The sequence below is a fragment of the Paucibacter sp. B51 genome (assembly GCF_027863535.1).
Lineage (GTDB): Bacteria > Pseudomonadota > Gammaproteobacteria > Burkholderiales > Burkholderiaceae_C > Paucibacter_A > Paucibacter_A aquatilis.
The window spans coordinates 2,778,970-2,836,104 of record NZ_JAPIVN010000001.1; the positions used below are offsets into that span (position 1 = coordinate 2,778,970).

The 57,135-nt window shown below is 67.2% G+C and carries 46 protein-coding genes (2 of these 46 cut by a window edge); 30 read left to right on the forward strand and 16 right to left on the reverse strand.

Features of this window, described 5'->3' with window-relative positions; all coding sequences use genetic code 11:
* Positions 1–710, forward strand: partial view of a GIN domain-containing protein gene (locus tag OOB33_RS11915; protein WP_271008824.1) — the 3' portion only. 145 nt of this gene lie to the left of the window's left edge; 710 of the gene's 855 nt are visible here — the last part of the coding sequence; its start codon lies off the left edge, out of view; its stop codon occupies positions 708–710.
* Between the two features lie 151 nt (positions 711–861).
* Entirely contained in the window at positions 862–1,704 is an 843-nt protein-coding gene (locus OOB33_RS11920; RefSeq protein ID WP_271008825.1) for a MipA/OmpV family protein, read from the forward strand.
* Between the two features lie 9 nt (positions 1,705–1,713).
* Here the strand turns inward: OOB33_RS11920 and OOB33_RS11925 are convergent, their stop codons facing one another.
* Together OOB33_RS11925 and OOB33_RS11930 are read right to left on the reverse strand one after the other, a co-directional pair.
* Positions 1,714–2,688, reverse strand: coding sequence for an aldo/keto reductase (locus OOB33_RS11925; RefSeq protein ID WP_271008826.1), 975 nt, complete (start codon positions 2,686–2,688; stop codon positions 1,714–1,716).
* Between the two features lie 122 nt (positions 2,689–2,810).
* Complete coding sequence (locus OOB33_RS11930; RefSeq protein ID WP_271008827.1) at positions 2,811–4,037, reverse strand: 6-phosphofructokinase; 1,227 nt, start codon at positions 4,035–4,037, stop codon at positions 2,811–2,813.
* 169 nt (positions 4,038–4,206) lie between these two features.
* On the opposite strand from OOB33_RS11930, the gene ald reads away from it, so the two are divergent.
* Positions 4,207–5,322: an alanine dehydrogenase gene (ald, locus tag OOB33_RS11935; RefSeq protein ID WP_271008828.1), complete on the forward strand. Its 1,116-nt coding sequence runs from the start codon at positions 4,207–4,209 to the stop codon at positions 5,320–5,322.
* A 108-nt stretch (positions 5,323–5,430) separates the two neighbouring features.
* Positions 5,431–5,733 (forward strand): DUF883 family protein, encoded by a 303-nt coding sequence (locus tag OOB33_RS11940; RefSeq protein WP_394341050.1) that lies wholly within the window; start codon positions 5,431–5,433, stop codon positions 5,731–5,733.
* 86 nt (positions 5,734–5,819) lie between these two features.
* Here OOB33_RS11940 and OOB33_RS11945 read toward each other — a convergent pair whose 3' ends face one another.
* On the reverse strand, positions 5,820–8,069 hold the full coding sequence (locus tag OOB33_RS11945; protein WP_271008829.1) for a putative bifunctional diguanylate cyclase/phosphodiesterase: 2,250 nt from the start codon (positions 8,067–8,069) through the stop codon (positions 5,820–5,822).
* A 186-nt stretch (positions 8,070–8,255) separates the two neighbouring features.
* Here OOB33_RS11945 and OOB33_RS11950 point away from each other — a divergent pair, with 186 nt between their 5' ends.
* The gene (locus OOB33_RS11950) at positions 8,256–8,681 is read left to right on the forward strand and encodes a phage holin family protein (protein ID WP_102769885.1); all 426 of its coding nucleotides are present in this window, start codon (positions 8,256–8,258) and stop codon (positions 8,679–8,681) included.
* A gap of 5 nt (positions 8,682–8,686) precedes the next feature.
* Complete coding sequence (locus tag OOB33_RS11955; RefSeq protein WP_102769886.1) at positions 8,687–9,100, forward strand: hypothetical protein; 414 nt, start codon at positions 8,687–8,689, stop codon at positions 9,098–9,100.
* Positions 9,101–9,118: 18 nt separating this feature from the next.
* Here the strand turns inward: OOB33_RS11955 and OOB33_RS11960 are convergent, their stop codons facing one another.
* On the reverse strand, positions 9,119–11,497 hold the full coding sequence (locus OOB33_RS11960) for a YgiQ family radical SAM protein (protein ID WP_271010042.1): 2,379 nt from the start codon (positions 11,495–11,497) through the stop codon (positions 9,119–9,121).
* Positions 11,498–11,749: 252 nt separating this feature from the next.
* On the reverse strand, positions 11,750–12,427 hold the full coding sequence (locus OOB33_RS11965) for a TetR family transcriptional regulator (RefSeq protein WP_271008830.1): 678 nt from the start codon (positions 12,425–12,427) through the stop codon (positions 11,750–11,752).
* A 246-nt stretch (positions 12,428–12,673) separates the two neighbouring features.
* Here OOB33_RS11965 and OOB33_RS11970 point away from each other — a divergent pair, with 246 nt between their 5' ends.
* The 3 genes from OOB33_RS11970 to OOB33_RS11980 are packed head-to-tail and all read left to right on the forward strand — an operon-like array spanning position 12,674 to position 18,538.
* On the forward strand, positions 12,674–13,945 hold the full coding sequence (locus tag OOB33_RS11970; protein ID WP_394341052.1) for an efflux RND transporter periplasmic adaptor subunit: 1,272 nt from the start codon (positions 12,674–12,676) through the stop codon (positions 13,943–13,945).
* A gap of 15 nt (positions 13,946–13,960) precedes the next feature.
* Positions 13,961–17,131 (forward strand): efflux RND transporter permease subunit, encoded by a 3,171-nt coding sequence (locus tag OOB33_RS11975; RefSeq protein WP_271008831.1) that lies wholly within the window; start codon positions 13,961–13,963, stop codon positions 17,129–17,131.
* Positions 17,132–18,538 carry an efflux transporter outer membrane subunit gene (locus OOB33_RS11980; RefSeq protein ID WP_102769891.1) on the forward strand — a complete coding sequence of 469 codons (1,407 nt, stop codon included), beginning with the start codon at positions 17,132–17,134 and terminating at the stop codon, positions 18,536–18,538.
* A gap of 106 nt (positions 18,539–18,644) precedes the next feature.
* Here the strand turns inward: OOB33_RS11980 and OOB33_RS11985 are convergent, their stop codons facing one another.
* Positions 18,645–18,920 carry a VF530 family protein gene (locus OOB33_RS11985; RefSeq protein WP_271008832.1) on the reverse strand — a complete coding sequence of 92 codons (276 nt, stop codon included), beginning with the start codon at positions 18,918–18,920 and terminating at the stop codon, positions 18,645–18,647.
* The gene (locus OOB33_RS11990; RefSeq protein ID WP_102769893.1) at positions 18,917–19,507 is read right to left on the reverse strand and encodes a 1-acyl-sn-glycerol-3-phosphate acyltransferase; all 591 of its coding nucleotides are present in this window, start codon (positions 19,505–19,507) and stop codon (positions 18,917–18,919) included. The genes OOB33_RS11985 and OOB33_RS11990 overlap by 4 nt, the downstream gene beginning before the upstream one ends.
* A 284-nt stretch (positions 19,508–19,791) precedes the next feature.
* Between OOB33_RS11990 and OOB33_RS11995 the strand changes: the two genes are divergently transcribed.
* The 3 genes from OOB33_RS11995 to OOB33_RS12005 are packed head-to-tail and all read left to right on the forward strand — an operon-like array spanning position 19,792 to position 22,418.
* A complete protein-coding gene (locus OOB33_RS11995; protein ID WP_133155313.1) occupies positions 19,792–20,289 on the forward strand; it encodes a hypothetical protein in 498 nt (165 codons plus the stop codon).
* 7 nt (positions 20,290–20,296) lie between these two features.
* Complete coding sequence (locus OOB33_RS12000; protein ID WP_165794715.1) at positions 20,297–21,196, forward strand: response regulator; 900 nt, start codon at positions 20,297–20,299, stop codon at positions 21,194–21,196.
* Between the two features lie 34 nt (positions 21,197–21,230).
* Complete coding sequence (locus OOB33_RS12005; RefSeq protein WP_102769896.1) at positions 21,231–22,418, forward strand: hypothetical protein; 1,188 nt, start codon at positions 21,231–21,233, stop codon at positions 22,416–22,418.
* Between the two features lie 10 nt (positions 22,419–22,428).
* On the opposite strand, the gene OOB33_RS12010 is transcribed toward OOB33_RS12005, so the two are convergent.
* Positions 22,429–22,728, reverse strand: a complete 300-nt coding sequence (locus OOB33_RS12010) for a 2Fe-2S iron-sulfur cluster-binding protein (protein WP_102769897.1) — start codon at positions 22,726–22,728, stop codon at positions 22,429–22,431.
* 94 nt (positions 22,729–22,822) lie between these two features.
* Here OOB33_RS12010 and OOB33_RS12015 point away from each other — a divergent pair, with 94 nt between their 5' ends.
* The 10 genes from OOB33_RS12015 to OOB33_RS12060 all read left to right on the forward strand — a co-directional run bounded on the left by OOB33_RS12015 (position 22,823) and on the right by OOB33_RS12060 (position 36,654).
* Positions 22,823–24,706 carry a M3 family metallopeptidase gene (locus OOB33_RS12015; RefSeq protein WP_271008833.1) on the forward strand — a complete coding sequence of 628 codons (1,884 nt, stop codon included), beginning with the start codon at positions 22,823–22,825 and terminating at the stop codon, positions 24,704–24,706.
* Between the two features lie 8 nt (positions 24,707–24,714).
* Positions 24,715–25,227, forward strand: coding sequence for a M48 family metallopeptidase (locus tag OOB33_RS12020; RefSeq protein ID WP_271008834.1), 513 nt, complete (start codon positions 24,715–24,717; stop codon positions 25,225–25,227).
* A 123-nt stretch (positions 25,228–25,350) separates the two neighbouring features.
* Entirely contained in the window at positions 25,351–26,346 is a 996-nt protein-coding gene (locus tag OOB33_RS12025; protein ID WP_271008835.1) for a tRNA dihydrouridine synthase, read from the forward strand.
* On the forward strand, positions 26,343–26,723 hold the full coding sequence (locus OOB33_RS12030) for a translation initiation factor Sui1 (RefSeq protein ID WP_102769900.1): 381 nt from the start codon (positions 26,343–26,345) through the stop codon (positions 26,721–26,723). The genes OOB33_RS12025 and OOB33_RS12030 overlap by 4 nt, the downstream gene beginning before the upstream one ends.
* Before the next feature lie 235 nt (positions 26,724–26,958).
* On the forward strand, positions 26,959–29,049 hold the full coding sequence (locus tag OOB33_RS12035; protein WP_271008836.1) for a TonB-dependent receptor plug domain-containing protein: 2,091 nt from the start codon (positions 26,959–26,961) through the stop codon (positions 29,047–29,049).
* Between the two features lie 110 nt (positions 29,050–29,159).
* A complete protein-coding gene (locus OOB33_RS12040) occupies positions 29,160–29,675 on the forward strand; it encodes a YfiR family protein (protein WP_271008837.1) in 516 nt (171 codons plus the stop codon).
* A gap of 5 nt (positions 29,676–29,680) precedes the next feature.
* Positions 29,681–32,245 carry an ATP-binding protein gene (locus OOB33_RS12045; protein WP_271008838.1) on the forward strand — a complete coding sequence of 855 codons (2,565 nt, stop codon included), beginning with the start codon at positions 29,681–29,683 and terminating at the stop codon, positions 32,243–32,245.
* Positions 32,246–32,323: 78 nt separating this feature from the next.
* Positions 32,324–33,754 (forward strand): ATP-dependent RNA helicase DbpA, encoded by a 1,431-nt coding sequence (gene dbpA, locus OOB33_RS12050; RefSeq protein ID WP_271008839.1) that lies wholly within the window; start codon positions 32,324–32,326, stop codon positions 33,752–33,754.
* 268 nt (positions 33,755–34,022) lie between these two features.
* The gene (locus tag OOB33_RS12055; protein WP_271008840.1) at positions 34,023–36,176 is read left to right on the forward strand and encodes a S9 family peptidase; all 2,154 of its coding nucleotides are present in this window, start codon (positions 34,023–34,025) and stop codon (positions 36,174–36,176) included.
* A 205-nt stretch (positions 36,177–36,381) separates the two neighbouring features.
* Positions 36,382–36,654, forward strand: coding sequence for a hypothetical protein (locus OOB33_RS12060; RefSeq protein ID WP_333780327.1), 273 nt, complete (start codon positions 36,382–36,384; stop codon positions 36,652–36,654).
* Positions 36,655–37,489: 835 nt separating this feature from the next.
* Here OOB33_RS12060 and OOB33_RS12065 read toward each other — a convergent pair.
* Complete coding sequence (locus OOB33_RS12065; protein WP_271008841.1) at positions 37,490–38,521, reverse strand: S41 family peptidase; 1,032 nt, start codon at positions 38,519–38,521, stop codon at positions 37,490–37,492.
* A gap of 174 nt (positions 38,522–38,695) precedes the next feature.
* Positions 38,696–39,601 (reverse strand): LytTR family transcriptional regulator DNA-binding domain-containing protein, encoded by a 906-nt coding sequence (locus OOB33_RS12070; protein WP_271008842.1) that lies wholly within the window; start codon positions 39,599–39,601, stop codon positions 38,696–38,698.
* A 197-nt stretch (positions 39,602–39,798) separates the two neighbouring features.
* Between OOB33_RS12070 and OOB33_RS12075 the strand changes: the two genes are divergently transcribed.
* The 3 genes from OOB33_RS12075 (at position 39,799) to OOB33_RS12085 (ending at position 42,527) form a co-directional block, all read left to right on the forward strand.
* Positions 39,799–41,403: an ABC transporter substrate-binding protein gene (locus OOB33_RS12075; protein ID WP_271008843.1), complete on the forward strand. Its 1,605-nt coding sequence runs from the start codon at positions 39,799–39,801 to the stop codon at positions 41,401–41,403.
* Between the two features lie 59 nt (positions 41,404–41,462).
* Positions 41,463–42,032, forward strand: a complete 570-nt coding sequence (gene dcd / locus OOB33_RS12080; RefSeq protein ID WP_102769841.1) for a dCTP deaminase — start codon at positions 41,463–41,465, stop codon at positions 42,030–42,032.
* A 141-nt stretch (positions 42,033–42,173) separates the two neighbouring features.
* On the forward strand, positions 42,174–42,527 hold the full coding sequence (locus OOB33_RS12085) for a hypothetical protein (protein ID WP_271008844.1): 354 nt from the start codon (positions 42,174–42,176) through the stop codon (positions 42,525–42,527).
* A gap of 106 nt (positions 42,528–42,633) precedes the next feature.
* Here the strand turns inward: OOB33_RS12085 and OOB33_RS12090 are convergent, their stop codons facing one another.
* Together OOB33_RS12090 and OOB33_RS12095 are read right to left on the reverse strand one after the other, a co-directional pair.
* Positions 42,634–42,897 (reverse strand): hypothetical protein, encoded by a 264-nt coding sequence (locus tag OOB33_RS12090; protein WP_171827824.1) that lies wholly within the window; start codon positions 42,895–42,897, stop codon positions 42,634–42,636.
* A gap of 118 nt (positions 42,898–43,015) precedes the next feature.
* Positions 43,016–43,477: a Fur family transcriptional regulator gene (locus OOB33_RS12095; protein WP_102769844.1), complete on the reverse strand. Its 462-nt coding sequence runs from the start codon at positions 43,475–43,477 to the stop codon at positions 43,016–43,018.
* Positions 43,478–43,640: 163 nt separating this feature from the next.
* Between OOB33_RS12095 and OOB33_RS12100 the strand changes: the two genes are divergently transcribed.
* From OOB33_RS12100 to OOB33_RS12110, 3 genes are all read left to right on the forward strand, one after another.
* The gene (locus tag OOB33_RS12100) at positions 43,641–44,318 is read left to right on the forward strand and encodes a DUF1826 domain-containing protein (RefSeq protein WP_223696790.1); all 678 of its coding nucleotides are present in this window, start codon (positions 43,641–43,643) and stop codon (positions 44,316–44,318) included.
* 130 nt (positions 44,319–44,448) lie between these two features.
* Entirely contained in the window at positions 44,449–46,605 is a 2,157-nt protein-coding gene (locus tag OOB33_RS12105; protein WP_271008845.1) for a S46 family peptidase, read from the forward strand.
* Positions 46,606–46,857: 252 nt separating this feature from the next.
* Positions 46,858–48,951 carry a S46 family peptidase gene (locus tag OOB33_RS12110; RefSeq protein ID WP_442953043.1) on the forward strand — a complete coding sequence of 698 codons (2,094 nt, stop codon included), beginning with the start codon at positions 46,858–46,860 and terminating at the stop codon, positions 48,949–48,951.
* Positions 48,952–48,985: 34 nt separating this feature from the next.
* Here OOB33_RS12110 and OOB33_RS12115 read toward each other — a convergent pair whose 3' ends face one another.
* The gene (locus OOB33_RS12115; protein WP_271008847.1) at positions 48,986–50,158 is read right to left on the reverse strand and encodes an alpha-hydroxy acid oxidase; all 1,173 of its coding nucleotides are present in this window, start codon (positions 50,156–50,158) and stop codon (positions 48,986–48,988) included.
* Positions 50,159–50,258: 100 nt separating this feature from the next.
* Between OOB33_RS12115 and OOB33_RS12120 the strand changes: the two genes are divergently transcribed.
* The gene (locus tag OOB33_RS12120) at positions 50,259–50,681 is read left to right on the forward strand and encodes a YbaN family protein (protein ID WP_271008848.1); all 423 of its coding nucleotides are present in this window, start codon (positions 50,259–50,261) and stop codon (positions 50,679–50,681) included.
* Between the two features lie 18 nt (positions 50,682–50,699).
* Here the strand turns inward: OOB33_RS12120 and OOB33_RS12125 are convergent, their stop codons facing one another.
* The 3 genes from OOB33_RS12125 to OOB33_RS12135 form a co-directional block, all read right to left on the reverse strand.
* Complete coding sequence (locus OOB33_RS12125) at positions 50,700–53,093, reverse strand: sensor histidine kinase (protein ID WP_271008849.1); 2,394 nt, start codon at positions 53,091–53,093, stop codon at positions 50,700–50,702.
* 136 nt (positions 53,094–53,229) lie between these two features.
* Positions 53,230–54,513, reverse strand: coding sequence for a DNA polymerase IV (gene dinB, locus OOB33_RS12130; RefSeq protein WP_271008850.1), 1,284 nt, complete (start codon positions 54,511–54,513; stop codon positions 53,230–53,232).
* An 80-nt stretch (positions 54,514–54,593) separates the two neighbouring features.
* The gene (locus tag OOB33_RS12135; protein ID WP_102769848.1) at positions 54,594–55,079 is read right to left on the reverse strand and encodes a hemerythrin domain-containing protein; all 486 of its coding nucleotides are present in this window, start codon (positions 55,077–55,079) and stop codon (positions 54,594–54,596) included.
* A 363-nt stretch (positions 55,080–55,442) separates the two neighbouring features.
* On the opposite strand from OOB33_RS12135, the gene OOB33_RS12140 reads away from it, so the two are divergent.
* Positions 55,443–57,135 carry the 5' portion of a methyl-accepting chemotaxis protein gene (locus tag OOB33_RS12140; protein ID WP_271008851.1) on the forward strand. 314 nt of this gene lie beyond the right edge of the window, so the window shows 1,693 of its 2,007 coding nt (coding positions 1–1,693); its start codon is at positions 55,443–55,445; the stop codon falls past the right edge of the window.

Below are 57,135 nucleotides of genomic sequence, written 5' to 3' on the forward strand. Positions count from 1 at the left end.
TGCTGGCCGCGGCGGACGCGGCCAGTCTGGAACTGCCGGCCGGCCGCGTGCGGGCCTGGGTGGACGGCGAGACGCTGCACCTGATGGCGCCGACCCTGGGCGCGGTGGCCAGCGATCTGGGATTGCAGGCGCGGCCGCAGCTGCGTTTGCAGCTGACGAGCGAATCGCTGCAGTCCATTGAGTTGCGCGGCTCCAGCCAGGTGCAGATCGGCCGACTGCAGGCTGGGCGACTCAAGCTCGTGCTGAGCGGCTCGGGCAGCCTGCGGGTCGAGCAGCTGGAGGCCGGTCAGCTGGACCTGAATGTGCATGGCTCGGGCCATCTGAACCTGGGTCAGGTGCATGCACAGCGCCTGGGCCTGCATCTGAGTGCTTCGGGCCAGGTGCAGATGGCCAGCTTGCGTGCCGAACAGCTGGAGGCTCGCCTGCGCGCCTCGGGCGGGGTGAGCGTGGGCACAGGGCGCGCCGTGCAGCAGGAATGGGTGATGTCGGGCAGCGGTGATGTGCGTGCGGCCGGGCTGCAGGGGCAGCGTGCCACCTTGCGCGCCTACGGCAGTGGCGATGCAGATCTGGGCCGGCTGGAGCAGTTGCAGATCAGCCTCTATGGCTCGGGCGATGTCAGCTATGCCGGCCAGCCGATGCTGCAGCTGTGGATGCCGGGTTCGGGCTCGCTGCGGCCGCGCTCCGAAGAGGCTCTGGCCGGCATGCCTTGAGGGCCCTGGCGTGCGATGCGCGCCCCGGGCCACCTGGCGCTTCATGTCGCCTTCATGCGCAGCGCCAGACACTGAATTGCCCTTGACGAACTGCCTGCCCCGCGGGGCGACGCAGCCTTCTTGACCTTGATGTAGAGCGAACGACACGACGATGAAACCGATGCAATCTCTGGCCTTGACGGCCCTCTTCACGGCGGCCCTGGCCGCCAGCTCCGCCGCTTCGGCCCAGGCGCCCCAGGCCGGTGCTGCCCCCAGCCAGGCCTCCGGTGGCCCCGCCCATGGTCCCCGCTGGGGTGTGGCAGCCATCAGCCTGCCGCGCTATCCGGGCGCCGATCGCCAGCAACTGCTGGCCGCGCCCTTGATCGAGGCGCGCTTCGGTGAGCATTTCTTTGCCAGCACCTTGCAAGGTGTGGGCGCCGACTGGCGCCCGGCCGAGGGCCTGAACCTCAGCGCCGCGCTGGTGCTGGATCCGCACTGGCGCCGCCGCAAGGACATGCCCGCAAGCTGGGCCGCGCTCGACGAAGTCAAGTTCGCCGCCGCCCTGCGCCTGGCGGCCGAATGGCAGCTGGAGCGCTTCACTGTGCAGATCAGCAGCAACTCGCGCCTGGGGACCTTGGTGCAGGGCCGCCAAGGCGCCAAGGACCTCAAAGGTGGCCACAGCCTGCAGTTCGATGCCAGCTATGGTCTGCTGGCCACGCGCAGCCTGTCCCTGGCCGTGGGTGTCAGTGCCGAGGCCATGGACAAGCGCCTGGCTCAGGCCTTGTTCGGTGTCAACGCGGTGCAGGCCGCCGCGGCCCAGCTGCGCCAGCACCAGGTCAAGGCCGGTCTGAGCAGCCTGGGCGTGTTCGCCCAAGCCATGGTGCCGGTGGACAGCGACTGGACCTTCAGCGCCCGCCTGGGCCTGAACAGCCTGCGCGGCGACGCCGGGAATAGCCCCCTGGTGCAGAAGAAACGCCAGCCGGTGGTGGCGCTGAGCATCAGCCGGGCGTTCTGAAGCCCCGCCTCAAGGCAAGGCCTGACCCCGCGCGCTGACGTAGAGGCGGTACCAGTCTTCGCGGCTCAGCTGCAACTGAGTCGCGGCGCCGCAGGCCAGAATGCGCTCGGGCTGGCTGCTGCCGATCACCGGCTGGATGCCGGCCGGGTGGCGCAGGAGCCAGGCCAGGACGATGCTCTCGGCCGGCGCCTGGTAGCGCGCCGCCAACTCGCGCACCAGGGCAGAGGTGGCCTGACCACGGGCATCGTCCGGCGCTGCCGCACCGCTGAAACGGCCCTGGGCCAGGGGGCTCCAGGCCTGCAGCTGCACCCCCTCGGCCTGACAGTGCTGCAAGGTGCCAGCCCAGGGCAGGGCGCTGGCGCTCTGGCCATCGTTGAAGCTGCTGTCCTGGGCCAGCCAGTCGAGCTTGCCCAGGCTCATCTCCAGCTGGTTGGCCACCAGGGCTTGGTCCAGGGCCTGCTGCAGCCAGCGCATCTGGCTGGCCTGCATGTTCGAGACCCCGAAACACCGCACCTGGCCGCGCTCCTGGAGATGGCGGAAGGCCTGGGCGATTTCCTCCGGCTCCATCAAGGGGTCGGGCCGGTGCAGCAGCAGCAGGTCCAGATGGTCCGTGCCCAGGCGTTCAAGGCTGCCCTGCACCGAGGCGATGATGTACTCGGCCGAGAGGTCATAACGCCCCGGGCCCGCGTCATCGGCAAAACGGATGCCGCACTTGCTCTGCAGGATGAGCCCATCACGCAGCGAGGGCTGGCGGCGCAGCAGGGCGCCAAAACAGCGCTCGGCCCGGCCGCGCTTGTAGATGTCGGCATGATCGAAGACGGTGATGCCGATCGAGCGGGCCGCTTCCAGCGCCGCGTGGGCCTGGGCGATGTCGGCCTCGCCGATGTCCTGGGCATCCCAGGGCCCGCCCAGGCTCATGCAGCCCAGGACCAGGCGGCTGCTGCCGGGCAAGACTTTGTTCAGCGGGAGAGGTGTGGGCTTCATGGGTCAGCGGCGCAATGCGTTCCAGGCGGGAGTGGGAGGCTGACTGTAACGAAGCCGGGCCGCTTCGGTGCGAGCCAGGGCTCGCCGCGGCTGGCCCTGGCATTGTTTGAAACCGGACGGGCTCAGCCGCGATTCAGGATCTTGGGCACGGCGTTGGGCCGCAGGCGGAAAGCGTCCGGCATGCCCGAGCCCAGAAGCGGGCGCAGGTAGAGGCGGAAGGCATCGGTGACGTTGGTGCCGCAGGGGCTGATGAACTCGTCTTCCATCACCCGGGTCTTGCCGGCCACATCCGCCAGGGGCAGCAGCTCGTAGTCCACCGAGTAGGTGCCGGTGCGCTTGATCGCCACCGAGCCGGAGCTGCGGCCACCCGCACCGTGGAAGGCGAACTGCACGGCTTTTTCGCCCACCTCACGCGCCTCGCGCTGGTCCACATCGGAGACGCAGCCGATGAAGCTGCGCTGCAGATAGCCGAAGGTGTCACCGCGCACGCGCTTGATGCCCAGGCGGCTCTTGATCTCCTCGCACAGCAGATCGGCCAGGGCGCCGTTGCCGGAGAGCTGCACATTGCCATGGGCATCGCGCTCCAAGTCCTTGGCCAGTTGCGCAGCAATCGGCTGGCCGCTGGCGTCGTGGATGCCCTCGGACACGGCGATCACGCAGCGGCCATGGCGGTCGAACATGGCCTTCACATCGGCCAGAAAACGCTCCAGCTCGAACACCCGCTCGGGCAGGTAGATCAGGTGCGGGCCGTCGTCGGGGAACTTTTTGCCCAGGGCCGAGGCCGCGGTCAGAAAGCCGGCATGGCGGCCCATGACCACGCCGACGTAGACGCCGGGCAGGGCCGCGTTGTCGAGGTTGGCGCCGGCAAAGGCCTGTGCGACAAAGCGCGCGGCCGAGGCAAAGCCGGGCGTGTGGTCGTTCAGCACCAGATCGTTGTCGATGGTCTTGGGGATGTGGATGCAGCGCAGCGGGTAGTTCGCGGCCGCGGCTTCCTCGCTGATGATGCGGGTGCTGTCGGAGGAATCGTTGCCGCCGATATTGAAGAAATGGGTGATGCCGTGGGCCTGCAGCACCTGGAAAATCTTGTGGCAGTAGGCCGCATCGGGCTTGTCGCGGGTGGAGCCCAGGGCCGAGGAAGGGGTTTGTGCGACCAGCTCGAGGTTGTGACTGGTCTCCTGGGCCAGGTCCACAAAGTCCTCGTTCAAGATGCCGCGCACGCCGTGGCGAGCGCCGTAGACGGCGCTGACCCCGGCCTGCCGGCGCGCCTCCAGCACCACGCCGACCATGGATTGATTGATGACCGCGGTGGGGCCGCCGCCCTGGGTGACGAGGATCTTGCTGGGGGGCATGGAGGTTTCCTGGCTGGAGGGGGTGAATGGGCGACGAAGGGCTCCGTCGGCTTTCCGCATTAGCGGGGCTTATCGATCTGAAGTGTCATGAATTTCACTTCACTTCGCAAGGCAGGCGGCGTACAAAGAGGCACCCCAACTCGGCCACAGAGCCACGGAGACAAAAACCATGCTGATCGGCTGCCCCAAGGAAATCAAGAACCATGAGTACCGCGTTGGCCTGACCCCGGCCAGCGTGCGCGAGTTGACCAGCCGCGGCCACCAGGTGCTGGTGCAGACCCAGGCCGGTGCCGCCATCGGCCTGAGCGACGAGCAATATGTGGCTGCAGGCGCCCAGATCGCGCCCGATGCCGCCAGCATCTTCGCCAAGGCCGAGATGATTGTGAAGGTCAAGGAGCCTCAGCCGCAGGAATGCGCCATGCTGCGCGAGGGGCAGATCCTCTACACCTATCTGCACCTGGCCCCAGATCCAGAGCAGACCGCAGCCCTGGTCAAGAGCGGCGCCATCTGCATCGCCTACGAGACCGTGACGGGCCCGGGCGGCGGCCTGCCCCTGCTGGCGCCCATGAGCGAGGTGGCCGGGCGCATGTCCATCCAGGCCGGTGCGGCGCATCTGGAGAAGAGCAAGGGTGGCATGGGCGTGCTGCTGGGCGGCGTGCCCGGCGTGGCGCCGGCCCATGTGGTGGTGATCGGTGCCGGCGTGGTGGGCAGCCATGCACTGCAGATGGCCGTCGGCCTGGGCGCCCGGGTGACGGTGCTGGACAAGAACGTCGATCGCCTGCGCCAGCTCGACCTGGTCTTCGGCAACCGCATCTGCACCCAGTATTCCAATGTACAAAGCGTGGAGGAGGCGGTGCTGGCGGCGGACCTGGTGATCGGCGGTGTGCTGATCCCGGGCGCCGCCGCACCGAAACTGGTGACGCGCAGTATGGTCTCGCGCATGAAGACGGGCGCCGTGGTGGTGGATGTGGCGATCGACCAGGGCGGCTGCTTCGAGACCTCGCATGCCACCACCCACGCCGATCCGACCTTTGTGGTGGACGGCGTGGTGCACTACTGTGTGGCCAATATGCCCGGTGCAGTGGCCCGCACCTCGACCTTTGCCCTCAACAATGCCACCATCGGTCATGCGGTGGCACTGGCCGACAAGGGCTGGAAACAGGCCTTGATCGACAACCCGCATCTCTGCGCCGGTTTGAATGTGGCCCAGGGGCACTTGACTTATGAGGCAGTGGCCCGAGATTTGGGTTACGAGTACGTGCCGGCCGAAGCCTTGTTCAACTGAAGACGCGCAGCCCTGGCCTGGGCTGCGCAGAGAGCCGGGCGTGCTTGTGAGCCCGTGTACGCGTATGTTGAGCATCAATCCCAACCAGGAGGTACAACCATGTCCAGCTTGAACCAGTCCCAGAAAGACCGTTTGATGAGCGATCTGCATGCGGTGGTCGCCGAAGCCGAGAGCTTGCTGCGAGCCACCGCCGGTTCGGCCGGTGAGGGCGCGAGCGAGTTGCGCGCCAAGGTGCAGGACAGCCTGGACCGGGCCAAACGCAATCTGCATGACCTGCAGGACGCTGCGGTGGAGAAGGCCAAGGCCGCCGGCCGCGCCACCGACCATTACGTGCACGAAAACCCCTGGCAGTCCATTGGCGTGGCCGCCGGTGTCGGCCTTTTGCTGGGCATGTTGATCGCCCGCCGCTGAACTTTCAGCGCCAAGAAAAAGCCCCGCAGCGTTGGTGCTGCGGGGCTTTTTTCTTGTTGAGGCCGTGCCGGCGACCGCTGCAGGCCTCAGCCCAGGGCGGCGGGCTGCTCCATCCAGCGCTCCAGCTGATCGGCCTGCATGGGCCGGGCAAACAGATAACCCTGGCCTTCGTGGCAGCCGAGCTCCAGCAGTTGCTGGCGCTGCTCTTCGGTTTCGATGCCCTCGGCGATCACGGTCAGATTGAGGCCGCGGCCGAGGTTGATGACCATTTGCGCGATGGTCGAACCGGCGCTGGAGGTCTGGGCTTCGCGCACAAAGGCGCGGTCGATCTTGAGCCGGTCCACATCGAGCTGGCGCAGATGGCTGAGCGAGGAGAAGCCGGTGCCGAAGTCATCGATGGCCACGCTGACGCCGCAGTGCTTGATGTCAGCCAGGATGTGCATCACCAGCTCCGTGTCCTCCATGGCCATGGATTCGGTGATCTCCAGCTCCAGATTGCGCCCGTTCACACCGGTGTCGCGCAGTGCGCTGGTCAGCACCTCCATGAAACCGGGGTGGCGGAACTGCGCCAGTGAGACGTTGACGCACATGCGGAAGTCCTCATGTCCCAGATCCAGCATGCGCTTAAGCTGGTGGCAGGAGGTGCGCAGCACGAACTCACCGATGCTGATGATCAGCCCTGATTTTTCGGCCAGCGGGATGAACTGGTCCGGCGGCACGAAATTGCCTTCCTCGGTGCGCCAGCGCAGCAGCGCTTCGGCGCCGATGGCTTTGGCGTCGGACAGGCGCACCTGGGGTTGGTAGACCACGAACAGGCGGTTTTCCTCGAAGCCGGCGCGCAGGCCTTTGAGCAGCTTGAAGCGCTCGCGCGCATCGGTGCCCATGGCCGAGGAGAAATACTGGGACGAGCCTCGGTGCTGGGACTTGGCCTGCTTGAGCGCGATCTGCGCGTCGAGCAGCAACTCCGAGCCCACCGCGGCGGACTCGGTCAGGCGCACCAGGCCGGTGGTGGCCGAGAGCTGGAGGCGTTCGCCCGAGACGGAAAATGGCTCCAGGAAGACGCGCTGGATGTTGTCGGCGCTGACATGCTCGCTCGGGCCCAGCAGGCCAAAGGTGTCGGCGCCGACCCGGGCCATGGCCGTGTTCAGGCCCAGGGCTTCGCCCAGGCGCAGCACCACGGCACGCAGCACCTGGTCGCCAAAGTGGTGGCCGAAGGCGTCGTTGATGTCGGAGAAGTCGTCGATGTCGATCAAGGCCAGGGTGACATCGGCCGGGTCTTTGAGGTTCTTGTCCAGCAGCTCGACAAAGCGGTTGCGGTTGGGCAAGTGCAGCAGCTGGTCGTTGTAGGCCTGGTCCAGCAGTTGGCCATAGAGCACCACATTCTCGAAACCGACCGAGATGTTGGAGCAGAAGGCACGTAGGAGCTGCTGGTCGGTCTCGCTGAGGTCGCGGCCCACATCGACCCAGGCCGCCATGGGCCGGCCGTTGCTCATGCCGAAATACAGGCAGGTGCCTTCGTCGTAGATGTTCTGGCGCTGCTCCAGGCATTGCTGCAGACGCTCGCGTACGGTCTTGATCTGCACGGCCGAGAGCGGTGAATTGATCATGCCGCTGTACTGGCCCGCCGCGGCAATCACGCGGACTTCGGCGTCGTTGTCCACGCCGACCTGGGCGCAGACCAGCCCCTCGGGCAGGATGCCCAGCATGGCGCAGAGCTGGGTGACCACGCCTTCGGCAAAGCGGTGCAGGCCGCGCAGGCGGCTCAGCTCGGTGCTGGCATCGACGATCAACTCCAGGCCGCGGCGGTTGGCTTCCAGCGCGCAGATCTGGCGGTAGGAACGGATGGCGGCGGTCAGCACCGTGTAGAGCCGGGTGCGGGTCAGCTCGGACTTGGTCTTGTAGTCGTTGATGTCGTAGGCCTGAACCGTCTCGATTTCAGGCGCGTAGCCGGGCTGGCCGGTGCGCAGCACGATGCGCACGGCACCGAGCTTGAGTTCCTCGCGGATGTAGCGCACCAGCTGCAGGCCGGCGTCTTCGGATTCCATCACCACATCCAGCAGCACGACCGCCAGGTCGGGCTCGCAGGCCAGCACCTGGCGCGCTTCTGCCGCCGAGGTGGCATGCAGAAAGCTCAGGGGCAGGCCTTCCACCAGCAGGCCTTGCATGGCCAGCTCGGTGGCCTTGTGGACATCACCGTCGTCGTCAACGATCAGCACGCGCCAGGGGTGAACCAGATGGGCGTCATTTGCGTCCGCGTGCTCGGGGCTGTCCAGGAACTCCAGCAGATCGTCGTCGCCCTCTTCATCGGGCATGGCCGGACTGTTTGTCTCGCGCATGAGGGCCTGTGCTCCAGCCTATGGATTGACAATAGCGTAAGGGTATTTCATTCTGTACCCGGTCGCCATGCGCGCAAGTGCCTATTTGGTGGCACTCACGACACATGCAGATTGGGGTTATAGAGCATTTGCTTGCCTCTGATCGCCACAAAAGCACGACAAGACGATCACATATGGGAGACCACGATGACCATGCCCGGTTCGCTGCCTGAGCCCGAAGCGCAGGCAGGCGGGGCCCTGCCGCCGCCAGCCCCTCCTGCCCCCGGCCCGCTGACGCGCTTGCCGGCGCAGTTGATGGAGCTCTTACAGACCCGCATCGAGCTGCTGTCCACCGAGCTGGAGGCCGAGAAGTTGCGCCTCTTCGGCGCGCTGGTGCAGATGCTGCTGGCCTTGCTGCTGGCCGGTGGCGCCCTGTTCATGGCCAGCCTGGCGGTGCTGATGTTCTGCCCTGAAGCCTGGCGGGGCTGGGCGGCCTTGGGGCTGATGTCGGCTTATGCCCTGCTGGCGGCCTGGGCCTGGCGTGGCGCGCGGGCCCAGCTGAGCCGACCCAGCGGCTTGTTCGCAGCCACGGTGGCGGAACTGGCGCGCGACCGCGCCAGCCTGGGAGGCTGATCGCCATGTTGTTTCAACGCGAACTTCAAGAGCTGCAGCAGCGCCAACTGGCCTTGCGACTGCGCAATATCGAGCTGCGCGCCGAACTGGGCGGCAGCGTCCGTGAGCTGATGCAGCCGCTTCAGATGGCGCGGAGCTTCATGGCCGGCAGCTCCGAGCTGGGCACCGCAGGTGCCCGCGGCTGGTGGAGCTCAGGCCTCGTCGCCCTGGCGGCCTTGGGTCTGGGTTGGGCGGCGCGACGCCGCATGCACGCGGGCAGCGCGGCACAGGCAGCGAACGGCCCGGTCGAGTCTCTGCTCGGCTGGTTGCGCCTGGGTCTGCGGGTCGCGCGGCTGTGGCGGGAGTTCAGCCGGGCTGGCGCAGGGCTTGACGGCCGGCGCCCGAGCGCGGCCAGCGCGGCGTCCGACACCGGGCTTTGAGCGCCCGGTGCCGCGCGCTCAGCGCGGCCGTTTGACGCCGCGCGAGGCGGTGACCGGCGCTTTGCCGCCCGCCGTCGTGCGCGTGCCCGGGGCCGGCGAACGAGCGGGCTGCGGGCTGCCCAGCTTGCCGCTGGCGCGCTGGGGCGCCGCCTTGCCGACCGGGCGGCTGCCGTTGTCACGCGGCGGCAGACCGGTGTGCTGGGTCAAGACCTGACCCTGGCGCGGGGTCTGGGGGCTTGAGCCGGGGTGCTTCAAACCTTGTTTGGCCAGGGGCTTGGCCACCGAGGTACGCACGCCGGTGGGCGTGGAGTTCTTGCGGCGGGCACTTTCGTAGCTGCCGTCGGTCACCGGCTGGTAGGTCGGGATCAGGTGGTGCTTGCCATTCCCGATCAGGTCTTCGCGGCCCAGGGTCTTGAGCGCCTCGCGCAGCATGGGCCAGTTGTTGGCATCGTGGTAGCGCAGGAAGGCCTTGTGCAGGCGGCGGCGGCGCTCGCCGCGGACGATGTCCACGGTCTCGCTGGTCTCGGCGCTGCGGGTGATCTTCTTCAGCGGGTTCTTGCCCGAGTGGTACATGGCCGTGGCCGTGGCCATGGGGCTGGGGTAGAAGGTCTGCACCTGGTCGGCGCGGAAGCCGTTCTTCTTCAGCCAGACCGCGAGGTTCATCATGTCCTCGTCCGAGGTGCCCGGGTGGGCGGCGATGAAGTAGGGGATCAGGTACTGCTTCTTGCCGGCCTCTTCGCTGGCCTTCTCGAACATCTGCTTGAACTTGTCGTAGGTGCCGATGCCGGGCTTCATCATCTTGGACAGCGGGCCGCCCTCGGTGTGCTCGGGTGCGATCTTCAGGTAGCCGCCCACATGGTGGGTGACCAGCTCCTTCACATACTCGGGCGACTTGATGGCCAGGTCGTAGCGCAGGCCCGAGCCGATCAGGATCTTCTTGACCCCGCGCAGCGCCCGCGCACGGCGGTACATCTGAATCAGCGGGCCATGGTCGGTGTTCAGGTTCTGACAGATGCCCGGATAGACACAGCTGGGCTTGCGGCAGGCGGCCTCGATCTCGGGGCTCTTGCAGCCGATGCGGTACATATTGGCGGTCGGGCCGCCGAGGTCGGACACCACACCGGTGAAGCCCTTGACCTTGTCGCGCATCTCTTCGATCTCGCGGATCACCGAGTCTTCGCTGCGGCTCTGGATGATGCGGCCCTCGTGCTCGGTGATCGAGCAGAAGGTGCAGCCGCCGAAGCAGCCGCGCATGATGTTGACGCTGAAGCGGATCATCTCCCAGGCCGGGATCTTGGTCGCGCCGTCATGGCTGCCGTTTTCGTCGGCATAGCGCGGGTGGGGCGCGCGGGCGTAGTTCAGGTCGAAGACATGGTCCATCTCCGGCGTGGACAGCGGGATCGGCGGCGGGTTGATCCAGACGTCGCGGTCGCCGTGGCGCTGAACCAGGGCGCGGGCATTGCCGGGGTTGGTTTCCAGATGGAGCACGCGGTTGGCATGGGCGTAGAGCACCGGGTCGCTTTTGACCTGCTCATAGGCCGGCAAGCGGATCACGGTGCGCTCGCGCGGCGGCATCTGGATCTTGCCGCTGGGTGCGGTCGCCTGGGGCTTGCGCACGATGGCGATGGGCTTGGCGCCGTCTTCCAGGCCCGGTGCTTTCACCTGGCCGGTCACGCAGGAGGCGGCCTTGCTCTCGGCCGTTTCTTCAATGGTCTGGTAAGGGCTGATCAGGGTGTCGATGCGCCCGGGCTGGTCGACGTTGGACGAATCCAGTTCGAACCACTCAGACGACGTCGGATCGTCGGTGCGGCGCATGAAGGCCGTGCCGCGCACATCGGTGATGCTCTCGACCGGCTGGCGGGCGGCCAGGCGGTGGGCAATCTCGACGATGGCCCGCTCGGCATTGCCGTAGACCAGCAGATCGGCCTTCGAGTCCACCAGCACCGAGCGGCGGACCTTGTCCTGCCAGTAGTCGTAATGGGCGATGCGGCGCAGCGAGGCCTCGATGCCGCCGATGACGATGGGCACATCGTTCCAGGCTTCCTTGCAGCGCTGGGTGTAGACCAGGGTGGCGCGGTCCGGCCGTGCACCGCCCAGGCCGCCGGGCGTGTAGGCGTCGTCACTGCGGATTTTCCGATCGGCCGTGTAGCGGTTGATCATCGAATCCATATTGCCGGCCGCGATGCCGAAGAACAGATTCGGCTTGCCCAGCACCTTGAAGGGATCGGCGCTCTGCCAGTCGGGCTGGGCAATGATGCCGACGCGGAAGCCCTGGGCCTCCAGCGTGCGCCCGATCACCGCCATGCCGAAGCTGGGGTGGTCCACATACGCATCTCCGGTGACGATGATGATGTCGCAGGAATCCCAGCCCAGCTGCTCCATCTCGGCCCGGCTCATGGGCAGGAAGGGGGCGACGCCAAATCGCTTGGCCCAGAACGGGCGGTAGGCCGTCAGGGCTTTTTGGGGTTTCGGCGGGGTGATGGTGGGGTGTGCGGACACGGCGGCAGTTTCCGAAAGAGCAACCCGCGATTGTCCCAGGCCTGAGGGCAAACCCGAGAGCAGCCGTTAAATTTGCGGGGTATTCCGTGTGGAAATGCGGCAGGGCAGGGCGCCTGGGCCTTGCGGAGCCGGTCGGCACGCCAGCGCAACTCAATCTTCGCGCTTCAATCCCTGGCAGATGCCTTGCTGGCCGAGGCGGGCGATTTCCTCCGCGGTCATGGGCGGCAGCAGTGGTTCGGCGCAGGCACTTGGGCTGTGGCTCAGGCTGTTGAGAAAGCCCTCGATGGCGGTCTGCCCCACATCCATGAGGTCAAAGGACTCGGGGTCCATGATCCATTGATGCAGCAAGCCGTCCACCAGGGCCACCAGGGCGACGGCCGCACGGCTGGTGTTCAGGCTCGGTGGCAGTTGGCCGATCTCGATGGCGTGCTCAAAACACAGGCGGTTCTGCTCACGCCAGTTGCGGTGCGATTGCAGCTTTCGCTCCTTGAGGGCCTGCATCTCGCCGGTGTACTCGACTTTTTGCATGGCGATCTCGAATACACGCCGGGTGCGCTCGTTGTGCATGGCCGAGTAAAAGACGTTGACCAGGCCCCAGCGCAGATCGCGCAGGCTGAGCACGCCCTTGGCATCGACATTCATATCCATGCCTTCTTCCAGGGGCATGGTGGCGCGATCCATCATGGCGTCGAAGAGCTCGGCCTTGTCCTTGAAATGCCAATAGATCGCACCGCGGGTGACCCCGGCGCTGAGGGCGATGTCCTGCAAGGAACAGCGTGAGACGCCGCGCTGTTGGAACAGCTGTTCCGCCGCGTCGAGCAAGCTCATGCGTGTTTCTTGTGCTTCTTGTTTGGTTTTCCGGGCCATGGTGTAGGGATTTTACGCGATTTAACATACATGCGCGAATGTATGTATATACTGCTGACCGTTCTGCAACAGCCCCAAGGTCTGAGCGTGCCTGACATGTGTCGCCGGCGCTTGATCTGAAGCAAGATGCCCGACACGCCACATCACCCTTCCTCGATCGCCCCCGCTGCGACGCACGCTCTGCCACATCAAAGGACAAGCCCGATGCTGCCCTCCCAACTTCAATCTCCTGAAGCCCCAAATTCCGCCCGCGAGGCCCTGCGTGCCCGTGCGCTGTATGTGCTGCCATTGGCCATTGCCGTGGCCGCTGTGTTGACCGGCTGCGGCGGCGGTGACAAGGCCGCCGCCGGCCCGGGCGGTGGCGGTATGCCGCCGCCGGCTCCGGTCGGTGTGGTCAAGACCGAGTTGCAGGCCGTGGGCCTGCAGACCGAGCTGCCGGGCCGGGTGGAAGCCCAGCGCACGGCCCAGGTGCGCGCCCGCGTCAACGGCGTGGTGCTCAAGCGCCTGTTCACCGAAGGCTCCGAGGTCAAGGCCGGCCAGGTCTTGTTCCAGATCGATCCGGCGCCGTACCAGGCTGCCCTCGACAGCGCCCAGGCCAGCCTGGCCAAGGCGCAAGCCAATCTGGCCCAGGCCGCCGCCCAGGCCGAGCGCAACAAGCCCCTGGTCGAGGCCCGCGCCATCAGCCAGCAGGAGTACCTGAGCAGCGTGGCCGCCGCCAAGGCCGCCGAGGCCGATGTGGCCGCTGGCAAGGCCGCCGTGCAGAGCGCCAAGCTCAACCTCGGCTACGCCGCTGTCACGGCGCCGATCTCGGGCCGCATCGGCCGTGCTCTGGTGACCGAAGGCGCCCTGGTCAGCGCTGCGGAAGCCACCCAGCTGGCCCTGATCCAGCAAACCGGCAGCGTCTACGTCAACTTCACGCAGAGCGCCAATGAAGTGCAGCAGCTGCGCCGCGCCCTGGCCGGCGGCAAGCTGCGCGCCGCCGGTGCCCAGGCCGCCCAGGTTCGTGTCGTCCTGGACGATGGCAGCGAGCTGGCCAAGCCCGGCCGCCTGCTGTTCACCGACCTGAGCGTCGATGCCGCATCGGGCCAGGTCAGCCTGCGCGCCGAGGTGCCCAATGCCGAGGGTCAGCTCTTGCCCGGCCAGTATGTGCGCGTTCGCCTGTCGCAAGGCGAGCTGCCGGCCGGCATCCTGCTGCCGCAACAGGCGGTCAAGCGCAGCAACCAGGGCGATTCGGTCCTGGTGGTCGGTGCCGGCAACAAGCCCGAACCGCGCATGGTCAAGGTCGGCAGCGCCCAGGGCAACCAATGGGTGGTGCTGGATGGCTTGAAGCCGGGCGAGCAGGTCATCGTCGACGGTTTCCAGAAGATGTTTGTGCCCGGTGCGCCGGTCACGCCGGTGCCTTGGTCTGCGGCTGCGGCCGCCTCGGCGCCCGCGGCATCGGCCGCACCCGCCGCTCCGGCCTCGGCCGCCAGCCGCTAATCAGAGGTTCACAACATGGCACGTTTCTTCATTGACCGGCCGGTCTTTGCCTGGGTGATCGCACTGTTCATCCTGGTCTTCGGCGCGGTCTCCATCACCAAGCTGCCGGTGGCGCAGTACCCCACGGTCGCGCCGCCCGCCCTGTCCATCAATGTGGTTTACCCTGGCGCTTCCGCCCGGACCCTGGACGAAAGCGTCATCTCCGTCATCGAGCAGGAGCTCAATGGCGCGCCCAAGCTGGCCTATCTGGAATCGGTCAGCCAGGCCAACGGCACCGGCGCCATCACCGTCACCTTCGAGCCCGGCACCAATTTGGAGCTGGCCCAGGTGGAGGTGCAGAACCGCCTGAGCCGCGCCTCGCCGCGCCTGCCCGCTGCGGTGACGCAACAGGGCGTGCGCATCGACAAGGCCGGCAACAACTTCCTGCTCTTCGTCATGCTGTCCAGCAAGACGGGCACGCTGGACACCAAGGCCCTGGGTGACTATGCCGCGCGCAACATCATCCCCGAGCTGCAGCGTCTGCCCGGCATCGGCCAGGCCCAGCTGTTCGGCACCGAGCGTGCGATGCGCATCTGGCTGGACCCGGCCAAGCTGCTGTCCTTCAACATGAGCCCGGCCGAGGTCAATGCCGCCATCCGCGCGCAAAACGCGCTGGTGCCGGCCGGCTCCATCGGCGAGCTGCCCAATCTGTCCGAGCAGACCATGTCGGCCACCGTGGTGGTCAAGGGGCAGCTGGAGAGCGCCGAGCAGTTCAAGAACATCGTCTTGCGCGCCAACACCGACGGCTCCAGCGTGCGCCTCAAGGATGTGGCTCGCGTCGAGCTCGGTGGCCAGAACTATGGCTCCTACTCGCGCCTGAACGGCAAGCCGGCCACCGGCATCGGCATCCAGCTGGCCCCGGGCGGCAACGCCCTGGCCGCGGCCACCGCGGTCAAGGAGCGCATGGCCGAGCTGCAAGCCTACTTCCCCGAGGGCGTGGCCTACGAGGTGCCTTACGACTCGTCCAAGTTCGTCAAGATCTCGATCACGCAAGTGGTTGAGACCTTGGTGGAGGCCGTGGTCCTGGTGTTCCTGGTGATGTTCCTGTTCCTGCAGAACTGGCGCTACACCCTGATTCCCACCATCGTGGTGCCGATCGCCCTGCTGGGCACCTTCGCCATCATGTTGTGGATGGGTTTCTCCATCAACGTGCTGACCCTGTTCGGCATGGTGCTGGCCATCGGTATCTTGGTGGACGACGCCATCGTGGTGGTGGAGAACGTCGAGCGCATCATGAACGAGGAGGGGCTGCCGCCGCTGCAGGCCACCCGCAAGGCCATGGGCCAGATATCGGGCGCCATCATCGGCATCACCGTGGTCCTGGTCTCGGTCTTCGTGCCCATGGCATTCTTCGCGGGTTCGGTGGGCAATATCTACCGCCAGTTCTCGCTGGCCATGGTGGCCTCCATGCTGCTGTCGGCCCTGATGGCGCTGACCCTGACCCCGGCCCTGTGCGCCACCTTGCTCAAGCCGGTGGAAGCCGGCCACGGCCACGCCAAGACCGGTTTCTTCGGCTGGTTCAACCGTGGTTTCTCGCGCACGGCCAAGGGCTATGAAGGCTGGGTGGCCAAGCTGCTCAAGCGCAGCGGCCGCATGCTGCTGGTCTACGGCGTCATCGTCGCCGCCGTCGGCCTGATGTACACCCGCATGCCCACCTCCTTCCTGCCCAATGAAGATCAGGGTTATCTGATCGTCAATGTGCAGCTGCCCCCGGGCGCCACGGCCAACCGCACCGAAGCGGCGGTCAAGCAAGTCGAAGACTTCATGCTGGCACAGCCCGAGGTGCAGAACACCGTGGGCGTGATCGGTTTCTCCTTCTCGGGCCAAGGCCAGAACGCCGCCCTGGTGTTCGTGCCGCTCAAGCCCTGGGAAGAGCGCATCGGCCCGCAGCACAGTGCTTCGGCCCTGGCGGGCCGTGCCTTCGGCGCGATGATGGCGGTGCGTGATGCCTTTATCTTCCCGCTCTCGCCCCCGCCGATCCCCGAGCTCGGCACGGCCACCGGCTTCGCCCTGCGCCTGCAGGACCGCGGCGGCCTGGGTCATGAGGCCTTGCTGAACGCCCGCAACCAGCTGATGGGCATGGCCAGCAAGAGCAAGCTGATCACCGGCATGCGCCCGGACGGTCTGGAAGATGCACCGCAGCTTCAGCTGGACATCGACCGTGACAAGGCGGCTGCGCTCGGCGTGAACTTCGACGCCGTGGCTGCCGTCATCGGCACCCAGCTGGGTTCGGCCTATGTCAATGACTTCCCGAGCAACGGCCGCCTGCAACGAGTGGTTGTGCAAGCGGAAGCCCAGGCTCGCATGCAACCGGAAGACCTGCTGCGCTTGAATGTCACCAACGTCAAGGGTCAGAGCGTGCCGCTGTCGGCCTTTGCCACCACCCACTGGATCACCGGCCAGATGCAGGCCACGCGTTACAACGGCTATCCGGCCATGCGCCTGGCTGGCGATGCAGCCCCCGGTGCTTCCACCGGCGCGGCCATGGCCGAGCTGGAGCAGATGGTCAAGCAGCTGCCTCCCGGCATCGGCTACGAGTGGACCGGTCTGTCGCGTGAAGAAAAGCTCTCGGGTTCGCAGGCCACCATCCTGCTTGCCTTCTCGCTGCTGGCCGTGTTCCTGTGCCTGGCCGCGCTCTACGAGAGCTGGTCCATCCCGTTGTCGGTGCTGCTGGTCGTGCCGCTGGGCCTGCTGGGTGCGCTGATGGGAGCGAGCTTCCGTGGCATGCCCAATGACGTGTACTTCAAGGTCGGCCTGATCACCATCATCGGCCTTTCCGCCAAGAACGCCATCCTGATCATCGAGTTCGCCAAGGACTTGCAGGCCGAAGGCAAGGGGCTGATCGAGTCCATCCTCGAGGCCTGCCACCTGCGCTTCCGTCCCATCATCATGACCTCGCTGGCCTTCATCCTGGGCGTGACGCCGTTGTTCTTCGCCACCGGCGCGGGCTCGGCCAGCCAACGTGCCATCGGCACCGGCGTGCTCTCGGGCATGGTGTCGGCCACGGTTCTGGCGGTGATTTTTGTGCCGGTGTTCTTCCTGGTGGTGCGCCGCGTGTTCAAGGGCAGCGAACGCCAACGCCGCATCTACGCCCATCAGGCCGATGGTGCCCAGCCCAGCGGTGCTTTGCCCGCCGAGGAGGTTTGAATGGAAAACAACAAGACCTTTCGCAAGACCCCGATGCTGCGTCTGAGCGCGCTGGCCTTCGCAGCCCTGAGCCTGTCGGCCTGCGGCAGCCTGGCCCCTGAGCATGCGCGCCCGGCCGCCCCGGTGGCCGCGCAGTGGTCGGCTCCGTCCGCCACGAGCGGCACGGCCGCGGCCGAGCTGAGCTGGCAGAGCTTTTACGGCCGGGACGAGCGCCTGCGCGCCCTGATCGATCTGTCACTCAAGAACAACCGCGATCTGCGCGTGGCCCTGCTCAATGTCGAGCAGGCCCGCGCCCTGGCCCGCGTCAGCGAAGCCAGCCGCCTGCCCACGGTCAACGCTGGTTTCAGCGCCAGCCGCCAGCCCAACAGCAATGGCGTGGGCAGCAGCAACAACTTCCAGGCGGGCCTGCAGGTCACGGCCTATGAGGTCGATCTGCTGGGCCGGGTGAAGAACCAGGTCGATGCCGCCACGGCCCGCTACCTGGCCACGGCCGAAGGCAGCCGCGCCGCCCAGATCAGCCTGGTGGCCGGCGTGGCCTCGGCCTATCTGGTGCTGCAGGCCGACGAGGAGCTGTTGCAGCTGGCCCAGCGCACTCTGGCCTCGCGCGAAGACACGCTGCGCCTGACCCGTCTGAAGTTCGAGGCGGGCGCGGCGTCCTCGCTGGACCTGAGCGCGGCCGAGTCGGCTGCAGCCGCCACCCGTGCGGCCGTGGCCCAGCAGCAGCGCCAGCGTGCCCAGGACGAGAACGCCCTGGTGCTGCTGGTCGGTCAGCCCTTGCCGGCTGATCTGCCGGCGGGCCAGCGCCTGCAAGCGCAAAGCCTGGCCGATGTGCCGGCCGGCCTGCCTTCTGAGGTGTTGGTGCAGCGCCCCGATGTTCTGCAGGCCGAGCAGCAGCTGCGTGCCGCCAATGCCAATATCGGCGCGGCCCGCGCGGCCTTCTTCCCCAGCATCACCCTGACCAGCAATCTGGGCACGAGCAGCTCGCAGCTGTCCGAGCTGTTCAAGAACACGGCCTTCAGCCTGGTCGGCCAGGCCTTGATGCCGATCTTTGATTCGGGTCGCAACGAGGCCAATCTGCAAGCCGTCAAGGCGGCCCAGGGCGTGGCCGTGGCGCAGTACGAAAAGGCGGTGCAAACCGCCTTCCGTGAGGTGGCCGATGCACTCGCCGGCCGCGCCACCTTTGGCGAGCAGCTGCAGGCCCAGGCCGCGCAGACCGCCGCTGAATCGCAGCGTTTGAAGCTGGTGGAACTGCGCCATGCCAACGGTGCCTCCAACAGCCTGGAACTTCTGGACGCCCAGCGCGCCGCCTTCGCGGCCGAGCAAGCCTTGCTGCAAGTGCGCCTGGGCGCCTTGCTCAACGGCGTGCAGCTGTACAAGGCCTTGGGCGGCGGCGTGAAGTCCAGCTGATGCGCTGACGATACGCTGCAGCCCCAGCAAAAAGGCGCCCGGTCGATGTTTCGACCGGGCGCCTTTTCTTTTCCGGTGACTCTTGGCTGGAGCGAGCCGACCTGGCTCAGCGGCTGCGCGCCTGCTCTCGCTTCATGAACAGATAGAGGCTCTCCACCTTGGCGCGGGCCCAGGGGGTTTTGCGCAGGAACTTGAGGCTGGAGCTGACGCTGGGGTCTTGCTGGAAGCAGCGGATGGGGATCTGCTCGCCCAGTTCACGCCAGCCGAAGTAGTGGGCCAGCTCGGTGACGATGGTTTCCAAGGTGATGCCGTGCAGCGGGTCTTTGCTCTTCTTCGCGGGAGCGGCCGGGGGCGCCGACGGGGTGTCGTGCTGCTCGCTCATTGGTGGTCGAACTGCGAGGCGTTCTTGCCTTTGAACTGGGCGTAGAAGGCCTTGATCTTGACCATATCGGCCTCGATGTCACCGCTGGGCACGAAGATCGGGCCCAGGCCGCTGAGCTTGCGCTCGTAGTCCATGTAGGCCATCACGATGGGCACCTGGGCGGTGTGGGCGATCCAGTAGAAGCCGGTCTTCCAGTAGCGGGTCTTGCTGCGCGTGCCCTCGGGCGGCACGATCAGTTGCACCGCGCCATCGGCGGCCACCAGGGCCGCGGCCGATGCGGCCACCAGATTGCTCGATTGCTCGCGGTTCACGCTGATGCCGCCCAGCCAGCGCATCACCGGGCCGAAGGGCCAGCGGAAGATCTGCTGCTTGCCCATCCAGTAGACATTGAGCCGCAGGGCGAAGGCCACCATCAGCGTGTAGGGCAGGTCCCAGTTGCTGGTGTGCGGGGCGGCGATCAGCACGCATTTGGGGTGGGCGGCGGGCAACTGGCCGTCCAGGGTCCAGCCGCGCAGCTTCAAAAAGGCGATGGAGAAGCCGCGCAACAGGCTGTTGACGACGGGCGTGGTGAAAATGGTTCTGTGCATGGGAGTGGGGCGCGGCGAACCGGTGATTATCCCGCCCCGCTCAGGCTGGGTGCCGGTAGCTCTGCCTGTTTTTGCGGCAATCCAGCAAAGATTCCGTGAAATCAAGCACTTGCGAGCGGCGTGCGCAGGCTGTGCACGGACTTGTCCACAGACGCTGTGGAGCGAGTGTGTGCCCCGCGCCTGCGGCCCGGGCGCCGAAGAAAGCCGGTCTTGGCCGCTTTGCTCGGGCTTTGGCCGCCGGCCGCTTGCGCGGACACTCAGCCCCAAGCCTTGGAGGTGGTTGAGTGCACGAAGGGGTTGTTCTGAGCAATTTGGCGCGCGCCTGGTCAGGCTTGACCGGGCAGAGCTGTGCCTTTGCGCCGGCCGCCGAGCCCCCCACGCCGCAGGCCGATGACGCCTGCTTCATGCTGCCCATCACCGATTGCGTCACTGGCTTCAGCAGCCATCCGCGCGCGCTGGTGCTCCTGCTCATGGGCGCGGCCGAGAGCCAGGCCCTGGCCGCGGCCATGTTCGGCCTGCCGCCCGAGCAGCTGAGCCCGGCCGACCTGCAGGACGCCGGCGCCGAGCTCTGCAACATCCTTAGCGCCAGCCTGATGGAATGCCTGGATGACGCCAGCCTGGCCAACCTCGGCCTGCCGCAACCGCTGGACCGCCAGCAGTGGCCCGAATACACGCACCGCGGCGAACGCCGCGCCCTTTTTGTGGTATCCAGCGACCAGCCCCGCCGGCTGGCCGTGATGCTGACTGACATCCATCGTGATGGCAGCTTTTGCCGCGAGTGAAGAGATCATGCAAACAGCCAATCTAGCCCCACTGCGTGTCCTGATCGTCGACGACAGCCGAGCCATCCAGGCCATCATCCAGCGCGTGCTGCAGGCGGCCTCCCTGGGCCCGCTGCAGTTCGAGTTGGCCATGGATGGCGAGCAGGCCTTGCGCCTGGTCACCAGCTTCGAGCCCGATCTGGTCATCTCCGACTGGCACATGCCCAAGGTCAGCGGCTTGGAGATGCTGCAGACCCTGCGCCAGATCGGCCGCCACGAGATCAAGGTCGGCTTCGTCACCACCGAGACGGGCGAACGCCACCTCTCGCAAGCGCGCAGCAACGGAGCCATCTTCGTGATCAACAAGCCCTTCAAGGACGAGGACCTCTTGCGCGAGGTGCAGGCGGCCCTGGCCTCCTGCCGCGAGGCGGCCAAGGGCCCGGCGCCGGCGCTGGAATCGGCCGAGGCGCTGAACCGCTTGATCAAGAGCCAGATGCGCGAGATTCCCTTCCGCCTGATCCCGGCACCGGGCCAGGGCCTGAACGACCTCAAGCTGCCCCACAACCTGGCCATGTATGTGGCCGAAGGGCAGAAGACCCCGCATGCGCTCGGCATCCTCGATGTCAATGCCTGCTGCATCCTGGGCGGCGGCGGGGCACAGCTGCAGCCGCCGCCGGTGCGCCTGGCGCTGAGTTCGGGCGTGCCCACGCCGGAGATGATGGCCCAGGCCGATCTCTTCTTGCGCTCGGCCGCGGGCATTCTGACGCGCGAACCGGGCTCGCCGGCGGTGACGCTGAAGGTGGTGAATCTGGTGGCCAAGCCCTTCGACAAGCTGCGCAGCCTGATGGAGCGCGACATCGGCCGCAGCGACTACCGTCTCTCGGTGCCGGGCTATGGCGAGGGCCGCATGGCCTTTATCCGCCTGTGAGCATCGCCCGCCTGGACGAGGAGCCGCGCCCGCCATGGAACTGACCGTCGAAGGCGTTGCCGCCGTCTCCCTCTTTCTCGCCAATGTGGTGGTGATCATCGTGGTGATCGCCACCTACTGGCGCATGACGCGCTACGAGGAAAGCAACCACATCCACATCGTCAACGCCCTGCGCGAGACCCGCGATGCCGGCCGCGAGATGAAGATCGCTGCGCATGAGCTGATGCGTGTGGCCGAGGGCCGGGGTGGGGCAGCGAACAGCAATTTCGGCGGCGCTCAGGCGCCCGATATGCACCTGCTCAGTGAACTGCCCGAGATGGTGCGCACCCTGATCAACAGCTACGGCATGGACACCGCCGCCGACCGCGCCCAGCGCGAGGCCGACCGCGAACCCTGGCCGGCCCATGCCCATGAAATGAATGCCGAGCAGATGGAGCGCCTCAAGCGCAGCCATCGCAACGAGGTCGATCGCCTGCTGGCCCAGCGCCAACGGGTGCAGGTGGAGCTGGGGCGCACGCGCGAGCGTTTGGAAGAAAGCCTGCGCCAGATCAGCAGCCTGCGTGCCCGCACCGGTGGCGGAGGGGGCAATGCGAGCGGCGCCGACAGCGCCGAGCTGGCCTCGACCCGCCAACGCCTGGAGCAGCTGCGTGGCCAGGTCCAGCAGGCGCAGGAGCGTGCCAGCGGCTTCGAGCTGCGCGCCGAGCGTGCCGAGCGCACGGCCGCCCGCCTGCAGCGCGAGTTGGAAGATTTGGCCTTGGGCGGCTCGGCCGAGGCTTCGGCGGCCTCGTCCGGCTCAGAGGCGCCGCCCAATGCCGCCGCCATCAAGGCCCTGGAGCGCGAGGCCCAGGCCCAGCGCGAGCAACTGGCCACGGCCGAGCGCACCATCCAGAAGCTGCGCCACGACCTCGAGGTCCTGTCGGCCGACCCGCCAGCGCATGACGAGCCGGTCGACGAGGCCGTGCTGGAAACCAAGGCCAAGCTGGAAAAAGAGATCGAAAAACTCAAGGGCCGGATCGAGGAGCTGGAAGACTCGCTCAAGCGCAATCTGGTCGAGAAGGGTTTCATCGAACAGCATTACCTGGAAGTGACCGCCAAGGAGCGCAACCCCGGTCAGGCCATGGTGCAGGCTTTGGAAGAGGCCGAAACGGCGGCGGTGTCGCCCGCGCCGGCGACCGAGGCGCCGGCCGAGACCGCACCGGCCGATCCCGCCGCACCGCGCTGAGCGCCGGGCTTCAGCCGCCTTCGCGCCGTACCGGTGCCAGCAGCAGATCGCTGCGCGCCTCCGCCACACAGGGCAGCACCCAGCCCTCGGCCTTTTCCTCCCGGCTCAGGCCGGGCCATTCGATGCGGTAGGCAATCTCACCCTCCAGCAGCTGGCGCACGCAGGCCCGGCAACTGCCATTGCGGCAGCTGCTGAGCATGGAGGCGCCGGCCTGCAGGGCGGCTTGCAGAATCGTCTGGTCGGCTCGGGCGGGGAAGCTCTCGCTGGCTTCATCCGCCTGCAGCAGGCGGATCTGGAAGGTCGTGCTCATGCCGGCATGATGGCCCAAAGTGGCCTTGCCAAGCCGGCTGCAGCGGCCGAACCGCTATGCTTTCGCCCCTGCCGACTTCACAAGAGCCGCCTCCATGGACCGCGCCCGCGCTTTTTTTGACCAGCTGAACCAGGACTATTTGCAGGTCCACAAGAGCAAGGAAGACCTGTTCTGGGCCACCTATATGGCCACCAGCGAGGACCAGGCCGGCTTTGAGCGGGCCGAGGGCGCCTACAAGGCCTTCATCTCCGACCCGGCCCGCCTGGCCGCGACGCGTGAGCACATCGCGCGGCTTGAATCGGCCGAGGAGAGCACGGAGCGCATGGCCCTGCTGCACGGCCTGCGTGGCTGGCTGGCCGTGTTCGAGGCCAATATCATCGACAACGAAGCCGGCCGCGCCCTGATGGCCGAGATCATCGAGGCCGAGAGCCGCATCTTTGCCGCCAAGCGCGAGCTGCAGCCGCGGCACATCAACGAAGCGGGCGAGAGCGAGGTGGCCTCGCTGTCCATGCTGGCCACCAATCTGGCCACCAACCCGGACGAAGCCCGCCGGCGCAGCTCGCTCGAAGCCTTTTACGCGATTGAGCAATGGGTGCTGGCCAACGGCTTTCTCGACCTGGTGCGCTTGCGCAACCGCTTTGCGCGGGCCCTGGGATTCGACAACTACTTCGAACTCAAGCTGCGCAGGAACGAGCGCATGACGCCGCAGCAGCTGAAGGGCATCCTCGACGATTTCGTGCAGCGCACCGATGCGGCCAACACCCGCGCCCTGGCTGATCTGAAGGCCCGCCATGGCGAGCAGGCCCTGCAGCCCTGGAACCTGCGCTTCTACTCGGCCGGCGATGTGGTGCGCCGCATGGACGCCTACATGCCCTTCGGCCCGGCCCTGCGCCGCTGGGTGCAGAGCTTCCGCCGCCTGGGCATCCAGTACCGTGGCGCCACCCTGCAGCTGGACTTGCTGGAACGCGCTGGCAAGTACCAGAACGGTTTCTGCCATGGCCCCATTCCCAGCTACGTCGACGCGCAAGGTCGCTGGTTGCCGGGTCAGATCAATTTCACCGCCGAAGCGAAACCCGATCAGATCGGCAGCGGCCTTCGCGCCATCAACACCTTGTTCCACGAGGGCGGGCATGCGGCGCATTTCGCCAATGTGGTGCAGAACTCGCCTTGCTTCTCGCAGGAGTTCGCGCCGACCTCGATGGCCTACGCCGAGACCCAATCGATGTTCTGCGACAGCCTGCTCGGCGATGCCGACTGGCTCAAGCGTTATGCCCGCAACGCCGCGGGCGAGGCCATCCCCGACGAGCTGATCCACGCCCGCATTGCCAGCAGCCAGCCCATGCGCGCCTTTGACGAGCGCTCGATCGCCGTCGTGCCTTATTTCGAAGCGGCGCTCTACGCCATGCCGGACGAAGCATTGACAGCGGAAAACGTGCTCGCCCTGGCCCGCGCCACCGAGCAGCGCGTGCTGGGTGTGCACAGCCCACGGCCGCTGCTGGCCATCCCGCATCTGCTGAACCAGGAATCGGCCGCGTCCTACCAGGGCTATCTGCTGGCTCATATGGCCGTCTACCAGACCCGCGCTCATTTCCTGCGCAAACATGGCTATCTGACCGACAACCCGGCCATCGGCCCGGCGCTGTCGGCGCATTACTGGGAACCGGGCAACAGCATCGATCACGACGCCACCTTGCGCAGCCTGACGGGCGAGGGCTTCTCCGCCCGCTACCTGGCCGAGGCCTGCAACCAGTCGGTCGAGGACTGCTGGGCCGAGGCCCAAGCCAGCATGGCCGCCGCCGCGCAGCGCCAGTACCCGAGCGAGTTCCCGGCGGCCCTGGCGGCCGAGATCCGCATCGTCCACGGCGAGCAGTTGCTGGCCGACAACCGCGAGGGGGATGAAGCCATGTGCAGCCAGTTCGAGGCCTGGATCGCCGCGAACTACAGCATCAGCCCCGGGGCGCTCGCCCAGCCGAGCTGAACTTCGTGATGCCGACTTTGAAGTACCTGGCCGGCTACCCGGCCGAACTGCTGGCCCAGGTGCAGCAGCTGATCGATGCCGGCCGCCTGGGCGAGACCCTGGCGCGCCGCTATCCGCTGGGGCACGAGGTGCGCAGCGACACGGCACTGTTCGACTACACCATGGCGCTGAAGAACCGCTACCTGCGCAATGCGCCTCCCCTGTCCAAGGTCTGCTTCGATGCCAAGCTCAAGGTGCTGCAGCACGCCCTGGGCACCCACACCCGCGCCTCGCGCGTGCAGGGCGCCAAGCTGACGAGCAAACGCGAGATTCGCGTGGCCAGCCTGTTCAAGGAAGCGCCGGCCGAGTTCCTCAAGATGATCGTGGTGCACGAACTGGCCCACCTCAAGGAGCTGGACCACAACAAGGCCTTCTACCAGCTCTGCCAGCATATGGAGCCGGCCTACGGCCAGCTGGAGTTTGATCTGCGCTTGTATCTCACGCATCAAGACCTGCAGGCCGCGGAGGCTTGCCATGATTGAGCCGATGGAACTGCCTTGCATTGAGGGCCGAGCGCCGGGCCGCCCCAAGCCGGCCCGAGGCATCCGCAGGATGCCTGTCCCCTCGGGGGGGCGGCCAGCGTACCCGCTGGACGAGGGGCTCACATGATCTTGTTGGCGCCGATGGAAGGGCTGTTGGATCACATGCTCCGGGATGTACTCACCCGCGTCGGCGGCATCGATCGCTGCGTGTCCGAGTTCATCCGCATCACCGACATGCTGATGCCTAACCGCGTTTTCACCCGCATCGTGCCTGAGCTGCTGAACGGCGGGCGCACGGCGGCCGGCGTGCCGGTGCGTGCCCAGCTGCTGGGCAGCGACCCGGTCTGCATGGCCGAGAACGCGGCCAAGCTGGCGGCCCTGGGGCCGGCCGGCATTGACCTCAATTTCGGCTGCCCGGCCAAATGCGTGAACCGCCACCGCGGCGGCGCGGTGCTGCTGGACGAGCCGGAGCTAATCTTTGAGATCGTCTCGGCCGTGCGCCGTGCCATGCCGGCCGACTTGCCGCTCTCGGCCAAGATGCGCCTGGGCTATATGGATAGCCACCGCACGCTCGATTGCGCGCTGGCCATGCAGGACGGCGGCGCCGAGGAGCTGGTCATCCATGCCCGCACCAAGGCCGATGGCTACAAGCCGCCGGCCTACTGGGACCGCATCGCCGCGGTGCGCGAGGCGTTGCAGGCGCGTGTGGTGGCCAATGGCGAAATCTGGACACCGGCCGATGCCGAGAACTGCCGCGCACAAAGCGGCTGCAGCGATTTGATGCTGGGCCGCGGCATGGTGGCCAACCCAGGTCTGGCCCTGGCAATCCAGTCTCCGGATGGGCCGCCGCTGAGCTGGGCCGCGCTGCTGCCGCTGATGCGCGGCTTCTTTGATCTGGTGCGCAGCAACGTCGCCCATCGTCACCAGGCCGGCCGCCTGAAACAATGGCTGCATTACCTGCGCCGGCATTACCCCGAGGCGGAAGAGGCCTACCTGCGCTTGCGCACCGTCAATTCGCCCGAGGAGTTGGACCTGCAGATGTTCGGCCCGGACGAGCGCGGGCCGCGGCCACTCCGTCCGTGCCCGATCGATGAAGAAGTAGAAAGTTGCACCGCATGAAGTCCAGCAAATCCCTGTCCGGCCTGGGCGCCTTGTCCGGCCTGGTCTATTCCACCGACAGCGGCCGCACCTGCCCGGAATGCCGCCAGGCCAAGGCCGATTGCCGCTGCGGCCGGCCCCAGCTGCCCAAGGGCGACGGCATCGTGCGCGTCTCACGCGAGACCAAGGGTCGGGCCGGCAAAGGCGTCACCCTCGTCAAGGGCGTGCCGCTGGACGAGGCCGGTCTGATCGCCCTGGGCAAGGAGCTCAAGGCCGCCTGCGGCTCGGGCGGCACGGTCAAGGACGGCGTGATCGAGGTGCAGGGCGACCACCGCGAGCGGGTGATCGAGCTGCTCAAGAAAAAAGGCAGCTGGACGGTCAAGCAGGCGGGCGGCTGAGCCCGCGTGTTGCGTTGCCGAAACCCCTGAGGTGATGGGGCTGCGCACCTGGGCTGTTGGGGCTAGACTGAGTTGGCCTCGGGTTTGAGCAGCGCGGAAATGAACGGGACGCCGCGCACCGCCAACAGAGCGCCGGCCCGGGCGTGGCGCCACGGCTTGCCTCAGCGGCCGCGGAACCAGGTTGGGGCCTGCGGTGCCAAGTGCGGCGCGGCAGGTGCTTGCAGGAGTTCTGAACATGCAAGTCGGTGTACGCATGCGCATGGGGGCTGTGGCGGCCTGGTGCCTGGGGATGGCCGCGATGCCGGCCCGGGGCGCGGGCTCCTTGCTCGACCTCGATCTCGATAGCCTCTCGCAGCTGGAGGTGCGCAGCGCCACCGGCTTCAAGATGGCCGCGCGTGACGCGCCGGCCATCGTCTCCATCGTCACCGCCGCCCAGATCGAGGCCATGGGGGCCAACACCCTCGAAGAGGCCTTGCAAGGCGTGGCCGGCCTGCACATCGCGCCCAAGAATCGCCAGCCCCTGTTCGTGATCCGCGGCATGTACACCTACGACAACCCGCAGGTGCTGGTCACGCTCAACGATGTGCCCATCAACCCAGTGTTCACCGGCTCGCTGGGCGCCGGGGTCAAACTGCCGCTGGCCGCGGTGGAGCGCATCGAGGTGGTGCGCGGCCCGGGCTCGGCGGTGTTCGGCGCCGATGCCTTTGCCGGTGTCATCAACATCGTCACCCGCGACCCCATGCGCGAGCCCGAGAGCCAGGCCGGGCTCAGCCTCGGCGCCTTCCGCAGCGCGGACCTCTGGATGCGGCGCACGACGCGCGTGGGTGACTGGGGCCTGATGCTGGCCGCCGAGCTGCAGCGCAGCGAGGGCGACCGCGAACGCCGCATCGAGGCCGACCAGCAGACCGAGTTCGACCGCCTCTTCGGCAGCCAGGCCTCGCGTGCGCCTGGGGCACTGGACACGCAGTACCGCCTGGGCAATCTGCATGTCGAGCTCGCGCGGGCCGATCTGCAGCTGCGCCTCTGGCATTACCGTGCCGATCGCATGGGTGCGGCCTGGGGCATCGCCGGGGCGCTGGACCCCGACTCGCGCACCGAGGCCCGGCAGTCGCTGGCCGAGCTGCGCTGGCAGCTGCCCGGCGCCACCGAGCATTTCAACGCGCTGTTGCGCGCGTCCTGGAGCAATTATTGGTTCTTTGCCAACTACCAGGTCTTCCCGGCCGGCGCGCTGCTGCCGGTCAACGCCCAGGGCGATCTCTTCGGTGCCGGGGCCGACCGGCTGTTTCGCTTCGAGCAGGGCGCCATCGGCAACCCGGGCTCCGATGAAGACAGCCTCAGGCTCGATGCCGAGGCGCATTACAGCGGCTGGGCCGGCCACCGATTGCGCCTGGCCGCCGGGTCCAGCCAGGTCAAGTTCCACGCCTGGGAGGCCAAGAATTTCAGCCACGGGGTGGCGGCCGGTCAGTTGGTCGATGTCACCGGCACGCCGTTTGTGTACGCGCCCGATCTGCAGCGGCGCAACCGCTACCTCTCGCTGCAGGATGTCTGGCGCCTGAACGAGCAGGCCGAGCTGACCCTGGGCCTGCGCGTCGATCACTACAACGATTTCGGTACCACCCGCAACCCGCGCGCGTCCCTGGTCTGGCGCCACTCGCCGGTGCTCAGCAGCAAGTGGCTGTATGGCCAGGCCTTCCGCGCGCCATCGATGAAAGAGCAGTTCGTCGCCTCCAACCCGGTCAATCTCGGCTCCAAGACCTTGACGCCCGAGCGGGTACGCACCTGGGAGTGGCAGCTGGATTGGTCGGCGGGCACCGATTTCAATGCCCGCCTGGCTTTCTTCCACTACCGCATGAGCGATCTGATCCGCCTGGTGTCGGGCGTGTATCGCAATGTCGGCCAACTGAGCGCGCCCGGCGCCGAGCTGGAGCTGGACTGGCGCCCCAACGACCACAGCCATGTGCGCCTGAATCACTCGGTCCAGCGCGCGCGCGATGCCGAAGGCCGTGTCGCGCCCTATGCCCCGCGTCAGATCAGCAGCCTGGCGCTGGAACATCGCCTGGGGGCCGGCCTGAGCCTGCAAGCCCAGGCGCGCTGGGTGGGCGCGCGGCCGCGCCTGAACGCGGACACGCGGGCGCCCCTGCCGGCCTACCGGCAGCTCGATGTGCAGCTGCGTTGGCAGCCGGCCGGTGCGGATTGGTCGGCCTCGCTCGGCCTGCGCAATGCCCTCAATGCAGCGGCCACCGAGCCGGCCGACTCCAGCGCCATCGTTGGCGATGTGCCCCTGGCCGGCCGGGCCTGGCGCCTGGACCTGCGCCGCAGCTTCTGAGGCGGCCGATTCTCGCCATGGCCCGGACCCGACTCGCCCCCTTTCACCCGCCGGCATCTTTGCGGCGCGCGGGACTCTGGCTTCGTCGTGAGGTGGTCTTGGCTCTTGTCTTGGCCAGCCTCCCGCCCCGCGGCGCGGCGGCCGAGGCTCTGGTGGGTGAGTACAAGCTCAAGGCGGCGTTTCTTTACCGCATCAGCCAGTTCGTCGAGTGGCCCGAGGGCGAGGCGGGCGAGCGCGCCTTTCACATCTGCGTGCTGGGCAGCGACCCCTTTGGTGACAGCCTGCGCGAGCTGAGCACGCGCAACCATGGCAGCCGACCGATTGCACTGCTGTACCCCGCCACGGCGCGCGAGGCCCGGGCCTGCCAGATGGTGTATCTCGATTCCGGCGGCAAAAAGGCGATCGGCGAGCTGACCGCCAGCCTGGCCGATCTGCCGGTGCTGACCGTGGGCGGGGCCGAGCAGTTTGTCGACCAGGGCGGCGGCGTCGGCTTTGTCGTGGAGGGCGGCAAGCTGCGCATGGAGATCAATGTCGAGGTGCTGCGCCGCGCCCGCCTCAAGCCCAGCGCCAAACTGCTGGAAGTGGCAGCGCGCCTGGTCGGTACCGGCCGGGCAGGGAGCAGCTGATGCGCATGGCCTTGATGCCGATCCGTCGCCTCAGCGTGCTGCTGATCATGGCGGTTTGCGTGGGCAGCCTGCTGCTGTCCAGCGTCATGCATGCCTGGTACGAGGCGCGCGGTGCGCGCGAGGCCCTGGGTTTCGAGCTCAGCTCTCTGGCCACCTTGCTCGGCAATCGCAGCACCGCCGCCATTGCCTTCGATGACAGCCGCACGGCCGAAGAGAACCTGGCCGCCCTGCGCGAGATCCGCCATGTCGCCCAGGCCTGCCTCTACGGCAGCGAGGGCGCCTTGTTCGCCCGCTTCGAGCGCCAGCCCGAGCAGCGCTGCGCGGCTCAGCTGCCGGCGGCCGAGGCGGCTCAGTCCGGCTTGAGCATCGAGGATGCCTGGGTGCGTGTGCGCCAGCCCATCCATCTCGATGAGCAGAAGGTGGCCGTGCTGGCCATGGCCTCCTCGCTGGAGGCGGTGCATCAGCGCCTGTGGCGCCAGCTGCAGCTGCAGGCCGGGGTGGTGCTGCTGGCGGCCTTGCTGGCGCTGGCGGTCTCGCTGCGCATGCAGCGCCTGATCTCGCAGCCGCTGCTGGCCCTCGGCCAGGTGGCCCGCAACATCGTGCAAAGCCGCGACTACCGCCTGCGCGCACCCGAGCTGATGGGGCCGCTGGAGCTGGGCCAGCTGGCCCAGTCTTTCAACCGATTGATGGCCACCATCGAGCAGCAAAACCAGGAGCTGGAGGCCGGCCGCCAGGCTGCCCAGGGCCGGCTGGAGCGCTTGCGCGCCAGCCAGCGTGCGCTGAGCGGCCTGGCCAAGTCCGAGGCCGTGGCGCGCGCCGATCTGCCGGCACTCGTGCAGGCACTGTCGCTGGCGGCCGGTGATCTGTTTCCGGGCTGCCGGGTGCGCGTGGGCCTGCCCGAGTCGCCGCAGGCGGGGGCGCCCACCGTGGCTGCCGGCCTGGCCCATGCCCAGCAGCAGGGCGAGCGCTCCCTGGCCGTGGCCCATGTGGTGCGCGATGAGCGCCTGAGCACGGCCCAGGCCGAGGCCTTGCGCGCGGCCGGGGTGATGGCCTTTCTCTGGGCCGCAGCCGGTGCCAGCCCGGCGGGCCAGCTCGTGCATGTCTGCCTGGAGCGGGGCGAGGCCGAGCGGCACTGGAGCGCTGACGACATCGCCGTGCTCTGCGAGATGGCCGATCTGTTGGCCCTGGTCGAACGCGACAGCCAGCGCCGCGGCATCGAAGCCAGCTTGCGCGACAGCGAGGCGTACAACAAGCTGCTGTTCCGCGAGTCCTGCATGCCCCAGGGCCTGCTCGATCCGCAAAGCCTGCGCCTGCTTGACGGCAATCGGGCCGCCGCCGAAGCCTTTGGCCTGCCCTGGCCCGTGGCGGGCACCGATGAGGGCGCAGCAGACTCCGCGCCCGGCCTGGCCTGGTCCCAGCTCGACCTGGGCGCCTTGTTGCCCGCGCAGCAGGCCGATGGCAGCGATTCGCTCGATCGGCTCAGCGAGGCCATGGTCGAGGCTCTGGCCGGCGGCCGCCATGTGCTGGAGATGCAGCTGCTGCGCCGCGGCGAATCGGCCTGGGAGGCCGAGGTGCATCTCGACCGCTGGCAGTCGGGCCAGCGCAGCCTCTTGCAGTTCAGCCTGATCGATGTCTCGGCCCGGGTGCAGGCCCAGCGGGCGCTGGAGCAGCTCAATGCTGAGCTGGAGACCCGGGTGGCGCGGCGCACCCAGGCCTTGCTGGAGGCCAACCACCAGCTCTCCGAGACCCTGGACACCTTGCAAAAGACCAAGGACGAGCTGGTGCGCAACGAGCGCCTGGCCTCGCTGGGCGCCCTGGTGGCCGGCGTCGCGCATGAGCTGAACACGCCCATCGGCAACAGCCTGGTCGTGGCCTCGACCTTGCAGGAGCACAGCGCCCATCTGAGCGCCGATGTGGCCGCGGGCACCTTGCGTCGCTCCTCGATGCAGGGCTATCTGGACCTGGCCAACAGCAGCTTCGCCCTCCTGATGCGCAGCCTGCAGCGCGCGGCCGAGCTGGTCGCGCGCTTCAAGCAGATGGCCGAGGACACGCACTGGGGCCGGCGCTGCCGCTTCGATCTGGCCGAGGCCTTGATGCAATGGACGCAGACCTTGCAGCCGCAGTTCACGGCCACGCCGCACCGTTTGCTGACCGAGCTGGAGCCCGGCATCGAGATGGACAGCTGGCCCGAGATGCTGGAGCAGGTGCTGAGCCAGCTGATCAGCAACACCTTGATCCATGCGCACCGTCCCGAGCGACCCGGCACGACGAGGCTGCAGCTGCAGCGGCTGGACGGCCAGCGTGTGCGCCTGAGCGTGTCGGACGATGGCTGTGGCATCGACGCGCGCAGCCTGCCGCGCATCTTCGACCCTTTCTTCACCACGCGCCTGGGCTCGGGCGGCAACGGTCTGGGCCTGCATCGTGTGTTCAGCCTGGTCAATGGCGCACTCGGCGGCCGCATCATGTGCAGCAGTGAGCCAGGGCAGGGCAGTGTGTTTGTGCTGGAGCTGCCCTGCGTGGCACCGCAGGCCGACAGCCTGCATGGCTCGGGTGGTGAACGCCCGGCTTGAAGCGGGGCCGCGTGCGTCTGCAGCCTCGCGATCCGTGTTTTCCCGAGGTGTGGCGGGCCGAGCAGGGATAATCCACCGATGAACGCCCCCACGCCTGACTCCAAACTCTCCTTCGCTCAGCTGCCGCTGAGTGCCGCCATGCAGGCCAATCTGGCCCAGCTGGGCTACACGCAGATGACGCCCATCCAGGCCGCCAGCCTGCCGCTGGCGCTGGAGGGACAGGACTTGATCGCCCAGGCCCAGACCGGCAGCGGCAAGACCGCCGCCTTTGCTCTGGCCCTGCTGCACCGGCTCGATGCCAGCCGTTTTGACGTGCAGGCCCTGGTGCTGTGCCCAACACGTGAGCTGGCCGATCAGGTCACGCAGGAGATTCGCCGCCTGGCCCGGGCCGCCGACAACATCAAGGTGCTGACCCTGTGCGGCGGTTCGCCGATGAAGCCGCAGATGGAATCGCTGGGTTTTGGCTGCCACATCGCCGTGGGCACGCCGGGCAGGGTGATGGACCATCTCGAGCGGGGCAGCCTGCAACTCGGCGCCCTCAGCACGCTGGTGCTCGATGAGGCCGACCGCATGCTGGACATGGGCTTCTTCGATGACATCGTCACCGTCGCGCGCCAATGCCCGAAGAAGCGCCAGACCCTGTTGTTCTCGGCCACCTATCCGGAAGGCATTGCCAAGCTGAGCAGCCAGTTCATGCGCGAACCCAAGGAGGTCAAGCTCAACAGCAGCGCGAGCGTCAGCCAGGCACCGGCGCAGATCGAGCAGATCGCTTTTGAGGTCAGCGAGGGCGAGCGCCTGCATGCCGTCTCGCAACTGCTGCGCCATTTCCGCCCGGCCAGCACCATCGCTTTTTGCAACACCAAGCAGCAGTGCCGCGACCTGGTCGATGTGCTGAACGGGCAAGGTTTTGTGGCCATGGCCTTGCATGGCGACCTGGAGCAGCGCGAGCGCGACCAGGTGCTGATCCAGTTTGCCAACCGCAGCTGTTCGGTCCTGGTGGCCACCGATGTGGCGGCGCGCGGCTTGGACATTGCGCAGCTCGAATGCGTGATCAATGTGGAGGTCACACCCGACACCGAGGTCCATGTGCACCGCATCGGTCGCACCGGCCGCGCCGGTGCGCAAGGCCTGGCCCTGAGCCTGGCCAGCCTGGACGAGATGGGCCGCATCGGCCGCATCGAGCAGCTGCTGGGCCGCGAGTTCGTCTGGCAAAAGCTCGACAGCCTCAAGGACGCCGACGGCGCACCGCTGCAGCCCGCCATGGACACCTTGCAGATCCTCGGTGGCCGCAAGGAAAAGATCCGCCCCGGCGACATCCTCGGCGCTCTGACCGGCGAAGCGGGCTTCAAGTTCGAGCAGGTCGGCAAGATCAACATCACCGAATTCCACAGCTATGTGGCGGTGGAGCGCAGCATCGCCCGCGAAGCGGCGCGCCGTCTGTCTGAGGGCAAGCTCAAGGGCCGCAAGGTCAAGGTGCGCCGCATGGCGGATCTGAGCAAGCTGGATTGAAATCGGGTAGCTGCGGCCACCCCTTCTGCTTTCTTTGTGCGGTTTTCGCGCGCAACGCGGGTTTGCAAGGGCTTGTCTCGATAGGCGAGGGCTGGCGCAAACCCTAGCATGCCGCATGAAATTTCATGCCATGCCTTTGCCCTCGCAGCGCCGTTTGCGGTCCGCCGTTTTGCTGGCGGTTTGTGCTGCCCTTGTGGCGCCTGTCCTTGCGGCCGATCAATCGGGCCCTGCTGCCATTACGCTGGAGCGCATTCACAGCGAGCCGCCCTTGGCTGGCCGTCTGCCGCGCGCACCCGAGTTGTCGCCAGGCGGCGGTTGGGTGACTTATCTGCGCGCCTCGGAGCAGGACAGCGAGATCAATGAGCTCTGGGGCCAGGCTTTGCCAGGCGGCCAGCCGCGGCGGCTGCTGTCCGTGAGCGACTTGATCGGGGCGCAAGGGGTGCGCCTGACCGAGGCGGAAAAGATGGCGCTCGAGCGCCGCCGCGTACAAGGTCGAGGCATCACCGGCTATCAATGGTGCGGCAAGGACGATCGCCGTCTGATCCTGCCGCTTTCGGGCGATCTCTACCTGGTGGAGCTGACGGAACAAGGTCCGCGCAGCCAGCGTCTGAGCTTCGATGAAAAGGAGCCCGAGCGCGATCCGGTCTGTGATGCCGCAGGCCGCCAACTGGCCTTCGTCAAAGGCGGCGATCTTTGGGTGCAAAGCCTTGACGGCGCAAGCGCCGGCCCCGCACGCCGTCTGAGCCAGACCGGCAGCGAAAGCCGCAGCACCGGCCTGGCCGAGTTTGTGGCTGCCGAAGAGTTTGGCCGCCAACGAGGTTTCTGGTGGTCGCCCGATGGCCAGCGCATTCTGGCGCTGGAAGTGGACGAATCCGAGGTGCCGCTCAAGACCCGCTCGCAGATTTTTGCCGACCGCATGGCCATGACCACGCAGCGCTATCCGGGCGCAGGTGAGCGCAATGCCAAGGTTCACGCGCTGGTGTTTGACACCCGCGGACGGGTGCCTGTTGAGCCACAGCGTTTGAGTCTGCCGGCTGAGGCCGAGTACATCTCCCGCGCCGGATGGTTTGCCGATGGCACGCCCTGGCTGCAGTGGTTCACGCGCGATCAGAAGCAACTCAACCTGGTGGAATTCAGCGGCCCGCAGGCCCAGGCCCGCACCGTGCTGGTCGAGCGCGACCCAGCCTGGGTCGAGGTGCAAGACGATCTGCGAGAGCTGCCGACACAGCTGCGCTCGGGCAAACCGGCCTTGCTGTGGATCAGCGAAGCCAGTGGGCGCGCCCAGTTCTGGCTGGTGGACCGGGTCACCGGCGAGCGCCAACAGCTCAGCCGGCAGGCCGAACCCGTGGCCCGTCTGATCTGCCAGCGTGAGCAAGGCCTGGTATTCTCGGGTGCCACGGAGCGCGGCCGCGGGCGCGAGATTTTTGAGCTGAATTGGCAGGGGCAGTCGCGAGTATTCCAGCCCGGCGAGGCCCGCCGCTGGCGCGACGCGCGCGCTGACCAGGGCTGCCGCCATCTGCTGCTGACCGAATCACGTTGGGGCCAGCCTCCGCGCACCGAGGTGCTGGCGCTGGATGGCCAGGCGCCCGCCTTGCCGCTCAAGGGTGATGCGCCCGACCCGCTGTTGGCCGCGATCGCGCCCCAGGTGCAGGTTCTGGACATCGTGGCAGCGGACGGGCAGACCCCGCTCAATGCCTTTTACCTGCCACCACTCAAGGCTGGCACCAGGCCCGATCAACGCCACCCGGTGATCGTCAAGGCTTACGGTGGCCCGGGTACGGCCACGGTGGGCTGGAGGTGGAGCGGCGACACGGCCTTGCTGGCCTATCTGCAGCGACAGGGCTTTGGTGTGCTGACGCTGGATACGCGCGGCATGGCCTATCGTGATCGCGCCTTCACCCGCGCTCACGCCGAGGGTTTTGGCAAGGCAGAATTGGCGGATCTGTTCGCGGCCGTGCATCAGTTGAGCAAGCTCGTGCCGGCGGTGGACCCGGCCCGCATCGGCTTCACGGGCTGGTCGTACGGCGGCTATCTGGCAGCGCGCGCCATGCTGGACGCGGACACGCCGTTTGCCGCCGCCATTGCCGGCGCGCCGCCGACCGACTGGATGCTCTACGACACCGCCTACACCGAGCGTTACCTGGGCCTGCCCGAGGGCGGCCGCGCCAAGCCCTACGCTGAAGCCAATTTGATCAGCCGGGCGGGCCTCTTGCAGAAGCCCTTGATGCTGGTGCACGGTACGGCCGACGACAACGTGCTGTTCGAGAACAGCTTGCGCTTGATCGAAGCGCTGCAAAGCGAAGGCAAACTGTTCGAAACCGTGATCTACCCTGGCCGCGCTCACGGCATCACCGGCAAGAAGGCACGCTTGCACCTCGATCGCACCCAGACCGACTTTTTCATCCGGCACCTCAAGCCTTGAGATGCCAGTCGGCGGCGACGTTCCGAAGCTTGACGCCGGGCTGGGTAAAAAAGTGTGATGAATTCGTGTCAGCGCACTTCCTAGTCCACCGCCAGCCTCGCACCGACGTTGAAACGAGACGTTTGCACATGTTGAACCCCTCATCCGGGGCCTAGTCTTGCATCAAGGACCCAAGGAACATGAAGACGTCGTTGGAGAACACCTCATGGACACTTTTGTGATGGACCCCAGGGAAGCAAACAAAGCCGCCATGCTGCAGCCGAACACCGAAACCCTTCGCCCGCCCGCGGGCCCGGGTGCATACGAGCTGCGCTTTCAGTCACTGTTCCACACCGGCAAGGCCTTGTCCTTTCCCTGCAATGCGCGCGGCGATGTGCAACTCGATTCGCTGAGCGCCAAGGCCCTGGAGAACTACTTGTTCGCCCGCGCCGTGGTCGGCCATGAGTACGCCACGCCGGTGATCCAGCCGCGCGAGTAGACAGGTTCCAGCAGCCCAAAGCGGCTGTGCTTTGCTCCGTCGATCGAGAATTTCCTGAACAGAAAAAGGGGCTGCATCACCTCGGGTGATGCGGCCCCTTTTGTCTTGACTCGCTTCGCGACGACCCAGCCCAGTTGAGCCGGTGGCTGGCGTCTGTAGGCATCTTGCGGACTTTCCTTGTGGCGCTTTCTCACGCTGCGGTGGCTCGGCCCGCCGCCGGGCTCATGGTTCGCGGGTCGGCTCTGAGAGCCGACTTCCCTCGCTGCTCACTCCGCGGCTCAGCGGCGCCAAACTCCCTCCGTTCGCTGCGCTCACTGCGGTCAAACAGTGGCGCCGAGTCAGTTCTTGAAGCGCGCTTGAAGCAAGCTTCGGCGCGCGCCTGAGCCGCTCCGCTGCGCCCTCGGCCGCGCACAAATCGCCCGGCGGCGGGCCGAGCCACCTACGGAGGTGGCGTGTTCCACCGTTGATGAGCCACATCGACCGCGATGCAAGCGCGCTGCAGCCCGTGCCGCTGCCGGGCGATTTGTGCCGGGCCGAGCAGCACAGCGCCTCGGGGCGCGCGCGGTCACGCGCGCTTCAATTTCTGACTTGGCGCTTCTGTTTGAACGAAGCGAACGCAGGGAGCGAAGTGAGTTATGCGCCAGCCCCGAGGCGCGAGCAGCGCAGGGAAGTCGGCCCACCAGGGCCGACCCCGGAACCATGAGCCCGGTGGCGGCACGGGCTGCAGGGCCTCACGAGCAAAACCAAAGGCTGCTTCGTGCCGCTTGCAGCCCTCAGTTGTTCTGCATGGAGCTGGCCCCTTTTCTCTTGTGAGGGCGTGGGGGGGGCCAGCACCTCAGCCCAACGTCTCCAGAGCGATTTGCAGCGCCTGTTCAGGTGGCACCGGCAGGTCGGGCTGGACGCCGTGCCCGTCCAGGCGCTGGCCGTTGGGTGTCAGGTAGTCGGCCACCGGAAGACGCAAGCGATAGCCGCCCGCGAGCGGCAGCGCCTCGCTCGACAGCATGGCGCCGGCCGTGCGCTGGCCAATCAAGCGGGCACCCAAGGCTTGCCGCAAGAGCCAGGCCACCGGCTCCGAGGTGCTGGCTGTGTGCCCGTCGATCAGGACCAGCAGTCGCCCGCGGAAGCCGCCTGCAGGGCTGGCGGGAATGCGCAGGCGTGCCACGCCAGTCGTTTGCAGGGCCTGGCTCAAGGCTGCGAGATCGAGCGTGGCGAGCGCGGGCATCTGAGCCAGCGCAGCCGCATCGGGCTCGTCCCGGCCCTGGCCATACCAGCGGCGTGAGAGGAAGACCCCGGCGTCCACCGGAGCCGGGGCCAGCAAGACCAGCAAGCTGGCGGCCGCTGGCAAGGCACCCCCGGCGTTGCCGCGCAGATCGATGATCAAGGCTTCAGGTCGGGCGGCGGCCAGCGCTTGCGCGGCCGGCAGCATTTGCGCCGCATCGAGTGCGAAGCTGGGGATGCTGAGCAAGGCCACGCCGGGTCGCGGCCAGCTGAGCCGTGGCAAGGGCGCGGGGGCGGCTGGGGCGCTCGTCGCTGGAGTGTCGGGCTGTGGCGCCAGCAGAGCGTAGTGGCTGAAGCCTAGCTTCGCTGCGTGCTGGCTGCGATTGAAGTGCAAGGCGATGCCGGCGGCGTCCAAGCCTTCGGGTGCGGCCAGCAAGGCCTGGCGAAAGGCCGCAAAAGCCGGGCTTTTGCTCCAGGCGGGCAAGGGCAGCAGGCGATCGCTCAAGGCCAGGGCTTGGGCGTAAACGGTTTGAGCGCTGGGCTCCGGGGTTGCCGCCAGGGCGAGGGGGCTCAGGCCGAGCGACAGCGCGAAGACGGCGAGCACGCGCTTGGCCAGGTGGCGAGTGACAGTGAAAAACGAGCGAATCAAAACGGGTCTCCTTGGAAGTGGCGCCGGCAACAGCGCGCAGCACCCGGCGCGACAGGCGCCAGGGCTGTGCAGCCTAGATGCAGCGTTTCGCCAGGAGTGGAAGGCGACGACCGTCTGTGACCAAGCCGAAGCGGCTGTGACGAAAACGCGTGGCCAGGGGCGAATTTGCGGGCGTCAGGGACGAATCTGCGTGGCATCGAGGCCAGCGCTTGGCAGCTCAGGCGGCAATTCAAAGTCGGCGGACACGGGGATCAGCGCGTCCAGGCCGCGCAGGCGGAGCTGACGCTGGCGACCCGTTTGCACCCAGGCTTGGACCCGCTCCGGTGCCACCAGCCAGGAGCGATGCACACGCCAGCAGGCCGTCTCGCCAGCAGCCAAGGCGGCCGCCAGCTCGCCCAAGGGCAGGCGCAGCAAATGGGCTTGGATGCCGCTGCCGTCCTCGGCTTCGAGCTGCAAACGGACATAGTTCTGCTGGGCTTGAGCGCAGACCAATTGTTCGCGGCGAAAGCACAGCTGTTCGTCGCGATTGCGGCCCTGCACCACGATCTGGGGTGAGGTGCCGGCGGCTGGGGCTGTCGTGCTGGCCTGGCTCTCGGCGGTGGGCGCTGCGAGCTGGACAGCCAGGACGTCGGCCCGTCCTTGCCAGAGCAGGAGCGGCAAGAGCATCAGCAGGAAGGGCAGGGCGAAGACGAGGCTGAACATGAAAAAGTCGACCCAGGATGGTGTCCTCGGCGACACCAGCCAGCAGCTGTGGGCATAGCTCAGGCCCGCGCTGCAGGCGGCCCAGATCGCCAGGGCCTGCAGTTCATCCTGCAAGCGCCACAGGGGCTGGCGCGCCCGCCGTCGCAGCGCCCAGGCACGCATGGGAAGCACCGCGAGCAGCAGGCAAACGCCGTAGCCCAGCAGACGCAGCGCCCACCAGGGCGCCCGGTAGCGCTCGCCGCCAAAGGGCTGCAGCCAGAACAGAAGGAGCAGCACCAGTCCAGTCGCCAGGCCGAATCGCCGCAGGGCGGCCCAAGGGCTGGTTTCAAAATGCCAGCGTTGTTGCAGCCAAGCGGGAACGGTGGACAAGGCGGACATGGGCAGCGGAGGGCTGAGGGGGGGCTGAGGGGTACGGGGAGGCGGCGAATTCTAGGTGGGCATGCGCCGCTTCTGAGCCGAGGCAGGCTGCGGGTTTGCCCCTCGGCAAGGGCAGAGAGGCGCGTGCGAATATCAAGCCATCGCTCACCGCAGCGAACCGCCACGCTCTTCGCAGTCAAGCGCTTCGCCGAAACTTCATGCCCATCTCATTGCCTTTTTCCCTGCGCTCTCTGGCGCTTGGCCTGCTTGTCGCCTGCGGCGTGGCTGAGACCCTGGCCGCCCCCATCAAGGTGCCCGGCACTCTGCGTTTCTGCGCCCAGGGCAGCCCCAAGAGCTTCGACCCGGCGAACAGCGACTCCGGCATTGACCACGCGGCCACGTATCCGATTTTTGATGGCCTGATCGACAACGAGCCGGGCACGGACCGGCTGATCCCGGGGCTGGCCGAGAGTTGGATCGTGGCGGCAGATGGCCGCAGCATCCGCTTCAAATTGCGCCACGGCGTCAAGTTTCACAGCACGGCCTATTTCAAGCCCACGCGCGACTTCAATGCCGACGATGTGATCTTCACCTTCGCGCGATTGCTGGACCCGCAGCATCCGTTTTCCAAGGCCCACCCCGTTGTTTCGCCGTATGTGATTTCGGCGGGCTGGAAGCAGCTGATCGCTGGCGTGGATCGCATCGCCGATGACGAGGTGCAGATTCGCTTCCACAGTGTCGATGCCACGTTTCTGAACCTGCTGACCTACGCCTTCGCCGGCATCCAGTCGGCCGAGTATGGGGCGCAGCTGCTCAAGGCCGGCAAGGCGGCGCAGATCAACAGCCTGCCGGTCGGCACCGGGCCTTTTGTCTACAAGAGCTACCAGGCCGACAGCATCTTGCGCTACACCCGCCACCCGGATTTCTTCCGCAGTGATCGGCCGGTGATGGAGCAGCTGGTCTTTGCCATCACCACCGACCGCAATGTGCGCACCCAGCGCTTGCGTCGCAATGAGTGCGACATTGCGGCGCTGACCAATCAGGCCGATCTGATCGAGCTGGAGCGCGACCCGGCCATCCAGATCCACAGTGTGCCGGGCCTGAACATCGGCTTCCTGGCCTACAACACCAAGAAGCCGCCGCTGGACAAGCTGGCCGTGCGCCAGGCTCTGGACATGGCCATCGACAAGAGCACCCTGGTCAAGACGGTGTTTGGCGGCGCGGGCGAGCCGGCCAACTCGCTGGTCGCGCCGCCCAGCTGGGCCTTTGATGCCAGTATCAAGACCGCGCCGCATTCACCCGAGAAGGCGCGCGAGCTGCTCAAGAGCGCCGGTGTCAAGGACCTGAGCCTGACGCTCTGGGCCATGCCGGTGCAACGCTTCTACAACCCCAATGCCCAGCTGATGGCGCAGATGATCCAAGCCGATTGGGCCAAGATCGGCGTCACCGCCAAGATCGTCAGTTATGAATGGGGCGAGTACCTCAAGCGCGTGGATCAGGGCGACCATGACACCGCCTTGATTGGCTGGAACGGCGAGGACGACCCTGCCTCCACCCTGGGTCAGCTGGCCTGCGGCGCGGCCAGTGGCAGCTTCTGGTGCGACAAGAGCTACGACGCCACCCTGGCCAAGGCCCGCCAGACCCTGGACACCGCCGAGCGCAAGAAGCTCTACAGCCAGGCGCAGCGCCTGGCCCTGACCCAGCTGCCCTGGACGCCGATTGCGCATGGCAAGGTGGCGGTGGCGGTGCGCAAGTCGATTCAGGGCTTCAAGCTGGCGCCGAGCGGGCAGTACCGTTTTGATGGTGTGACGCTCAAGCCCTGAGAGAGGCTGTCCGAGCTCGCGCCTAAAATGCGGGCCATAGCAACGAGGGACCGTCAGCAATGAGCATCAAGAGCGACAAGTGGATCCGCCGCATGGCCGAGCAGCACGGCATGATCGAGCCTTTTGAGCCCGGCCAAATCCGCGCCAACGCGGCCGGCGAGAAGATCGTCAGCTACGGCACCTCCAGCTACGGCTACGACATCCGTTGCGCGCCCGAGTTCAAGGTCTTCACCAACGTCTACAGCTCCGTCGTCGACCCCAAGAATTTCGACGACAAGAGCTTTGTCGACATGGAAGGCGACCATTGCATCATCCCGCCCAACAGTTTCGCGCTGGCACGCACGGTCGAGTACTTCCGCATCCCGCGCAATGTGCTGACCATCTGCCTGGGCAAGAGCACCTATGCGCGCTGCGGCATCATCGTCAACGTCACGCCCTTCGAGCCCGAATGGGAAGGCTATGTGACGCTGGAGTTTTCCAACACCACGCCGCTGCCCGCCAAGATCTACGCTGGTGAGGGCTGCGCCCAGGTCTTGTTCTTCGAGAGCGACGAGGTCTGCGAGACCAGCTACAAGGACCGCGGCGGCAAGTACCAGGGCCAGCGTGGCGTCACCTTGCCGAAGACCTGACCCCCGGCTCGGGCTCGGGCTCGCGCCAACTTGAGCGAAAACAGCCGGTGAATCACCGGCTGTTTTGCATTTAAGTTTCGGCCGAGGCCGGCATCATGGCGCCATCCCGGTCCTGTGCAGGCCGGAACCGCGAGGCCCCCCATGATCATCCCGCTGCATCTCCTGCCCGACCTGAACACCGGCGCACCGATCCCGCTGGATTTCACGACCGATGCCGACAGCCCGAGCAGCCTGCGCATGGACATGCGCGCCGCGCCCGAGCTGGACCTGCCGATTGCCGGCCCGGTGGCCTTGTCCGATCTGCATTGCTTTCAGGCGCTGATGGCCGATGAAGGCGAACAGCTGCAACCGACCCGCATGCTCTACGACCGGCTCTATGCCTTCGAGTGCCTGGCGCGGGCCCATGCCTGCTCCAACCCGGGACTGCGTGCCCTGGCCCTGCGCCTGTTCAGCGACTATCAGCGCGCCGGTGAGTGGATTGGCCTGATGCACTGAGCCCGCTGTCTCACCCGCCTGCGACGGCCCGCCTCGGCCCGTCGGCTGCCCGGCTGGTATTGCCGCCATCGGCCCTCGCACAGCGAGGGCCTTTTTGTTGCTGGGTTCACAAGGCCGTCAACCAATCACAGCGCAGCTGGCCGCGCCGGTGCAGTTGCCGCCTGAGATGGGCGTACAGGCTGGGCATCAGAAAGCCCAGCAGGCACAAGGGCAGCCATTGCCATTCGTGCAGCAGCAAAGAGGGTGGCAAGCCTGCCCAGCCCAAGAGCCAGACGGTGAGGATCACATCCCAGGCTTGCGCTTCAAGGCGGTGGTCGCGCGCATGCAGGCGCAGCCAGCGGATGACCTGAGAGACCTGTTGCAGCGTCATGAGCAGCTCCCCGATTCTGGACGCCGGATGGGCTTGTCAGCTTGGCGTCAGATTGAATATCGGCGAGTCGGCGTTCAAGTTCCAGTGCTGCCTCAGACTATTTTTGGGGCCGGGCCCATCAGCGGTGCTTGTGCTGGCAATGCGTGGCGCCGTGCTTGTGTCCCGTGGCCGGGGTCGCAGCCGTTGCGGGCCGTTTCTTGCTGCGCTGCGGTTCCTGGCAGTCGACACAACGGCCGTAGAGGGTGATCTCGTGGCTGTCGACGCTGAAGCCCGGTGGCGCCAGCTGGGCCAGATCGCCCGGGCAGCGCTCGACATCGAACACCCGCTGGCAGCAGGTGCACTGGAAATGGTGATGGTGGGCATGGCCGGACAGCTCGTAGCGCGGGCCTTCGCCCGGCAGCTGAACCAGGCTGATGGACTGGTCTTCCAGCAGCAGCTTGAGGTTGCGGTAGACCGTGGCCATGCCCAGCGCTTCCACGTCCACACGCGCGGCATCCAGCACTTCCTGAGGGGAGAGCGGTCGACCGGCAGTGGCGATCGCGTCGCGGATGGCAGTGCGTTGGCGTGTGGTGCGTTCCATGGCGTGTGAAAAGCCTGTGCGGGTTGAGCGTGCGCAGGATTGTCGCATCGGCAATCTTGATAATGCGTTATCAATATCGAATAATGCGAGCCATGGTACCGGCCCGGCCGGAATGCCTGATCGCACGAACGGAGACGCGCCCTTGAATGCCATGCTTCCCTTGATGCCCCCGAGCCGTGGCTTGACCCCGCAGCCGACGCCGCTCCAGCCAGTCCTGCACCCGCGCGCTCATGTCGCGGCGTCTCCGGAGGTGCTGGCGCACGTGGGGCCGCCTCGCCGTCATGGCGGTGGGCCTGATCTGGCGGTCTGGCAGCGCTCGGCGCCGAAGGGCTTTCAGGCCTGGATGGATGCTTTGCCTGAGACGGTCTTGCCCAGCCTGCATCGCGTGGCCGATGCCCAAGGGCTGGAACAAGAGGTGCAGCAGGCCCTGGACGCGGCCGGCCTGCCAGCGAGCGAGATGCGCAATCTGCTGCTGGCCGACCTCATGCATCTGGTGAAACGCTTCGCGCGCCTGAGCGAGTGCGAACACGTTTCGTTGCGCCTGGGGGATCTGCGCAGCGAGGTGGACCGTCAATGGCTGTGCATGGGGGCGCCGCTGCGCCTGGTCTGCAGCTATCGTGGCCCGGCCAGCGAGTGCCGCATGGGCAGCCGTGCGGCATTGGACACCGCTTGGATGACACCCGACCGCGCCTCGGCTTCAGCGCTGGCACCCATGGATGTGGTGGTCTTCAATGCCCGCGGCCGCATGCTGCACCGTCGCCCGCGTTTTCTCGTGGCCGATGGGCGCCCCAGGCCCTGGGCCTTGAGTCTGGTCGCCGCGCCGTTTGACGCGCTGGCTTGAGGGATGTGCGTCGACCGCATGCGGGAATGTCCTAGGTCATGCGGGCTCGTTTCGGCCGGGATGCCTTTAGTCATGTGTCTTTGGGCTGTGTATCGTTCCGGGCTTGTTTTTCAACTGCTTCGTCATCCCCATGAAACGTCTGATTCCTGCCGGCCTTTTGCTGGCCATCACCACGGCCCATGCCGCCGAAGGCATGTGGATGCCGCAGCAATTGCCGCAGATCGCCAAGCAGCTCAAGTCCGCCGGCCTCAAGCTCGACCCCAGCCGCCTGAACCAGCTGACCGAGTTCCCCATGGGGGCCGTGGTCAGCCTGGGCGGCTGCACCGCGTCCTTCGTGTCGCCGCAAGGCCTGGTGGTCACCAACCACCACTGCGCTTACGGCAGCATCCAGTACAACTCGACGCCGCAGCGCGACCTGCTGAAGAACGGTTTCCTGGCCGCGGACTTCAAGGATGAGCTGCCGGCCGCGCCGGGCAGCCGCATCTTCGTGACTGAAGAGGTCAAGGACGTCACCGCCCAGGTGCTGGACGCCAAGACCGCCGCCCTCTCCGGCAAGGCCCGGGTGGATGCCATCGAGGCCAAGGAGAAAGCCTTGGTTGCCGCCTGCGAACAGGACAAGGCCTACCGCTGCCGCGTGGCCGGCTTCTACGGCGGCCTGCAATACCAGCTGATCAAGCAGATGCAGATCCGCGACGTTCGTCTGGTTCATGCGCCGGCCGATATGGTGGGCCGTTTCGGTGGCGACACCGACAACTGGATCTGGCCGCGTCACACGGGTGACTACAGCTTCTACCGTGCCTACGTCGGCCCGGACGGCAAGCCGGCCGACTTCAGCCCCGACAACAAGCCGTATCAGCCCAAGCACCACCTGAAGCTGGCCACCACGCCGCTGAACGAAGGCGATTTCGTCATGGTCACCGGCTACCCCGGCCGTACCCAACGCCACCGTCTGCCGCAGGAAGTGGATTTCGCGTTCAGCTTTTCCCAGCCCACAGGCATCCGCAATATGCTGACCCAGCTGGACCTGATCAAGCAGGAAACCAGTGGTCGTCGCGAGGCCGAGATTGCGCTGGCTGGCACGGTGGCCGGATTGGGCAATGCCTCCAAGAACATGCAGGGCCAGATGGCCAGCTATGCCGGCAGCGACATCCTGGAGCGCAAGCGCAAGTCCTTCGAAGAGCTCAAGACCTGGGTGAACAGCGACGCTGCTCGCCGCGCCAAGTACGGCGCCGACCTGGCTGCCGTTGAAAGCCTGCTGGCCGAGCGCCAGGCCTTGGCTCGCACCGAATCCAGCCTGCGCGCCTACGCGCCTCGCCTCTTGGGCACCGCCCGCGGTCTTTATCAAAATGCCCAGCAGCGCCTGTTGCCCGATGCCCAGCGCAAGCCCGGCTACCAGGAGCGCGATGCCCTGCGCTTGCGCCAAGGCCTGGAGTCGCAAGACCGCCGCTACGACGCGCAGACCGACATCCGCCTTGCTTCGCATTTCTATGCCAAGTACCTGGCCCAGCCTGCCGAGCAGCTGAGCCAACCCCTGCTCAAGGCTCTGGGCCTGAAGGCTGGCATGGATGAGGCCGCCGTCAAGGCCCGCCTGCTGGAGTTGCAAGCCGCCACCCAACTGACCGACAAGGCCAGCCGCATGGCCTGGCTGGATCGCAGCGTGGCCGATTTCGCTGCCAGCAAGGATGCCTACATCGCTGCCGCCGTGGCCCTCTACGAGGAAGACGAGCGCATCGAGAAACGCGACAAGGAGCTCGAAGGCCGCATCGACCAAGCCTATGCCAACACCATGGCCGCGTTGCTGGCGTTCAAGGCCAGCAAGGGTGAGGCCCTGTACCCCGATGCCAATGGCACTTTGCGGGTGAGCTATGGCCATGTTCAAGGCCGCAAGCCGGGCACCGATGGCAACGACTGGTTGGCCTTCACCACCTTGCGCGGCATCACCGCCAAGCACACCGGCACGGGCGACTTTGATGCCCCCGAGGCGCAGCGCAAGGCCATCGAGGCCCGTCAGTTCGACAAGTACGCGGTCAAGTCTCTGGACTCCGTGCCGGTCAACTTCCTGGCCACGCTGGACACCACCGGCGGCAACTCCGGCTCGCCGGTGCTGAACAGCCGCGCCGAACTGGTGGGTCTCTTGTTTGACGGCACGCTGGATGCCGTCATCTCCAACTGGGACTTCAATCCCAAGATGACCCGCAGCATCTGCATGGACGCTCGCTACATGCTCTGGCAGATGAAGGTGGTGGACAAGGCCGACCGCCTGCTCAAGGAGCTCAACGCCCTCTGATCGGCAGGCTCGATGCCGAGCATTCCGAGCTGAATCAGGCCCTCCGCAGGAGGGCCTTTTTCATGGCTGTATCAGGGTTTGTCTGTGTGCCTCTCCTCACGCTGCCGTGGGCGCAAATGCGGTTATGGTCTCGGTTCCTACATTGGGCGGACATTTCGCATGAAACTCAAGACTTGGCCCCTGCGGGCCGCAACTCCCGCGCTGGCGCTGCTGGCCTTTACGCTGACCGGGCCTGCCCAGGCCGAAGAAGGCATGTGGATGCCGCAACAGCTGCCGCAGATCAGCAAGGCCCTCAAACAAGCCGGCCTCAAGATTGATCCGGCCAAGCTCAGCCAGCTGACCGAGTTCCCCATGGGGGCGGTGATCAGCCTCGCCGGTTGCACTGCCTCCTTTGTCTCGCCGCAAGGCTTGGTGGTCACCAACCACCACTGTGCCTACGGCAGCATCCAATTCAACTCCACGCCTGAGCGCGACCTGCTCAAAAAAGGATTCCTGGCGGCTGATTACAAGGACGAGCTGCCAGCCGCACCGGGCAGCCGCGTGCTGGTGACGGTGGATGTGCGTGATGTCAGTGCCCAGGTCATGGACTCCGCCACCTCGGCCCTGCAGGGCAAGGCTCGCAGCGATGCCCTCGAGGCCAAGGAAAAAGCCCTGGTCGCCGAGTGCGAGAAGGACGCCGGCCACCGCTGCCGCGTCGCGCGCTTCTACGGCAGCCTGGTGTTCCAGCTGATCAAGCAGATGGAGATTCGCGACGTTCGCCTGGTCCATGCCCCGGCCCAGGGCGTGGGTCTGTTCGGCGGTGATGCCGACAACTGGATGTGGCCGCGCCACACCGGCGATTACAGCTTCTACCGTGCCTATGTCGGCCCGGACGGCAAGCCGGCCGATTTCAGCCCCGACAACAAGCCCTACCAACCCAAGCACCATCTGAAGCTGGCCAGCAGCCCGCTCAAAGATGGCGACTTCGTCATGGTGACGGGTTATCCCGGCGGCACCGACCGCCACCGCCTGCCGACCGAAGTGGCTTTCAACTTCGACTGGGAGGCCCCCGAGCTGGTCAAGGCCTTCGGCAAGCAGCTCGACCTGATCAAGCAGGAAACCGCCGGCCGCCGTGACGCCGAGATCAAGCTGGCCAACACCGTGGCCGGCATCGGCAACTACTACAAGAACCTGCAAGGCCAGCTGCAGAGCTGGAAGGGCAGCGACATCCTGGCTCGCAAGCAGGCCGATTTCGCCGCACTGAAGGCCTGGGTGAATGGCGATGCCGGCCGGCGCGCCCAGTACGGCGCGGGCCTGGCCGATGTCGAGCGCCTGCTGGACGAGCGCCAGGCCATCACCCGCCGCGAGCTGCTGCTCAATTTTGCTTCCACCACCTTGCTCACTGGTGCCCGCACGCTCTACCAGCAGGCGCAAGAAAACCTCAAGCCTGATGCCGAGCGCAAGCCCGGCTTCCAGCAGCGCGATCAGCAGCGCCGCCGCCAGGCCGTCGAGGCCATGGAGCGTCGCTACGACGAACAGGTGGACAAGCGCGTTGCCGCCTACTTCTTCGCCCAGTATCTGGCCCAGCCCTCGGCGCAGCTGAACCCGGTGCTGCTTCAGGCCCTGGGTCTGCGCCAGGGCATGAGCGAGGCGGACGTGCGCGCCCGCCTGGATGCCATCTACGCCGGCAGCAAGATGGCCGACAAGACCGAGCGCATGGCCTGGCTCTCGCGCACTGTGGATGAATTCAAGGCCAGCAAGGACAGCCTGATCGCCGCCGCGGTGGCCCTGTACGACGACGACCGTGCCCGCGAAGCGCGTGACAAGGAACTTGGTGGCCAGATCCAGCGTGCTTACGCCGAAACCATGAAGGCCTTGATCGCCTTCAAGGCCAGCCAGGGCCAGGCCGTCTACCCAGATGCCAATGGCACGCTGCGCGTCAGCTATGGCAAGGTCGCCGGCCGCAGCCAGGGCGCCGATGGCACGTCCTGGACGCCCTTCACCACCTTGCGTGGCATCGTCGCCAAGCACAAGGGCGAAGGCGAGTTCGATGCGCCGGCCGAGCAGCTTGCCGCCATCAAGGCGCGCCAGTTCGACAAGTACGGGGTCAAGGAACTGGACTCGGTGCCCGTCAACTTCCTGGCCACATTGGACACCACCGGCGGCAACTCCGGTTCGCCGGTGCTGAACCAGAATGCCGAACTGGTCGGCCTGCTGTTTGATGGCACGCTGGACGCGGTGATCTCGGACTGGGACTTCAACCCCAAGACCACGCGCAGCATCTGCCTCGACGCTCGTTACATGCTTTGGCAGATGAAGGTGGTGGACAAGGCCGAGCGTCTCTTGAAGGAAATGAAAGCGCTGTGAAGCGCGGCCAGCCTCTGGCGGGGCTGGCCTGTGGTCAGCTGCCCGGGCTGCCCGGGCTGCCCGGGTAGCTGCCGGGCAGGAGGATGCGGCGGTCCACGCCCTCCAGCCGCGTGTGGCCGGTGAAGGCCATGGTCAGGTCCAGTTCCTTGTGGATGATCTCCAGCGCCTTCGTCACCCCGGCTTCGCCCATGGCGCCCAGGCCGTAGAGGAAGGCGCGGCCGATGTAGGTGCCCCGCGCACCCAGGGCCCAGGCCTTGAGCACGTCCTGGCCCGAGCGGATGCCACCGTCCATATGCACCTCGATCTCGCGGCCCACGGCCTCGACGATGCGGGGCAGGGCATGGATGCTGGACTCGGCCCCGTCGAGCTGGCGGCCCCCATGGTTGCTGACGATCAAGGCATCGGCGCCCGAGTCGACGGCCAGGCGCGCGTCCTCGACATCCTGGATGCCCTTGAGGATGAGCTTGCCGCCCCAGCGTTTCTTGATCCACTCGACATCGCCCCAGTTCAGGGCCGGGTCGAACTGCTTGGCGGTCCACTCGGACAGCGAGCCCATGTTCTCCACGCCCTTGACATGGCCGACGATATTGCCGAACTGGCGTCGTGAGGTTCCCAGCATCCCTAAGCACCAGCGTGGCTTGGTCATCAGGTTGATCAGGTTGGCCAGGGTGGGCTTGGGCGGCGCCGAGAGGCCGTTCTTGATGTCCTTGTGACGCTGGCCGAGGATCTGCAGATCGAGCGTCAGCACCAGGGCGCCGCAATGGGCCGCCTTGGCACGGTCGATCAGGCGCTCGATGAAATCGCGGTCGCGCATCACATAGAGCTGAAACCAGAACGGTGCTTTTGTGTGGGCGGAAATGTCCTCGATCGAGCAGATGCTCATGGTGGACAAGGTGAAGGGCACGCCAAATTTCTCCGCCGCGCGGGCCGCCAGGATCTCGCCGTCGGCATGCTGCATGCCGGTCAGGCCGGTCGGCGCGATGGCCACCGGCATCTTCACATCGACGCCCACCATCCGCGCCACCGTGCTGCGGTTCTCCATATTCACCGCCACCCGTTGGCGCAGCTTGATGGCCTGGAAGTCCGCTGAATTGGCGCGGTAGGTGCCTTCGGTCCAACTGCCGGAGTCGGCATAGTCGTAGAACATGCGCGGCACACGTTTCTGGGCCAGCTGGCGCAGGTCTTCGATGCAGGTGATGACGGGCATGGCGAGAGGCAGGCGAGGGTGGTGATGACCTCATCCTAGCGCCTGTTGGCAGTGCTCTGCGGGCCGGCGCCGTGCCGGCAATGGCCTACACTGCCGCGCCATGGACCGCTCACCCTCATCTGACGCGCCCGCGGCCGCCGCAGGCACGCAGCCTCTGTGGCTGCGTGTGATCTGGCTGCTGGGCGGCGTGCTGAGCCTGGCGCTGGGCATCGTCGGTATTTTTCTGCCCCTGCTGCCGACCACGCCCTTTGTGTTGCTGGCTGCTTTTTGTTTTGCGCGCGGCAGCAGCCGCTGTGAACGCTGGTTGCTGCAGCACCGCACTTTCGGCCCCATGGTGCGCGATTGGCGTGCCAACCGCGCCGTGCCGCTGCGCGCCAAGCAGCTGGCCAGCGTGATGATGGCTCTCGGCTCGGTGGTCGCTGCCTTCAAGCTGCCCCTGATCTGGGCCTGGTTGCCGGCCGCCTGCTGCGCCTGCGTGGCCGTCTGGCTCTGGAGCCTGCCGACGCGCGCGCCTTCGAACTGAAGCGCTGCCTGCCTGTTTTCAGCCGCCCGGCCGGCCTCGTGGCAGGCGCAGGCGCACGCACAGGCCGCGCTCCACCGGCGGCAGCTCCACCTCGCCCTCCAACCGTTCCATCAGCGAGGCCACGATGTAGAGGCCCAGGCCCGAGCCGCCCTTGCCGCGCTTGGTGGTGAAGAATGGTTCGAACATGCGCGCGCGCACATCGGCGCTGGCGCCGCAGCCGTCATCGGCCACATCGATCAGCACATGGCGGCCCTCGAGGCGGGCGCTGATGCGGATCTGGCCGCCGCGGCCCTCGGGGAAGGCGTGGTTGATGCTGTTCATCACCAGGTTGGAGACCACCTGGGTCAGCAGGCCGGCGGCCAGATGCAGCTCGATGGCGGCATCGACATCGAGGCTGACGCTGACTGCGGCTTTGCGCAGGGCCGGGCCCAGCACCGAGATCACGCTGCGCAGATAGTCCAGCAGCACGAAATCGCTGACCGCCTCGGAGGCCTGGTCCACGGTGACCTTCTTGAAGTTGCCGATCAAGGCCGCGGCACGCTGCAGATTGCGCTCGACCAGATCGCTGCCGCTGATCAGCCGCGCCGAAAGCTCGGTCAGCTCGGCCCGGCTGACCTTCTCGCCGCGCAGCACCGCGGCCAGCTTGAGCGCGTTTTCCGACACGCTGGAGGCGGCCGTCACCGCAACACCAATCGGCGTGTTGACCTCATGCGCCACGCCGGCCACCAGGCGGCCCAGAGCGTCGGCCTTCTCCTGCTCCATCAACCACTGTGCATGCTGGGCGCAGGCCAGGTCATGGCCGACCAGCAGGCGCTCGAACAGCCGGCCCAGGTGGCTGGCCTGCAGCAGGTCCTGGCGGCTCCAGCTGCGCGGCTGCTCGTGCTGTTCCAGCCAGAGCAGGGCCACCAGCCGGTTCTGCACAAACAGCGGGATCTCGATGCGCGAACGTGCGCTGCTCAGGCTGGATGAGCCTGCGCCCTGGGTCTGGGTCTGGGCCTGGCGGTTCAGCAAGGCCAGCTCCTGGCCGCAGGGGTGCAGGCGCAGGTCGTGCACGGCCAGCGCCTCCTTGCGCTCATTCAGCAATTGCAGGTACTGCGCCTGGGCCGGCGCGCGCAGCAGGAGGGGCGGCGAAAGGGGCGGCGCCGCGGTACTGGCCGCGTCACCGCGCGGCTGGTCGTGCAGGCGCAGCACGCCGGCGCTCTCGCTGGCCCACCAGAAATGCACCGCATCGAGCTGCATGATTTGCTGTGCGGCCTCGCGCATCTCGCGGGCGGCGAACACCACATCGGCCTCGCTCTCGATGCGCCAATGCCGGTTGGACAGCTCCAGCAGCATCTCCTCGGGCGGCTTGCGGCTGAGGTCGTAGTGGGCCAGGCGCAGCAGGCGCTCGGGCAGGCTCAGGCGTTCGATCTCGTCGCGCAGGCTCTGGTGTTGCCACAGATGTTGCAGGGCGCCGGCCGTGTCGCCCTGCTGCTGCAGCAGGCGGGCCAGCTGGGCATGGGCCTGGCTCTCGCCGGCCCGGGCATGGATCTGCTGGGCCAGGCTCAAGGCCTCGCGGCAGCTGCGGATCGCCTCGGTCGGGTCGCCGCGGGCGATGGCGATGTCGGTCCAGGTCTGGCAGGCCATGCCTTCCAGCCAGCGGTGGCCCAGGCGCCGGGCCCAGCCCAGGGCCTGCTGGCATTCGCTGGCCGCTTGTTCGGGCTGGTGCAGGCTCAGCGCCGTGCGTGCCAACTGCCAGTGCGCCTCGCCAATGAAGTCGGCGTGGGGCCCCCGCAGGGCCTGGGCCAGGCCGTGGCGGAACTGCTGTTCGGCCTCCGTCAGCTGGGCATTCTCGAAATGGCCCACGCCCATGTTCAGGGCCAGCTTGGCGGCCAGATAGCTGTGGTCGATGCGGCCCAGCATCTCCGCCGCATCGCGGTGAAAACGCCGGCCTTTGTCCCAGGCCCCGAGCGCGTAGTGGATCTGGCCCAGGCCGATGCGCGCCGCCACGCCGGCCGGCAGGTCGCCGGCCAGGTTGGCCAGGTCCAGGGTGCGCGACCATTGCTCGCTGGCTTCGAAATACTCGCCGCGCTGGTAGGCCACGCGGCCCAGGGCCTCGTGCAAGCGGGCGGCTTGCAGGGTCAGGTGGGCCTGAGCCGCCTCTTCCAGGCCGGCGCTGAGGGCGCTTTGCTGCTCCAGCGCCGCGCCCATGCGTTCGGCCAGGTAGAACTGGGCATAGAGACCATCCAGGGCCAGCTCCAGTGCACCGGCGCTGCGGGCTTGCTGGATCAGTTGTGTGTAGGCCGGCAGGGCCAGACGCGGGTGGCGCGCCGCCACCCGATCGAGGCGCTGCAGCGGTGGCGGCACGGCCAGGCAGGGGTAGCTTGGGGCCGCGGGCGGTACGGCTGAGGGCGCGGCGCAGGCGTTGGGCAAGGGCAGCTCACTTTCCAGGGGGCCGGGGGTGAGCCGGGGCGGCACCCCATGGCGGCAAGGATAGCAGTGCGCCGGTGGCGGGGCGCTTCGGGTTGATCCGGGCGCAGCCCTGGCGCCACAGGGATGGACAGCGCACTCAGAACAGGCTGAGGTTTTCTTCCCGGCTTCGTGGCGTGGCGGGCTCGGTATGGTTTTCGCCCGCGGCCGCGGCCGCCCGCTTGGTTTGGCGCGGGCCGGTGGCGGCGCTGCTCACACCGGGCCGGCTCAGATTGCCCACACGCACGCCCAGCAGGCGGATGCGCTTGCCCAGATCCACCCGCTTGAGGCAGGCCCCGGCCGCGCGGCGTATCGCTTGTGCGTCTTGCGTCGGCAGGTCCACGGTCAGGTCGCGGGTGACGGTGTGAAAGCCCTCGAAGCGCAGCTTGATGCCGATGGTGCGCCCGAGGTAGCCCTTGCGCTGCAGATCGCTGGCCAGCTGTTCGCACAGGCGGGTGAAGATGGCGCCCAGCGCCGCGCGGTCGTGCACGGCATGGAGATCGCGCTCGAAGGTGGTTTCGCGGCTGATGGACACCGGCTCGCTGTGCGTGACCACGGGCCGCGAGTCCCGGCCATGGGCGGCTTCGTGCAGCCAGGCGCCAAAGCTCTTGCCGAACTGGGCGATCAGCATCGCCGGCTCGGCCGCGGCCAACTGGCCCACGGTCTCCAGGCCCAGGGCCTGCAGCTTGGCGCCGGCCTTGGGGCCGATGCCGTTGATCTTACGCACGCCCAGCGGCCAGATGCGGGTCTGCAGGTCATCGGGCGCCAGCAGCAGGGTGATGCCGTCGGGCTTGTCCATCTCGGAGGCGATCTTGGAGAGCAGCTTGTTGGGCGTGATGCCGATCGAGCAGGTCAGGCCGGTGGCGCGCAGCACCGAGTTCTTGATCTCGCGCGCCACTGCCCGCACGCCGCCCAGGGGGTCAAAACCCACCGGCTCGCGGATGCCGGGTACCTCGCCCAGGTCGATGTAGATCTCGTCGATGCCGCGGTCCTCGATCACCGGCGCGATTTCGGCCACCGCTGCCTTGAACAGGCGCGAGTAATGCCGGTAGGCCTCGAAATCGGTGGGCAGCAGGATGGCATCGGGCGCCCTCAGGGCGGCCTTCATCATGCCCATGCCCGAGAACACGCCCAGGTCGCGCGCCGCGTAGGTGGAGGTGGTGATGACGCCGCGGCCGGTGTAGTCGCGCAGGCGTGAATACTCGCGCGTGCCATCGGCCAAGGTGCGCGGCTCGTGCATGCGGCGCCCGCCGATCACCACGGCCTGGCCTTTCAGATCGGGGTAGCGCAACAGCTCGACCGAGGCATAAAAGGCGTCCATGTCCAGATGCGCGATCAGGCGATCGGGCAGGGCCGTGGAGGACGTTACGAGGCGCTCGGACATGGCCGCCATTGTGGCGCGGCCTGCTGACAAGCGCTGTCAGTGGGCTGGTTTTTTATCCAGCTTTTCTTCAGGCGCTTGGTTCAGCTGCAACCCTGGCTGCCGCAGGAGCTGATGCCGCTGGCTTCGGTGGCCAGGGGCTGGGCGATGGCACCGCTGAGCGGGTCGTAGCCGACCTGGCTCATGTGGAAGACCAGGGCCGCGTCCATCATGTCGGCGTGGGCCGGAAACCAGTTCACCAGCTCGGGCAGCAGATTGCGCATGGGTTCCAGGTCGGCATGGGCATGGGTGTGGGCCAGCACCTGGCGCATCACGTCCAGCACCATGGCGTGCTGCTTGCTGTGGCAGTTGTCGGCGGCAAAGCCGGTGGCCGCCATCCAGCCCTCTTCCATGGCGAAATGCGCCTCGGTATGGCTCAGCAGGCGTGCATACAGGGGCAGGGGATCGGGCTCGGGCTGGGCCAGGGCTTCGCCCAGCTCATTGAGCAGGGCGACGAACTCCTGGTGGGTCTGATCGATCTGGGGCTGGTTCAGGACCAGGGCGTCGGTCCATGCAAGGGTGGTGCTCATAGGAGCGCAAGGGTAGCGCATTTGCCTGCGCGCCGGGCATGGCCGCGTCGCCCGTTTGGGCCGGGCTTGTGGCAGATCAAGTGCGAGCGGCGTATGGCCTGGCTTGCATATCGCCCGTTTTCCGGCTTGTCCTGATCCGTTCGGATCATGCGTCGATGGCGATTGTGAAGATGGCCGGCAGAGCCCGCCCTGCTCGGGCTTTCGGGGCCCGGCCAGGCGCCAAGAATGCGCCTCTACTAGCCAACGCCAAGAAGCGGACCCTCTCCAGCCATCCCAGCCAGAGACGGAATCGCTCACACGCAGACACGGCCTCACCCGAGCGCCGGTGCTTGCAGGCCAGCCATGAACGAGGGAATGCACATCATGATCGACCGCTCCATCGAGCCGGAGGCGCTGCGGCGCCCCACGCTGGATTTCTTTCGCCACCACGGCGTCTGGGCCCTGGGCGTGCGCCTGTTCCGGCGCCTGAGCTTCCGGCTCAAGGCCGCTTGCATCAGCCTGGCCTTCGGCCTGCCCATCCTGCTGCTGAGCCTGAGTTTCTGGCAGGCGCAGCAGGAGGCGCTGGAGACTGTGCGCAAGGAGCGCGCCGGCGTGCGCCTGATGGCCCAGGCCCAGCCCCTGCTGCTGAGCCTGCTGGAGGTGCGCAACGCCACGCGCGCCCTGCTGGGCGGCCACCCGCCGGCCGAGGCCGATCTGGCCAGCGGCCGGCGCCGTGTCGATGAGGCTCTCGCCCGCTTGGCGCAAGGCAGCCGGGAGGACTTGGCGGCCCTGGGCCTGGCGCCTCGCCTCCAGGCTTTGCAGACGGCCTGGGCGCAGACAGCGCAGGCACCACAGGGCGTGGATGAGCAGGGGCGCACGGTGTTTGGCCCGGTGGCGGCCGCGGTGGTCGAGCTGCTGCAAGGCATCGGCGACAACTCGCGCCTGGTGCTCGATGCCGAGCTGGACGGCTTCTACCTGGTCGATGCCCTGGTGCTCAATCTGCCGCGCCTGGCCGATGACCTGGGCCAGCTCTGGGGCTGGTCGACCTTCGGCCTGGCCAAGGGCTTTTACACGCCCGAGCAATTGCGCCGTTATGCCGTCTGGGATGCTGGCGTGCAGAACGGCCTGCAGGCCGTGCGCAGCGATCTGCAGCGTGCCGCGCGCGCCCGGCCTTCGCTCAAGCAGGCGGTGCCGGTCGAGGCCCTCGACGCCGTGGCGGCCTACCGCAGCGAGGTCGGCGACCCCACCCGTTTGCTGGGCACGCGCACGGCCGAGCAGGCCTATCGCCAGGGCCATGCCGCCTTGCAGCAGGCCCTGGGCCTGGCCGAGCAGGGCTTGCGGGCCCTGGATGGCCTGCTGGCCGAGCGCGAGACGCATCTCCTGACCCTGCGCCTGTGGCTGGGCGTGGCCACGCTGTGTTGCCTGGCCCTGGCGGCCTACCTCTTTCACTGCTTTTTCCTGGTCATGGACGGCGGGCTCAAGGAGCTGCGCCGCCACATGCTGGCCATGACGGCCGGTGATCTGCGCACCCGCCCCGAGCCCTGGGGCTGCGACGAGGCCGCGCGCCTGATGCACACCTTGCACGATATGCAGGCCTCGCTCTGCCACATCGTCGCCGGCGTGCGCGATGGTTCGGGCGCCATCTTGCAGGCCAGCGCCGATATGGCCCAGGGCGCGGTGGAGCTGGCGCGGCGCACCGAGCAAAGCGCCGCCAGCTTGCAGACTTCCGCCTCGGCCATGGAGCAGATCGCCGTCACCGTGCGGCAGACGGCCGAACACGCGGGCGATGCCGCCGGCATGGCCACCGGCAATGCCGATCTGGCCCAGCAGGGCAGCGCCCAGGTGCAGCGCCTGCGGCACAGCATCGCCGGCATCGAGCAGGCCTCGGGCCGCATGGCCGACATCACCGGCCTGATCGACAGCCTGGCCTTTCAGACCAACATCCTGGCCCTCAATGCTGCGGTGGAGGCCGCGCGGGCGGGCGAGGAGGGGCGCGGCTTCGCTGTGGTGGCGGCCGAGGTGCGGGCCCTGGCGCAACGCTCGGCCCTGGCCTCGAAAGAGATCCGCAGCCTGATCT

Bases quoted from the DNA above. Each gene is read 5' to 3' on its own strand.
- dbpA (WP_271008839.1), top strand. From the start codon at position 32,324: ATGAACGCCCCCACGCCTGACTCCAAACTCTCCTTCGCTCAGCTGCCG.
- ald (WP_271008828.1), top strand. From the start codon at position 4,207: ATGCTGATCGGCTGCCCCAAGGAAATCAAGAACCATGAGTACCGCGTT.
- OOB33_RS12060 (WP_333780327.1), top strand. From the start codon at position 36,382: ATGGACACTTTTGTGATGGACCCCAGGGAAGCAAACAAAGCCGCCATG.
- OOB33_RS12085 (WP_271008844.1), top strand. From the start codon at position 42,174: ATGATCATCCCGCTGCATCTCCTGCCCGACCTGAACACCGGCGCACCG.
- OOB33_RS12075 (WP_271008843.1), top strand. From the start codon at position 39,799: ATGCCCATCTCATTGCCTTTTTCCCTGCGCTCTCTGGCGCTTGGCCTG.
- OOB33_RS12025 (WP_271008835.1), top strand. From the start codon at position 25,351: ATGATCTTGTTGGCGCCGATGGAAGGGCTGTTGGATCACATGCTCCGG.
- OOB33_RS11990 (WP_102769893.1), bottom strand. From the start codon at position 19,507: ATGCACAGAACCATTTTCACCACGCCCGTCGTCAACAGCCTGTTGCGC.
- OOB33_RS12115 (WP_271008847.1), bottom strand. From the start codon at position 50,158: ATGCCCGTCATCACCTGCATCGAAGACCTGCGCCAGCTGGCCCAGAAA.
- OOB33_RS11980 (WP_102769891.1), top strand. From the start codon at position 17,132: ATGGAAAACAACAAGACCTTTCGCAAGACCCCGATGCTGCGTCTGAGC.
- OOB33_RS12110 (WP_442953043.1), top strand. From the start codon at position 46,858: ATGTGGATGCCGCAACAGCTGCCGCAGATCAGCAAGGCCCTCAAACAA.
- OOB33_RS12030 (WP_102769900.1), top strand. From the start codon at position 26,343: ATGAAGTCCAGCAAATCCCTGTCCGGCCTGGGCGCCTTGTCCGGCCTG.
- OOB33_RS11965 (WP_271008830.1), bottom strand. From the start codon at position 12,427: ATGAGCTTGCTCGACGCGGCGGAACAGCTGTTCCAACAGCGCGGCGTC.
- OOB33_RS11945 (WP_271008829.1), bottom strand. From the start codon at position 8,069: ATGCGCGAGACAAACAGTCCGGCCATGCCCGATGAAGAGGGCGACGAC.
- OOB33_RS12000 (WP_165794715.1), top strand. From the start codon at position 20,297: ATGCAAACAGCCAATCTAGCCCCACTGCGTGTCCTGATCGTCGACGAC.
- OOB33_RS12105 (WP_271008845.1), top strand. From the start codon at position 44,449: ATGAAACGTCTGATTCCTGCCGGCCTTTTGCTGGCCATCACCACGGCC.
- OOB33_RS12120 (WP_271008848.1), top strand. From the start codon at position 50,259: ATGGACCGCTCACCCTCATCTGACGCGCCCGCGGCCGCCGCAGGCACG.
- OOB33_RS11985 (WP_271008832.1), bottom strand. From the start codon at position 18,920: ATGAGCGAGCAGCACGACACCCCGTCGGCGCCCCCGGCCGCTCCCGCG.
- OOB33_RS12035 (WP_271008836.1), top strand. From the start codon at position 26,959: ATGCAAGTCGGTGTACGCATGCGCATGGGGGCTGTGGCGGCCTGGTGC.
- OOB33_RS11950 (WP_102769885.1), top strand. From the start codon at position 8,256: ATGACCATGCCCGGTTCGCTGCCTGAGCCCGAAGCGCAGGCAGGCGGG.
- OOB33_RS12015 (WP_271008833.1), top strand. From the start codon at position 22,823: ATGGACCGCGCCCGCGCTTTTTTTGACCAGCTGAACCAGGACTATTTG.
- OOB33_RS12100 (WP_223696790.1), top strand. From the start codon at position 43,641: ATGCCCCCGAGCCGTGGCTTGACCCCGCAGCCGACGCCGCTCCAGCCA.
- OOB33_RS12070 (WP_271008842.1), bottom strand. From the start codon at position 39,601: ATGTCCGCCTTGTCCACCGTTCCCGCTTGGCTGCAACAACGCTGGCAT.
- OOB33_RS12095 (WP_102769844.1), bottom strand. From the start codon at position 43,477: ATGGAACGCACCACACGCCAACGCACTGCCATCCGCGACGCGATCGCC.
- OOB33_RS11960 (WP_271010042.1), bottom strand. From the start codon at position 11,497: ATGAGCCGGGCCGAGATGGAGCAGCTGGGCTGGGATTCCTGCGACATC.
- OOB33_RS11925 (WP_271008826.1), bottom strand. From the start codon at position 2,688: ATGAAGCCCACACCTCTCCCGCTGAACAAAGTCTTGCCCGGCAGCAGC.
- OOB33_RS11955 (WP_102769886.1), top strand. From the start codon at position 8,687: ATGTTGTTTCAACGCGAACTTCAAGAGCTGCAGCAGCGCCAACTGGCC.
- OOB33_RS11975 (WP_271008831.1), top strand. From the start codon at position 13,961: ATGGCACGTTTCTTCATTGACCGGCCGGTCTTTGCCTGGGTGATCGCA.
- OOB33_RS12020 (WP_271008834.1), top strand. From the start codon at position 24,715: ATGCCGACTTTGAAGTACCTGGCCGGCTACCCGGCCGAACTGCTGGCC.
- OOB33_RS12010 (WP_102769897.1), bottom strand. From the start codon at position 22,728: ATGAGCACGACCTTCCAGATCCGCCTGCTGCAGGCGGATGAAGCCAGC.
- dinB (WP_271008850.1), bottom strand. From the start codon at position 54,513: ATGTCCGAGCGCCTCGTAACGTCCTCCACGGCCCTGCCCGATCGCCTG.
- OOB33_RS12090 (WP_171827824.1), bottom strand. From the start codon at position 42,897: ATGACGCTGCAACAGGTCTCTCAGGTCATCCGCTGGCTGCGCCTGCAT.
- OOB33_RS12005 (WP_102769896.1), top strand. From the start codon at position 21,231: ATGGAACTGACCGTCGAAGGCGTTGCCGCCGTCTCCCTCTTTCTCGCC.
- OOB33_RS12135 (WP_102769848.1), bottom strand. From the start codon at position 55,079: ATGAGCACCACCCTTGCATGGACCGACGCCCTGGTCCTGAACCAGCCC.
- OOB33_RS12045 (WP_271008838.1), top strand. From the start codon at position 29,681: ATGGCCTTGATGCCGATCCGTCGCCTCAGCGTGCTGCTGATCATGGCG.
- dcd (WP_102769841.1), top strand. From the start codon at position 41,463: ATGAGCATCAAGAGCGACAAGTGGATCCGCCGCATGGCCGAGCAGCAC.
- OOB33_RS11920 (WP_271008825.1), top strand. From the start codon at position 862: ATGAAACCGATGCAATCTCTGGCCTTGACGGCCCTCTTCACGGCGGCC.
- OOB33_RS11930 (WP_271008827.1), bottom strand. From the start codon at position 4,037: ATGCCCCCCAGCAAGATCCTCGTCACCCAGGGCGGCGGCCCCACCGCG.